The following is a 57,671-nucleotide window of genomic DNA, read 5'->3' as shown; positions in this document are numbered from 1 at the left end:
GAAATATCTGCCCCGGATTTTACATTTCATGGTAACGGAACAGTGAGTTGCAGCAGTTCCATCATGAATTTAGGTGGCAACCAATTATTAAACGGGACCTATACTGTAAGTGGCAATAAAATAACCATTATTATAAAACAAGATACCACCGCAATACTCACCGGTAATCTTGTGTATGATGACAGCACAAAAAAATTGAACGGTTCATATAATTTTCAGGTATTGAATGGATATGCAGCAGGTAATAGTGCACAATCATGGATGAAGATGGAAATAAACCCGTAGTAATTATAAAGTAATGAACATTAAAAAAACCGGAAAGAAATTATCCTTTTTTCTCCTTACTGGCAGGGAGACCTTGGCAAATCCTGAAAATCCTGATTTAATGGCTTTGAGGAAAATGATAAATTGAAAATATACAACTAACTCAAAAATTTTATTATGAAACTTTTTTGTACAATGGTGTTTGCAGTACTCATGGGAACAATTGTATCTGCTCAGCAAAAAAATCCGACTACCACAAAAGAAATACAAGATAAAATAAAACAGGCACAGCAGCAATTAGATAAACTCACTCCCGAACAAAAGAAGATGATGGAGCAAATGGGTATGTCAACTACGGCTCCATCCCTACCAACCGGAATTACCGATGCTGATGTAAAAACGGCTGTAGGAGGAGATGCTTTTAGTGTGCCCTCAAAAAATGCAACACTCATCGCTGCTATTCCAAAAATAACACTAACAGCGGCAACGCTACCATCCTACATAAAATCGCTAAATGATTATATTCAAAAAGGGCTGGCGGATGATGCCCGGTTTAACGGAGAACATGCCTATAATTATTTTAAAAATAATAAGTGCGATGCGCAAATGATAGGCAATGAAGCCATTGGATTTTGGAGTATGGGATATCCTGCCATTGCAACATATATGACAGGTAAAGCTTGTACAGATAATGTGGCAGATGCAGATTTGCTGAGCAACTTTGCAGCCATTCTAAGTATGGGTGGTGCACCCCACAAGGCTATACCGCTGCTGGAATACCTAAGTAAGTTATATCCTGATAATACTACCATCCTCAATAACCTGGGACAGGCATGGTTTTACCTGGGCGAAACAGATAAAGCCAATGCTCAATTGGATAAAGTAGTAAAAGCGTTTGCTTATCACCCGCAGGCCAACTATACACAATGCCTGATTCAGCAACAAAAAGGCAACACAGCAAAGGCAATAGAGAAAATGAAAAACTCGCTGGCATATAGCTTCTCTCCTGATAAAATAAATATGCTGCGAAAACTGGGATATAAAATTAAAGGAAGTGATATGCGTATTCCATTTCGGCCTGACCCCAATCCTTTGGGATTACAAAATTTTAAAAGGCCGGATGTACCTGCATCTTATACAGACGAATTACGGTTAAGTGCAGACTGGGATGCTTTTCAAAAACAAATAAACGAAAAGAGCATGCAGTTGGCGAAAGACCTGCTGCCGTACCAGCAGGCGGCTGCAAAAAATGCTGAACAGGCATATAAAAAGTTTAATAATAAGACAGCAAAAGAAATTAACGGAATGAAATCAGGTATGGTTTCTTCTGAAAATATGTACAGAACAGTTGCTGAAAAAAACCTGGAGGAAATGGATAAAGACGGAGGCGCAGGCTATCGTCTTAAAAAAACAATAGCAACAATTGATTCACTTCGTAAAGATTTTCAGGCAAAGGATGACGCACAAAGAAAAAAGATAGAAAAGCAAAGCAGTATCATGGCAACTCAAGAAACCGAACTGGCCAAAAAAGGAGAAAATATGGGTTATGATAATTGCGTTGTCCAGGAAAAATACAGCGAATGGATGTATGCCACCTACAACAAACAATTAGAAGAAGCTTACAAGAACTACTTGCACCAGTTTTATTTAAAAATTTCTGAAGAATTATACTGGAAGCAATTTATGGAGGATGCACCCACATTTGAAGCCACAAAAATTGCAGCTAAGAAGGAATGGCTGACCGCATTGGGTAACACCCGTTATATCTCAACCAACAAATATGGCAACTGCACCCCACAGCAAAAGAAAACCTCCAGCTATAAACTGGCAGACTTTGATGATATGCATTGTGCATTCAACTCCACACTTGATTTTATTGTGTACAAACAGGTAATAGCATGTGGCAAGATGCATGTGGAATTTGATGCCGGAAAGTTAAATGGCAATTTCGATTTCAAATCTGATAATACAGGGAAAGACCGTTTTGTAAAAGGTACTTTAGAGGCTACGGTAATTGATAAATCGGTTTCTGCGGGTAAGGGCCCTTTGCAGGTAGGCGCTTCCGTTAAGGCAGGAATGGGCATGGAGTTCAGCAGCCGGGGAATAGAAGATGTGTATGCTACCGGAGGAGCATCCGTAAAGGCGGGTTCCAATACCGTAAGTGACCCTTCGGGTGTAGTAAATGACCCAAGTGTTAACATAACCGTCTCAGGGCGCATGAGTTTGATTTCAGGAAATATGACGGGAGCCATAAGCGGCTTTGGTAAATAAGTTTTTAATAGAATAACGATTTAAAAAATTCAATTTTTATTTATTACAAAATGAAAAAAACAATTCTTTTCCAAATAATGGCTGCGCTATTATGGGTACAATATGGTTATGCACAAGATTGCAAAACAAATGCAGAGTTAGATGCAATACCCGGCAAATACTTAACTGCGGCTCAATATCCCTGGCCTGCCGTAAGAGCAGAATATTTTAATAAACTGGCAACAGCGGCAGATAAAGCCATGGCAAAGCAAAAATTGGGGCAAATTGAAAAAATAGAACAACAAAGCCACAATGGTTTTACCCTTACTGGTGGTAATTGGGAAAATATTTACGATACAGAAGGCTATGGATATGCTGGTAATACCAAACTAGGCAAATATACATTTCAAGCGGCCCTGTATGAATTATTTTGTGCAAAAGGCAAACCCGTGAGAAACAGTGAGTATAGTTCTGTATTACGGATATATGTAAACGCAATACCCGTAAATACGCTTAGCCGATTTATCAACAACCCTTTTGGCAGTAGCATGGGCGATTATGATTTTGGTTTGCAATACATGGATTGGAAAAATCATAAACCCGCTGATGTAAATGCACAACTCATAAGCCTGTTCACCTATTTTTCATGCAACAGCAACTCACTGATTGATGCAATAAATTCTGGCGAAAATTATTTTCAGGATGTGCCGGAAAAAGACATCAAGCCCAACAACCGCAATAATTACATTTACCGCTACTGGTTTATAAAGAAAAAAGATATTCCTGTTGTAGTGCCGGTAAGCAGGAAAGAATACCTGCAAAGCCTGTTAGAATACTACGACAGGGAAAAACTATACTTCCTGAAATTGATTGCAGAATTAACCTCAAATCATGACAAAAGCATTGAACGGAATTATGGAAACTGGGAGGCCGATGTGGCCGATAAAATTGCAGTGGTAAAAAAAGTTTTAGGCGAACGCAATGAAGAATGGCTGGCTGCACCTGCACTCATAAATCGTATGGAAGATGCTTCTCAAAACTATAAGGCCAAATTGAAAGAAAGAACCAACTACAACCGGTTTTGGAAATTTTATGACAACGATAATAAAAGCGAAACGCTCTATAAATATAACCCTGCCTATTTTAAAACAACATCAGTTTCAGCAAAGCCGCAACTGGCAACCATTGCTTTTCGCTATGTTACGATGCCATCCTCCCTTAGAATATTAAACAACTTTACAAAGAATTTCGATTTTGATGCCTTGAAAAAACTATTTGAATAGCTTTTAAAAATCATTCTTTTTAATGATAGAAAGCCTCGCTCTCTCTGCATACTTTTATCGTCTGTTTATAACCGAAAAATTTCTTGTCATGAAAAAACAAATTCTACACGGTATCCTAATTTTGATTTCTTTGTCATGCGTAAACAACAAAGCTTTTTCGCAAAATCTCATAGCCAGTTATCCTTTAAATGGCAATGCCAATGATATCAGCGGCAATAATCTTAACGGCACCATCATCGGCACACCTGCCTTTGTTACAGACAGGTTTGGGAATGCCAATAGTGCTATTGCCATTTCTGGCAACTTAGCAAACCGTATTGAAGTAGATGACAATGCTTTGCTGCATTTGCCCAGTATTACCATTTCAGCATGGGTAAAGGAAATAGGGATTAACGCGATTATAAAAACGATAGTGGATAAACCCTTAGGCACAGGCGCATCTGATAGTTGGCACTTGGGTGTTATTACCAACGGAGGAGATCTTTATTCATCCTGGATATTTAACGACCCCGGATCTGCAACAGGTTCACAAATTACGGCTCCTGCTTACATAGGCGATTGGCATTATATTGTATTTACTTTCGACAACAACAGCAAATTGCACAAACTATATGTTGACGGCGTACTTAGATCAACCAATACCCTCAGCAATACTATTGGTTACGATAATAGTAAAATGTATATCGGCGCAGCACTTGAAAACAACGGTCTCAGTTTTCCTATGGATGGAGAATTAGACGATATAAAAATTTATGATGCTGCTCTTTCGGCTCAACAAATTGCCAGCGATTATAGCGCAGGTATAACATATAATAATCCGGGTAGCGGCAGTGCTATACAATTTAATGGAACGGCTAGTCAATATTATGCCCAACTGCCTTCATTACTGGATGGCACCAATGTTTTTACTGTGGATTTTTGGGTAAAAACAACAGAAAGTGGTTCTAATCCAACTTACTGGCAAAACCCTACGCTGGTTGGTAATGTAAATCCGAGTTCTCCTGATGGTGATTTTGGTATTACCCTTAACAATGGGCAAATTGGCGTTTGGAGTGGTATCTGCAGTTGCGGCGATCAGGTTTTACAAACTACTAAAGCAATAAACGATAATAACTGGCACCATGTTGCAGCGGTAAACGATGGCAGTAAGATGGTTTTATATATTGATGGTATGCTACTATCAGGAAGCATCCCAACCAGCGGGGGAGCACTACAAACGGCTGCTCGTCCTTGGAGTATTGGAAAGGGTAATTCCTGCTGTTCAAATGGTTCTCCAGCTAATGCTACGATCGATGAGTTCAGGATTTGGGATACGGCACTATCGCAAACCCAAATCAGGGACCGCATGTGCAAAAAAACAACCAGCAGCGATGGTTTGTATGGCAACCTGCTGGCTTATTATCATTTTAATGAGACAATAGGAACTTCATTAGTGGATTCAAAAAATAATAATATTGCTTTTTTGAATGACGGCACCAGGTTATTAAGTGCTGCGCCAGTTGGAGATGCAGCAGCACATGATTACATGAATGCAGTAAAATCGGTTTCAATCAATAATTCAAATGGCGAAAGTATTACCGTTACATCCACATCGGGCAATCCCGATGGCATCCAGGTTTACGGAGTTGAGGAGCAACCCAATACCGTGGATGGAGTGATTACTCTTGGTAATCCTAATAAATACTTTGGGGTTTTTCAATCAGGCGGCTCCACACCACAATACAACACCGTGTATAATTATACTGGTAACCCTTACGTAACCGCTGCAAACGAAAATACACTCGCCTTATATAAACGCACAGACAATGCTGTTACCACCTGGACGAATGGGTTCGCCAGCCTGAACACGTCAGCCAAAAGCTTAACCTTAAGCGGGCAAAGCACAGAGTATTTACTGGGGGCTTCAGGCCCTTTGCCTCTGCAGCTGCTTTCTTTTACAGCTGGCAATCAAGGGCTTTATGCATTATTAAAATGGACAACAACAGCCGAAATCAACTGTTCGCATTTTGAAATTGAACGCAGTAATAGTGGCGCTCTGTTTCAAAACATAGGCAGTATATCGGCAATTAACAATAATGCAATACATCACTATAATTTTGTTGATAATACTCCACTAAATAATATTAATTATTATCGGTTGAAAATGGTTGACCGTGACGGCCATTACACATTTAGCCCTATTGTGAAAGTAAGTTTCAGAAACAACAATCCCTTATTCAGTATTTTTCCTGTCCCTGCGATAAATACAATTACCATAAAATATTCTGGCCATCAAAAAATTATAATGATGACGATTTTTGATGCAACAGGGAAAAAGGTATTTGCCCAGAAAATTATAAACCAAAGTGTACTGGTAGCAGATATATCCCAACTATCCAAAGGGATTTACACAGTACAATTAGATGATGGAACTAAGCCCCCATCCATAAAACTAATAAAAATGTAACTGACTATACTTCCCTTTTCTTCGTTTTTAATAAAACTTTTTTACTGCTACCCAAACTAGTTTTACAATTAATCAATAAAAAATATGAAATCAGTTTTTATTTTGTTTGTCTTTTTTGCTACCGCCATAAATTTACTTGCCCAGCAAAAAACTTATAACATCGTTACTTATACTGCACCAAATGGCTGGACTGAAAAAGCTGGTAAAGGCAATATTTCTTATTCAAATATTGATGGAGGAACTTGGGCCCAAATAGTAATTTACAAAAGCATGGCGAGTTCTGGTAATATTGCCGCAGATTTTGATAAGGATTGGAATGAATTGGTTGCTGCAAACAAAACTATTTCTTTACCAGAAAAAACAAGCCCAAAAACCACAGAAGGCTGGATGGTAATAAGCGGTAGCGGAACCTGGAGTTATAACGGAGCAAAAGTAACATCCCAATTAACTGTTTATTCTAATGGTCAGGTTTCTATATCAGTATTATGTAACTCCACCAATAAGTCTTTTTTAAATGATTACCAAGCATTGCTTTCTTCAATGGTACTAAATGCTGAAAAAGCTCAACTGGGCTCCGACACAAAAAACAAAGCTGAAGTTGACGGTTTACCTGCAGCTATCCATGATAATTCTATTGTAGGTATATGGATAGTTAACCAGGCAGAATCAAACGGATTTATAAACGGACATTTGATGTACACAGGCGGATACATGCGCAAGGAGTATCAATTTAATGATGACGGCACTTACGTTTTCAGTGAAAAAAACTGGCTGGCTGTTAAAGAAACCATCTACTTTGTTTACGAGACGGGAACATGGGTTATGAATGGGAACCAGCTAACCATTACTCCTAAAAAAGGGGAAGCAGGATGGTGGCTTAAAGACAAAGTAACAAACGATGTAAACAAATGGGGTATTTTTCAAGAAGCGAGCAATTACAAACTCCAAACGGCAACGTATATGCTCGAAATAAAAATAGATCCCAATTATAGCAATTCAATCATTCTTAACTCAAAGAAGGCAACCCAACGAGACGGAGGTCAACTGAATAATCCGCCCTATCGATTTGTTTATGTTCAAAGAAAGGAAACGCTGATTGATAATCCCCCAGGCTTTAAACTCTGACGATTTCAATGTAAATACATCAGTATGAAATATACACTCATTTTAGTAACATTGCTCTTTTTTTCAATGAGCATCATTGCCCAAAAAAGAACCTTTGAGGTTGTTTCCTTCACTGCTCCGGCAAAATGGCAAAAGGTAGAAAATGTTGGAGGTATTCAATTTTCTGTTACCGATAAAAAAACCGGAGGCTATGCAATCGCTATCATTACAAAAGCAACTGAAAGTAATTTATCTACAAGCGAAAATTTTAATAATGCCTGGCAACGACTTGTAAAATCCACTGTCAAGGTCGATGATGACCCTGCAATGCAGAATCCTTTATCAGAAAATGGATGGGATATTTTATCAGGCAAGACAAACTATACTGATGGAAATAATAAAGGTGTAGCTACACTTTTAAACGCTACCGGAGGCGGGCAAACAGTAAGTGTAGTCTTGATGACCAACACACAACAATATCAAAATGCGTTGCTTGCATTTATTAACTCATTAGAACTGGCAAAGGTTACATCAAGCACACCCAGCAAAACTGCTGCATCGGCAAATAAAGTAAACATTCTTTCTTTGGTAGGTCTGTGGACTTATTATGTTTTGGAAGCAACAGGCAATAATATTAATGGTATGCCGCAATACACAGCAGGCTATTTGAGAAAAGAATATGTATTCTATCCTGATGGTACTTATTTGTTCAGGAATAAGCAATGGCTTACAAAAACAGCAAATATTTTGTTTATTTATGAAACCGGCACTTATTCTGTAAACGGCAATCAACTAACTATTACACCTAAGAATGGGAAAAGCGGTTTTTGGGGAAAAACCAAAAGCACTAAAGAATGGGGTAAATTTTTAAAATATGCCGATTATAATTTAGAAAAAACCACTTATACCTTTGAGGTTCTGCAAGACACATCGTATGGCAATAAATTGATACTGAACCCAGGCAGACCAACGGTAAGAGATGGTGATAATTCCAACACAGGTGTTGGCTCTTTTGAATTTTATTATTCCAAACGGGAATTGGAATCGTTAATAGATAACCCACCCGGATGGAAACACCTATAACTTTCTACAAATACAATTATGAAACATTTACTGCTGTTCATCATGATCTTATTCCTTGCCATGGGATTATTTGCCCAAAAGCAAAGTTTTGATGTGGTAAATTATGAAATGCCCCGAGGTTGGGATAAAATAGAAACCGAAAATGGCGTACAACTTTCTACTAAAGATGATGGAAAAGGGAATTATGCAGCTGCAGTAATTGTTCGTTCCGTTGCCAGTACAAAATTACCAAACGATAATTTTAGTAGCAGTTGGAAATCGCTAGTGCAAGGAACGGTAAAAGTATTGGAAGCACCCACCATTTCTGATATGGACATAGAAAATGGCTGGACCTGTATTATTGGGCAGGCAAACTATACCGATGGCCATATCAAAGGATTAGTAACATTGGTAACCGCAACAGCGAATAGTAAAATGGTTAACATCGTACTCATTACCAACACCAACAAATACCAGAATGAATTACTTGCATTTATAAATTCTGTTGAATTAAAAGAAGCACCACCTCAAAACATTAAAAATAAACCTACCATAAATGCTGTTAAGACCCCAAACTAAGAAGCCCTCACTGGTATTTGGGGGTATTAACAAAGTGATATTCAAATATCTTAGGCTACTACTGGCGTGAGTAATATTTCGATGCCGATTGAACTTACCAATTCCTTCAAAAAATATCAGCCATCTATACCACTACGATATTATTTATGCCTATGAAAAAGGAACTTACCAGTTAGTTAGATGACACTCTCAACTTTCATTATTTCTCTGGCAAACAAAACGAACCTTGTTTTGCAATACAACAAGCAAGCGGTAAGAGACGAGGCGTTCAGTAGCAAAACCAGTTCTAAAAATTTATTGTTATACAGAAGGCTTTTGACCCCAAAAAACCAGCAACTGAATTACCAGCTGAAACAAAAATAGAGTTCAAGTACAAATCTCTTCAATAGGTGTAACAATAGAAACAAAAAAATATGTAGCGGCTTTCCCAATTAAATCCGTAATTACATAGAAAACATTAGGGAAGAAAATAAAAGTTTTAAGGGCTATTTTACTTCCCGATGCAGAATTTACTGAAAATATTATCCAACAAATCATCTGTGGTAACCACACCAACAATCTCTCCCAAATAATGTAAAGCTTGTTTTATATCCAAAGCTAAAAAGTCTGAAGTTACAGGATTATCTATCCCATACATTACCTTGTCTAAAGCTTCCCTTGTTTTTTGCAACGCTTCTAAGTGGCGAATATTGGTAACTATTATCTCGTCAGAGTTGAGCAAATTAAGGTTTACGGCTGCCAACAAAGCATTTTCTAAGCTGTCTAGATTTAATTTGTCTTTCGCCGATATTTCTATAACACCTGCTTTTTTATAATTCAATGGATGAAGATCTGATTTATTAGCAACTACGATCAATGAACTATTATGCTCATTGCTTACTGCTTTTAAATCCTCAAGTATCTGGTTTAATTCTTCCTCATTGGTTTCTGATGCGTCGTAAAGATACATAACCACCGCTGAAGATTTGATCTTCTCAAAAGTACGCTCCACTCCTTTTGCTTCGATGATGTCTTGTGTTTTTCTAATTCCGGCGGTATCAATAAACCTAAAAGTTATTCCTTTGATGTTAATTTCATCTTCAATGGTATCTCTTGTGGTCCCTGCGATTTCAGAAACAATGGCCCTTTCTTCATTTAATAAGGCATTCAATAAGGTAGATTTACCCACATTGGGTTTCCCGGCAATTACCACTGGCACACCGTTTTTAATTACGTTACCTAAATCAAAAGACCTTATTAGATTTGATGTATTAGATTGGAGACGTAAGATTAATCGTCTCAGGTCATCACGGTTGGCAAATTCAACATCTTCCTCACCAAAATCCAATTCGAGCTCTATCATAGATGCAAAATGAATCAGTTGCTCCCTCAATAATTTCAACTCGTTAGAAAAACCGCCACGCATTTGCTGCATGGCCAGTTGATGAGAAGCTTTGGAATTAGATGAAATTAAATCTGCAACAGCTTCTGCCTGAGACAAATCCAATCCACCATTTAAAAAAGCCCTTAAAGTAAACTCCCCTGCTTTGGCAAGCCTTGCGCCTTGTTTCATCAACAATTTAATGATCCTATCAATAATATATTTGGAGCCGTGGCAGCTAATTTCTACCACGTTTTCTTTGGTGTAAGATTTTGGGGCTATAAATAATGAAACCAAAACTTCATCAATGATATGCTCTGCATCTCTGATCGTACCAAAATGAATGGTATGGCTATCTTGTTCTTCCAAGTTTTTACCTTTAAAAACCCGATTGATTATTTTTAGGGCATCTGGCCCAGATAAACGGATCACCCCGATAGCACCAATTCCGTTCGGGGTAGCTAACGCCACTATTGTTTCTTCTTGTTGTTGCATCATGAAATACAAAGGTAAGAAATTGTTAAGGGTTTAAGTTTGAGATATAAGTACGATTATACAAAAAAAGCCACCCTATTGGTGGCTTTTAGTGATCACATCAGGATTCGAACCTGAGACCTACTGCTTAGAAGGCAGTTGCTCTATCCAGCTGAGCTATGCGACCTTATCAATTTAATGATGTTTTAAAAGTGCACCCACCTGGGCTCGAACCAGGGACCAAAAGATTATGAGTCTTCTACTCTAACCAACTGAGCTATAGGTGCTGAAATCTAAACCGATTTGCGGCTGCAATGATAGGGCTTTTTTTTAAAAATTACAAAATAAATCAAGCTTAATTAGCATATTCTAGATTAATATTTGAGACATTTTGTTCTGAGAAAGCTAACTGCTTCATTATCAAAAAATATTTGGATATTTAGCCGGGTTTACATTCTGCATCATCTCATAAACTTTTTCTATCACATCATCCAAACTTGGCTTGCTAAAGTAATCTCCATCCGATCCATAGGGTGGCCTGTGCGGTGCGGCGGTTAAAGTTTGAGGTTTTGCATCCAAATAAAAATACCCGTTTTGGCGTTCTAAAATATCTTGTAATATAAAAGCAGAAGCACCCCCGGGCACATCTTCATCTATGATCAGTAATTTATTTGTTTTCTGTAAAGATTTTACGCAATCCATTTCCAAATCAAAAGGCATCAACGTTTGCGCATCTATCACTTCTGCATCAATTCCGTAATTCTCTAATTCTAAGGCAGCCTCAGAAACTATTTTCAAAGTTGATCCATAAGATATTAAAGTGATGTCTCTTCCTTCTTTTAGAATCTCTACCTTCCCTAAAGCAACGCAAAAATCGCCTGGGTTATCTGGCATTTTCTCTTTTAAACGATAAGCATTTAAACATTCTATCACAAAACCCGGTTCATCTCCCCTTAATAAAGTGTTATACATACCAGCCGCTTGGGTCATGTTACGAGGGACGCAAAGATGAATACCCTTTAGGGAATTTAATAATATCCCGATGGGAGAACCTGCATGCCAAATCCCCTCTAAACGATGCCCCCTTGTTCTTACAATCATGGGTGCAATTTGCCCCGCTTTGGTTCTATAACTTAAACTGGCTAAATCATCACTTAAAATATTGAGTGCAAACAGCACATAATCAAGATATTGTATCTCTGCAATTGGTCTAAAGCCACGCATTGCCAATCCTATCCCTTGCCCTATGATGGTCATTTCTCTGATGCCGGTATCAGAAATTCTGTTTTCGCCGTATTTTGCCTGCAAACCTGCAAAACCTTGGTTAACATCGCCGATGCTACCCAAATCTTCGCCAAAGGCAATTAATAAGGGGTTTCTATCAAAATTAGCATCAAAACAGGCGTTTAAAACCTCTCTTCCATCTACCATTTTAGAATTTTGGTGATAGCTAACCTGTATCGCATCAATATTTAGCGGAGATTTTTCTGTGCCTGAAAATAATTTGGAGTTAAAACGCCCATTGTTATTGCCTTGTTGGGTTTTATACCAATTGATCAAGTCGGTTTTTTGTGATGATTGATTTTTTCTGCCCAATCTTAAGGCCTTCCTAACCGAAGAAATTATTTCTTTTCTTAATGGGTCAATATCGGATTTTAGAATTACCGAAACCTTTTTCACTTCTTCAACCTCGTTGCCCAAAGCATCTAAAAGGTTTAAAGCTTCTTGTTTTTCAACTTTGATATCGGCCATCATATCTGCCCAGGCTTCTTTTAAAATGGACTTTACAGATTTCTTGGCTTCGTTTTCTAGATCTGATAACTCATCTTCAGTAATAATAGCAGACGCCAGCATCCATTCTTTCATTTTTGAGAGGCAATCATGCTCTTTTTCCCAATCTAATCTTTCCTTAGATTTATATCTTTCATGAGAGCCAGAAGTAGAATGCCCCAAAGGTTGGGTAACTTCTGTAACATGGATCAAAACGGGTACGTGTTCTTCTCTACAAACCTTGATCGCTTTCTCATAAGTTTCACAAAGGGCGGGATAATCCCATCCTCTTACTTTAAAAATCTCGAAACCGGGTTTCCCTTCTTCACGTTGAAAACCCTTCAATATTTCAGAAATATCTTCTTTAGTTGTTTGATATTTAGCAGGGACAGAGATACCATAATCATCATCCCAAACAGAAATGGCCATTGGTATTTGTAAAACCCCGGCAGCATTTATGGCCTCAAAAAACACCCCTTCTGAAGTTGAGGCGTTCCCGATCGTACCAAAGGCTACCTCGTTACCATTTATAGAAAAATTATCGAATTGTTTTAAATCGCTATTTTTTCGGTATAACTTTGAAGCATAAGCCAAGCCTACCAATCTTGCCATTTGCCCAGCCGTGGTAGAAATATCTGAAGAGCAATTTTTATTTTCGACCTGGTTTTTCCAAGTCCCATCATCGTTTAAAAAACGGGTTGCAAAATGTGCGTTCATTTGCCTGCCGGCAGATGCTGGCTCTTTTATCACATCGGCGTTTGCGTACAGTTGGGCAAAAAGCTCTTTAATTGTTGACATTCCCGTGGCAAACATAAAAGTTTGATCGCGGTAATATCCGGCCCGCCAATCGCCATTTTTAAAAACCTTGGCCATTGCCAGTTGGGCAACTTCTTTCCCGTCTCCAAAAATACCAAACTTAGCTTTACCCGTTAGCACCTCTCTTCTGCCCAAAACACTCGCCTGGCGACTTTTAAAAGCTATTTCATAATCATTTATAACAACTTTTTTAAAATCATCAAAAGTTAGGTTCTCTACCTGGTTTAATGTGCCGGAAATGTCTTTGGTCTCTATCATGTTTAATCTGATGCTCAAAATCCAAATTTAGTAAAATATAAGATAGCTTTAAAATAAGCGTTATTCTTTAAAATTCTTTTGGAACAGTTGTTGAATTACCTATATTTGAATAAATAAATTTAAAAAGACATGAAAAAGATTTTGTTAATATGCTCTGTGCTGATAGGTTTTATAGCCCTTTCTTCTATGAGCGATAATACTGCCGAGTTTAAATTTAATGAGGAAACGCATGATTTTGGCAATGTACCACAAGGTAAGCCGGTTTCTTTTGTTTTCAAATACACAAACGTTGGCGACGAGCCTTTAATTATTACATCTGTAGAATCTACTTGCGGCTGTACCGTACCAAGTGTAGAACCAAAACAAGGTACCCCTGTTAAAAAAGGAGAATCTGGTTCAATCACAATTACTTACAACGCAGCAGTGGCGGCACCGTTTAACAAGTATGTAAAAATTACCTCTAACTCTAAAACACCTTTAAAAATGTTATACATTAAAGGCGAGGTAGTTGCGGCAGCCAACTAATTTACTGAAATTCACTTTAAGCCATCCTGATAGGATGGCTTTTTTTATGCCGAAATTTTTATGCCCACAATAGATAAAAAAATCAAGAACATCATTTTCGATTACGGAAACGTAATATTTAAGATAGACTTTGAAAGAACGCAAAAAGCTTTCGAAAGCCTAGGGATCAATAACGTTGAAAGTTTTTTTTCACATAAACAACACCATACCATATTTAACGATTTTGAAACCGGTAAAATTAACGCCAACGAGTTTAGGGACGGAGTTAGAAAAATATGTGAAAGACCTGATTTAACAGACCAACAGATTGATCGCACCTGGAACTCGCTTTTAATTGGCGTTGAAGAAGGCAACCATGATCTGCTTCTTAGGTTAAAAGATAAATACCGTACTTTTTTATTGAGCAACATCAATGAAATCCACCTCGATTTTATAAATAAATACCTAAAAACAGAGTTTAACTTATCGGGTAACGAAGGTTTTTTTGAAAAGGTTTATTATTCTCATTTGGTAGGTAAACGTAAACCCAACAAAGAAATTTTTGAACAGGTTTTAGAAGAAAATAATTTGATAAAAGAAGAAACGTTATTTATTGATGATAGCCCCCAGCACTTGAAAACCGCTGCAGATCTAGGTATCAACACTTATTTGATGACCTACCCAGACACTATACAAAAGCTGTTTAAAGACCTTTAATCTATCGCAAAATTGCTGATTTCTAAAAACAAATATTCTAAAACCATAAAAGCCGAAGCAAAACGCTTGGGTTTTTCGTTTTGTGGGATAGCTAAAGCAGCCTTTTTAGAAGAAGAAGCACCCAAATTAGAAAACTGGTTAAAAAACAATTATAATGGCAAAATGGATTATATGAACAACCATTTTGATAAAAGATTAGATCCAAGGTTATTGGTTGATGATGCCAAATCGGTTATTTCTGTTGCCCTAAATTATTTTACGGAAGAAAAGCAGCAAGATCCAAATACGCCAAAAATATCTAAATACGCCTACGGAAAAGATTATCATCTTGTAATAAAAGATAAACTGAAATCTTTGCTCTATTTTATAACAGAAAATATCGGAGAAGTAAATGGGAGAGCATTTGTAGATTCTGCACCCGTTTTGGATAAAACTTGGGCCAAAAAAGCCGGTTTAGGTTGGATGGGAAAAAACACCAATTTGATCTCTAAAGATAGTGGCTCTTTCTTTTTTATTGCCGAGTTGATCGTGGATATAGAATTGGATTACGATGATACGTTTGAAAACGACCATTGCGGAACTTGCACTAAATGTATAGATGCCTGCCCTACTGAAGCCATTGTAGCACCTTATGTGGTTGATGGGAGCAAATGTATCTCTTATTTGACCATAGAGTTAAAAGAACAGATCCCCGATGAATTCAAAGGAAAAATGGATAATTGGATGTTCGGTTGCGATGTTTGCCAAGATGTTTGCCCATGGAACAGGTTTTCTGTCCCTAATCAAATTGAAGAGTTTAAACCACATCCCGATTTATTGAAGCTCAATAAAAAAGATTGGGAAGAAATAACCTCAGAGGTTTTCTCTGAGGTATTTAAAAAATCGGCGGTTAAACGCACCAAAATTGAAGGTTTAAAAAGAAATATCTCTTTTTTGAAAACCAGTTGATGAAAAATGGTTATCACGTATGATGGCAACCACCTCTTTAATTTATTTCATAACTTCTACATCAACTTCTTCCATTTCTATAAAAGATTTAATATTGAACGATAGGTTATCTATCAGCTTATCTTTGAGGAAAAGGATTATATGATCTCTGGTTTTTTTTAATTCTTCCACTCTTTCTAAAGATTCGCCATCTGTGCTGCCCGCTTTAATCTCATTACTGAAACTTTTTAGCTCGTGAAACTTGATCTTTTTATCAATTAAGGTTAAAAGAATTTCTTTTGCATCAACTGCGTTAAAAACACCATCTATTAATTTGAATTTTTCCATTTTATTTTCTTTTAAGTTTATAATACTGTTTCTAAATTTTCTATTGCATTTATGGGTGATAAAGGGTTATCATTTTTTGAGTAGTGCGTAATTTCGCCTCCCTTCTGTGGATCCATGATCATCAAATAAATCCATTCGTTTTCTAATAAAGATTTTATATGCGCATTTCTTTCCAAAATTTGATCGATCCTTTCTGTTGGTGCTTCTATTACCACAGATAACCTTAATGGTTGATGATATATCTCATCATCTGAAGCTTTAACAGATTGTAAAGGGATCCCTCTTTTTAAATCGCCACCGTTGCCTTGCACCACACCAAATTTGCCCACCACGTTATGGGTAATTTTAGAGCCTCCGCCAAACTTCTCATTATCAACCGTAGAGAAATAATAATGGTTGTTGATCCATTGTGTAACCACCATTGGGCCTTGCATAATGGCTTCTAAAACAGCCCCGGTTGTGTCTGTTTTCCAATCATAAGATTGTAAAAAACATCTGCTTCCCAAGTTTACATGCTTGCTTAAGTTTCTTGGCCCAATTATAAAACCTGCATTTTTAGCTAAACCCCATTCTGGCCTTGTTTCTGCCCAGTTATTTGCTTTCTTTTCAGATAATTTAACAGCTCCGTTTAGCATTCCTCTTCTTTCGGCAGAGCTACTTCTTTGTATCGATAGTAAATCGGCTTTTAATTTTGCGAGGTTTTTTTGTAGGGATAATGGTGCTTCGCTATCAAACAATACAATCTCATCAGTTGTGGTGTTGTGTTCTGCCCCTAAAAAGAAGGTGTTTTCTGGTATCGCTATGTTGTAACTCTCTTTTAAAACCATTCTTACTTCTTTAATATTGGCCAGCTTTGCCAACATCCTAGCATTATGTCTTCCGGGGCTTGCAGCACAAGCACCACAATCTAGGCTAGATCCAAAGGCATTGTTTTTGGTATGGCTTCCATGCCCCGCAAAAACTACTAAAGGCGCAAACTCTTTCCATCCCATCACATCAAAAGCAGATTTTACGATGGCTACTTTTTGCTCTAATGGGATATTATCAAATTTATCGGACGATACCTGATGATGATTTAAAGATGGCTCACAAATACCCTCATGAGATAATTCGTTCTTCTTTTCATACCTGTATAAATTACCGGGGAATATTGATCTTGCCAGTAGTGAAACTCCGTATAAAATCCCTGAACCTTCTACAAAACCGAAAGCGGAAGGCAACATACTTTTAAGCCTGTTTAAAAAGTAATTAGAAAATTTTTGTTCCTCTTTTTTCTTTTGATAATTTGCTAGCTCCTCTCCTTTTCCAATCTGTGGGATTTCTGAAACTTTATACGCAGACGGAACAATTGGAGGACAAGATTTTCTACTGATCCCAGTTGCTAAATCTTCATAATCCATAGCGATACCAAAGAAACCCGCAAAGCCAAAGGTTTCATAATTACCTTTGCTTTCTATATGCCTTCTGATCAATTCTGATCTTGTATCGATACAAAAAACCATTTGTGCATCTGGCAATTTTTTTTCTTTGGTTTGGTTGGATAGTTGGATGGAATTTTCCTTTAAAATACCCTTCAATTCTGATTGCCAACTCATCTCCCAAGCTTTTAAAAAGATGTGTTTTAGTTGGATGAGTTCTGATAAATGATCGTTATAGTTTTTTAGAGGTGCAATTTGTGCATCAATCAGTTTTGCGATGGTTAATCTTACGGCCAAATAATCCATTATAGAAATCGGGTATTTTTGTTGCCATAAAGAATCTGTGTCTGTTCTGTATTTGATATAACCAACCCAACCCGCCAAAGAACTGATATGAAATTTGAAGATTTCCTCGTAGCCGGCTTCGTTAATACCCGCTAAAGCGTTTTTGATCGCCTCTTCTGGATCAGCCGAAATATTTTTTATAGATTTGAATTGATCATCAAAAACGGCTATCTTTTTCCAAGCCTTAAAAAAACCCTCAGATTTGAAAGGCATTTGCCACTCTGCCATCCCTTCATCTAAAAATGCCGATAACCATTTAACGGTTAATTGATCTAAAAGCCGATTGGGGTTTTCTTTTGAGACCGTTTTTTCTGAAGCCATTTGGTTTAAATAAAAATCTGGCGACTGTTGGTAACCTTTTTCAACAAGTAAATCCAACAAAATATCATTATCGATTTCTTTTTTCCCCAATGCTTCGGTGTAAACTGCTGCGGTTGGAAAAAATGAACCTCCTGATAAGTTATTTGCGTTTTTTACGGCATCCAAAAAAGAACTTTTTTCATAACCCGATAAAGGATTAGAGGTTACAAAGCCATATAAAGGCCATGTTTTGCCAATTACGCTAGCCGCTTTTTCTATGCTATTATTGATCGTTAGAGTTTTCATAACTATTTATTATTAAAGTTTAAAGTAGTTTTATGGTAAGGTTGGGATAGGTTTAGCAATTTCACGTACAACCAAGGTACTTTTTGGTAGCCGCCCAGTTTCATGATAAAAAACCCGACAAGAAAAATAATCCCGAAACCGATTTGGATGAATGAAAGTGGTAAAGGTGTATCAGAGAATGGCATACCAGACATCATATAGGTTACCCCGCTATAAATTGCGGCATATAAACCTATGCCTATAAAGAATAACATTGGTGGGATAAACGCTTTTTGAATGAGCGAAAGGTTTTTTTGTTTTACGATGTTGTAAGTAACCTGTCCTACTGTTATGGCAACTATCAGCGTTAAGAAAATCCCACTATTTAATGCAGTTCCTTTGCCTGTTAATGTTGCAAAGAGCCAAGCCCCAATTAAGCCATATATCAATACTATTACAGCTTGCATTGGTTTGATCACAATTTGTTGGTTGTTTTTTGGTTTTGTGTGCTCTACTGTTTCACCAGATGAAAGAAAAAGGTAAGCTTTATAAAAGCCATGTAAGATTAGGTGTGCAACCGCTGCGTTAAAAAAACCCAAACCGCACTGCATGATCATAAAACCCATTTGGGCAATGGTAGAACAAGCCAATTTTTGTTTAACGTTCACTTGCAACAATTTGGTAAACTGAGCTATGATAGCCGTTAAACCCCCAATTATCAATAATAAGGTAAAGGTTTGCGAGTGAAATATAAGGCTAGAGAATATAGCCAACAATATTCCAGAACCATTTACAAAACCCGCATGCATTAACGCCGATGCCGGGGTTGGAGCCGTCATGGCAGAAAGTAACCACCTATGAAAAGGATAAATTGCAGATTGGATAATGGCCGCAACAATTATAAAAATGGCGGATAACGTTAAATTTAATATCGATAAATTACCCAGCCTACCTATAATATCGCTCAAGAATAACGACTGGCATTTAAAGGCCAATAACAATGTGCCTGCAGCTAAAAATAATGTACCGATCAAAAAATATTTGTGGGAGAACTTAGCGGCTTCCTTGGCATCTTTCCATTCTTTGTTAACCCCTATCAATTTTGCCATAAAAAAGCCCATGGTAAACCAAGAAAGAATAAACAGCGCAACATGGTTAGAGGCTACAAAAAGCATTACAGAGAAGGTAAAACCCAAACTCAATTTCACAAAACGCTGGTGATATTTAAAACCTATCAGATAACTTCTGCTATATGTGTTTACAATAGCGCTAAAAAAAGTTACCGTTGCCCAAATAATTAATGTAAAACCATTGATTCGGAACCATCCATCAAAATCATAATTGGGGATATTGCCCTTAAAAATTAGGAGCAGAAGGCTAGCGAAAAATAATATCCATAGAAAGATATTTGTAAACCCTAAAAAACCTAAATAAGGTTTCTTTTGCTCTTGTTGTGTACCTAAATATTTGAGATTTAGGTTTTGTGCTAAGGATAAATTTGATTGTTTTTCCATTTTTGTTTGATTGTTGTTTAACAATGGCAAATCTGAAAAAACTAAAGCATTAATTTTTATTTATAATAGTTATAATATGTATTAAATATATTTATGCAATTTTTTTAATCTATGATTGTTTTGGCAATAAGCCTTGCCTAATTTTAGTGAAAGTATTTTTAGGGCTTATGGTAGAAAAACCTATGGTTATCTCAATATTATTGATTTGATCAAGATTGAGGGACGTAACGATCTTCTAAATTTTAGGGAAATTTTTCTCTATCAAAACCTGTATCACGCCATCTACCAAGCCAACTTTTGGCACATAAATCTGTTTGATGCTGGCGTATTTCATTACGGTTATAAAAAGCTCGCAAGCGGGTATAATAACATCTGCCCTATCTTGGTTTAAGCCTAAAATATTGATTCTGTCTTTTAAAGAGAAAGAATTTAGGTATTGATATTGTGTTTTTAGCTTGATAAAACTTAAAGGTTTGCCTTCCTTTTCTTCAGATAATTTGAATAGTTTATTGATGTTGCCCCCAGTACCAATGCCAATTAAACCTTTGTGGTTTTTGGTCTCGTTCCTTAACCAGAATTTTAAACTGTCCCAAGTTTCTTCTTTATCTTGATTGTCTAAAATACGGATAGTACCAAGATCAAAAGATCTAGATGCTTTTAGTTTACCATCAGAAAAAATGGATAATTCTGTACTTCCACCGCCAACATCAATATATAAATAGTTTTTATTTCTTTCTAAGGTTTGATCTGCATGGCTAGAATAAATGATATGTGCCTCTTTTTGACCTTCTACTATCTCTAGATCTATGTTTGCAACAGATTTTATCTTTTTAACCAATTCGGCGCCGTTTTTAGATTCTCTTAGTGCAGATGTTGCACAAGCCATATAATCTTCTACCTGGTAAACTTCCATCAAGTTTTTAAAAGCTACCATCGTTTTAACTAATTCGGCTGCTTTTTTATCAGAAATAGACTGTTTTAAGAATGCATCGTCGCCCAACCTAACCGGTACTCTAATCAATGTGTTTTTCTTAAAAGAAATTACACCGTCATTGTTAATAATGTTAGCGATAAGAAGTCTTACTGCATTAGAGCCAATATCGATTGCTGCGTATTTCAAGATGATTTGTTTTTATATTTTAAATAATTGTAAGAATCTGTTTGTGTTCTTACTGGTAAAGTGCTGTTGGTTTTTCTATATCTATTAGTATTTAAAGCATTTATTTCCCTAGCCTTAACATTATCCTTTAATTGTATGTTGATGAGTTCTTTGATCTCTTCCCTTATTTCTCTATCATAAATAGGGAAACCCACTTCCACTCTATGATCTAGGTTTCGTGTCATCAAATCGGCAGAAAGCAGATAGATCTCTTCATCTCCGCCATTGGCAAAAATCCAAACCCTGGCGTGTTCTAAAAATTTATCGACAATAGAAAACACTTCAATATTTTCACTAAAGCCTTTTTGTTTTGGCACTAAACAACACATCCCTCTCACTATCAGTTTAATTTTAACCCCTTGATTACTTGCTTCATATAGCTTTTTAATGGTAATTTCATCTGCCAATGAATTCATTTTCAAGATCAAGTAAGCATCTTTGCCTGCTTTTGCGTTTTTTATTTCTCTATCAATCATAAAGAATAATCTTTTACGCGTTTCTAGTGGCGAAACAATCAGATTATCATAATCTTTAGAAATTTTCTTTTTTTCAATGTTTAAGAAAAGCTTACTTAACTCTTTGGTAATGCGCTCATCGGCCGTAAAAAGGCTATGGTCGCAATAAATAGTGGCAGTTTTCTCGTTATAATTACCTGTGGCCAAATTTGCATAATAGGCCGGCTTGCCTTTTTCTAGGCGGGTTACCATACAAATTTTGGTGTGTACTTTATAGCCAGTGATACCGTAATTAACGTTTATCCCCTCGTCTTCTAGTTTGTTTGTCCAAAAGATGTTTGCCTGTTCATCAAACCGGGCTTTTAATTCTACCAAACAGTTTACTTTTTTACCGTTTCGGGCAGCGTTGATCAATGCGTTTACGATCCTAGAGTTTTCTGCCAAACGGTAAAGCGTTATATGGATGCTTGTTACCCTAGGATCAATAGCGGCTTCCCTTAAAAAATGGATGATATAATCAAAAGATTGATAAGGTAAGTTGATGAGGTAATCTTTTTTCTTGATCAGCTCAAACATACCTTTAAAAACGCTTAGGTCTTTTATTGGTAAAGGCGTAATTTTTTTATATTCAAGTTCTGCATCCCCAACATTCGGGAAAGCGATAAAATCTTTAAAATTATGGTATTTATTACCCGGAATGAGGCTTTCTGAACTTAACTCTAATCTATTGATTACCGTATTTAGCATTTCTATAGGCATGGCACTATCATAAAGTAAACGCATTGGTTTACCTTTTTTGCGCTTTTGCAAGCTTTTGGTAAGTGCATCTATAAACTTATCACTCACGGTTTTATCTAGGTCTAATTCTGCATCTCTTGTAATTTGGATAGAATAGGCCTCTACTTCGTCGTAATCAAAAACAAAGAAAATCTCATCTATACTGTACCTAATAATATCATCTAAAAGAATAATAAATTTAAGGTTGTTGGTTTCTGGCAAAACCAAAAAACGATTTAAACTATCTGGTATTTCTATTAGAGCGTATTTTACTTTTTGCTTTTTAGAGTTTTGGGTTAGTTTTACCAAAAAATAAATAACCCTGTCCCTTAGTTCTGGGAAAGGTTTCTTATCGTCGATAATAATAGGGACTATGGTAGAAAGCACCTTATCCCTAAAATATTTTTTAACAAAAGCGCCCCTGCTTACGTTTAGTTGATGCTCGTTAAGTATGAATATTTTATTTTCTGCCAGTTCTTTGATGATCTCTTCATAAAGGAGGTTAAATTTTTTCTCTTGTTTTACAACGATATTTTTTATTTGGTTAAGTATTTTTTTAGGATTGTAGCCAAATTCTTCTTTTACCTTACTTACCACCGTTACCAGCCTATTTAAAGTGGCAACCCTAACCCTATAAAACTCATCTAAATTAGAAGAAAATATGGCTAAAAACCTCAATCTCTCTATCAAAGGGACAGTTTTATCTGTTGCCTCTTGCAACACCCTGGCATTAAAATAAAGCCAACTGATTTCCCTATTTATTAAAGGAGGTTTTTCTTGAGTCATGTAAAATAAAAAAGAATCCCTGGGCATGCACCCGGGATTCAAAACTGCAAATTATTTTGTTAATAAATTATTAAAATAAGGTTAAATAACGCTTGCTGACTAACCTCTTTTATATTTATTCTGAGGGCCAGCTTGTGTGGGCAGGTCGGTATTGCTTGGTTTTGTATCAGATTTTGGTGCAGCACTGGTTTTTTTACGTCCGTTTACCGCTTGCGGTGTTTCTGGGTGAGAATTCTGGTTTACGCCCTCATCATTTTTTATTGTTTTTTTTTGTTCTGAAACTCTTGGTTTAGCAGTAGGCTTGGATGCGGCTGTTTTTCTAGTGCTTGCTGCAGGTGTTTTTTTAGCAACGGTTTTTGATGTTGAGCTAGTGGTTGTAGTTGCTCTTCTTTTTACAACTGGTTTTGCCGCAGTTGTCTTGTCTATTTTAGAGGCGGTTTGTGCCACCGGGTTTAATTTACTTACAGAATTAACTTTTTCTGTGGTTACATTTTTTACTTCTGCAGCTTTTTTTATGGCTTTGTTAACTGTTTTATCAACTTCTTTTTTTGCTTTTGCAATTTCTTTTTTTACAACCTTTTTTACTTCTTTTTTATCTTTTACAACCTTTTTATCGGCTTTCTTAAACTTATCTTTAATAGAGTTCTTTACTCCCGTTGCCTTTTTAGATAGTTTTTTGGTAATTATTTTACTTGCTTTTTTAATCTCGCCCCCAATATCTTCGGCATCATGCCCTAGGCTAACAATAAAATCTTTAATTTTTTTTGATAAATCAATCTCTATATTTGATTTAACTTTTTTAATTTCTTTTTTGGTTGATTTAGCTTTGGCCTTAGGAGTTTTCATTATTTTAATATTAATTAACAGTTATAAATTTATCTTTAATTTTTTAACATCAAATAACATTCCAATTATGCCTTCTTTTGATATTGTTTCTAAAATTGATGCCCAAACTCTTGATAATGCGATTAACAACGCTAAAAATGAAATCCTGAACCGCTATGATTTTAATGATTCTAAAAGTAGTGTAGAGTTAGATAAAAAATCTAGTTTATTGACAGTTATTACAGAAAACGATATGCGTTTAAAAGCGATAATAGATTCTATCATCTCTCGTTTTGTGAAACAGGGTTTAGATCCCAAGGCTTTAGACCTAGACAAACCATTTTTTAGCGTAACCGGAAATATGATACGTAAAGAAATAATGGTAAAAGAGGGAATAGAAAAGGAAGCTGCCAAAAAGATAGTCAAAAAAATCAAAGATTCTGGCATAAAGGTACAGGCCGCTATTATGGAAGACCAGGTTAGGGTTACCAGTAAAAAGATAGATGACCTACAAGCTGTGATTTCACTTTGTAGAACAGAAGATTTTGGCCAACCCCTGCAGTACATCAACATGAGAAATTAACCTACTTGGCCCCTATTTCTTCCTTGATCTCTTCAATATCTAAGATATATTTGTTCTGTAACAAAAAATCGAAAAGTGGCTTCGCTTCTGGTGATACCTCTAAATTCTTTGTGGTTACCATTTGCTTATTCTTTATATCCCTAAACGGATAAGTCAATAATTTAACATTACCGCTAAACAGGTCGCTGATGTAAGATAAAAGCTCATTTGTATAATTTGAGCCATAATTTTCTGATAAGAATATATGTTTAAGATTAGCGATATTAGTGGTAATACCCACACTTTTGGGTTTACATTTGGCCAAATATTTAGCCAATTTGTTATGTCTGTTAAAGTTAGAGATGATAACCGCATGGCCCATTTCTGTAATATCTTTTGCCCGTTTAGCAACCCTGTTCAACAATTCTCCATCATCGGTATCGGCATGGTTCATCATATTGTTTAGCGTAAGTTCTGCCATGGTTATCAGCTCAACATCGCTAATTTGTAAATAGGCCTTATATTGGGTTATGGCATGGTTAAAAAACTCGAAATCTGGTTTGGTTTTTTGGTTAAACCGAGTTCTCAAAATCATGATATGTTGTTTGTACATTAAATCTTTGGCTTGCATTACACCAACTTCGGGTATAAATATAGCAGCACTAGAAAACCCTTTTTGGATCAAATATAAATTGACCAAAACATCGCTCAAATCTGCAAAGGCAGGGCCTTTAACACTAATTAAATCTATTTCTACAGAACCTTGGCTTAGGTTATCCGCCAAAGATTCTATCATTCTTTTGGGATCATTTTGATGTTTAAAGGCGGCATATACTAAATTTACACCTAAAATACCCAACACATTTTGTTGCAGGGTGGCATCGCTATCTAATAAACGTACATGAAAAATAATGGTGTTTGCAGGCCCACAAGGTTCTAATTGAAATTTTATGCCCAACCAACCGTGTGGATCGTTTGATTTATTGTAGTTTAGGGTTGTAACGGTATCGGCAAAAGAAAAGAAAGTTCTGGATTGATAATTTACACCACATAAACGCTCGCCCAATAAAGCAAATTCATGGTCTAGCATTTTCTCTAACCTAGATTTAGAAACGTACCTACCAGACTCTTCTAAACCATAAATCTCGTTGCTAAAAGTCATGTCATAAGCAGACATAGTTTTGGCTATCGTACCAGAAGCCGCACCTGCGGTAAAAAAATTCCTTGCTACTTCTTGCCCTGCACCAATCTCGGCAAAGGTGCCATATATGTTTTCATCAAGGTTTATGGTTAAGGCCTTACGGCGAGTGTCCAGTATTTCTAATATCATGTTTACAAATGTAAAATAAATTAAAACGTATTCTAAAAAAGCAATCCCGACTTTAAAAAAAAGCCGGGATTGCTGCTAACCAAATTAAAAAAAATTATTTCACAGAGATTTCTCTCGATTGGAATTTTGCCTCTTCTTTTTTAGCAATGCTGATATTCAAAATACCATCAGCATAAGAAGCATCGATTTTTGAATGGTCTATCAACTCTGGTAAGTTAAAAGATCTTACAAAAGATGAATAATTAAATTCTTTTCTGTTAAATTTTTTATTTTCCTCGGTTTCCTCACTTTTAACTTCGGCAGATATTTTTAGTACATCTTTATCTACATTAATTTTAAAATCTTCTTTCTTCATGCCGGGGGCGGCCAATTCTAAAAAGAAATGATCTTCTGTTTCAGAAACATTTACAGAAGGTACTTTGGAAACTGGTTGCTTGTTGATAAAGTCTTGATTGAAAACAGAATCAAACAATTCATTAAAAGTTGAGTATCCGTTTACTCTTTTGTCGTTGTTAAATTTTACTAAAGTCATTTTTATATCCTCCTATTTATTTATTTTTATGATTATGCTTATCCTTGTTCAAAGCAAATACCAATCATTGTAATCAATAAATTTTACGACATTTTGTCGCTTAATAAATATAATACACGACAATATTTCCGATTATGGACATAAAAGACATTACAAAAAACTTTAAATATAAAGTAGCGATCCCTATTAGATTTTCTGATATGGATATGTTTGGCCATGCCAATAATGCGGTTTACTTAACCTATTTTGAACAGGCTAGGTCTTGCTATTGGAGCGATATTATTAAATGGGATTGGAAAAAAATAGGGATCATTGTAGCAAAAGCAGAGATAAACTATGTTAAACCAATTGTTTTAGAAGAGCAGATTTTTGCTTATGTAAAAACCAGCAGGTTGGGGAATAGCAGTTGGGAAATTGAGTATGCACTGGTTTGCGCAAATGATGACGGCACAGAATCTATCAGAACGCAAGGAAAAACCGTTCAGGTTGCAATAAATTACCAAACAGGTAAACCAACTCCAATCCCACCTAAAGAAAGAGCGTTGATGAAAAGTTATGACAATATTTGGTTAAATGAGGTTTAAAAAATTGAACATGAAAAAATTAACTGTTGTTTGCTGTTTATTTTTTACCATTCCTGCTTTTGCGCAACAAGAGATTCAAACTATCAACCATCAAAGAAATGAGATAAACCTAACTGGGATGAAAATTTTGGGCGGATGGGCCTTGGCAAATATGGCAGTTGGTAGTATTGCTTATTTTAATTCATCTGGTAAGAAAAAATACTTTAACCAAATGAACGTGTTTTGGAACGTGGCTAACTTAGGTTTGGCCACCGCTGGTTATTTAGGGGCCAAATCAGGTTTAAACCAACAATTAAGCTTGGCGCAAGCTGTACATGATCAATATAAGATCGAAAAGATACTTTTATTAAATGCAGGGTTAGACGTTGGTTACATGGCCACCGGGCTTTTCTTAAACCAAAGAGGAGAAAACAAAAAGAGCGATAGGCTTAAAGGATACGGAAACTCATTATTGCTACAAGGCGCTTTTTTATTGGTTTTTGATTCTGGGATGTATGCCATCCATCAACACAACGGAAAAGGGTTTGATAAAGTTTTACAAAAGGTAAGCCTCAATTTTGATGGACGGCAAGTGGGAATTTTTTACAAACTGGATTGAGAATATTATTTAAAAGAAGTGCTAAGATTAAAGGAAGTTATAACTTCAATTTTTTTGAGCTTTAATTCTACCAATCAAAAAATCCCGGAAATCATGATTTAGATAATTTTTTCAACCGTAGATGGCACAAAGAACGCAGAGTTGAATGGTTTAATTTCCATTTATCTTTTGCTATCAACACATTCATGAAGCTAATATTATTTAAGTCTTAGAAATTAATCTTTTTTAGGGAAAATTAAAGAGGCCACTACACTAACGGTAAGTATCGCAAGGATCACAAAAAGAGAATCTATGGTGCTAAAACCCCATTTTACCAACCAATGATGGGCCAACATCTTAACACCGATGAAAACCAAAAGAACGGCCAAACCGGTTTTTAAATAATGGAATTTCTCTATCACGTTTACCAATAAGAAAAACATAGACCGCAAACCCAAAATGGCAAATATATTAGAGAAGAAAACAATATAAGGATCTTTGGTAACGGCAAAAATTGCAGGGATAGAGTCAACGGCAAAAATAACATCGGTAAATTCTATAACCAATAGTACCAAAAAAAGTGGGGTAATAAATAGCTTTTTGTTAACACGATGAAAGAACTTATGCCCTACGTATTTTGGATAAACAGGGAAGTATTTGGCGGTAAATTTTACCACTTTATGGTTTTCTGGGTCAATTTCGTCATCCTCGTTTCTGCTCAAAAACATGGTTACACCACTGTATATCAAAAAAACGCCAAAAATATATAAAATCCACTCAAACTGGTTGATGAGCGTTGAGCCTAAAAATATAAAAATGAACCGCATTACTACGGCACCCAAAATGCCCCAAAACAATACACGGTGGTAATACTTTTCGTTTACATTAAAAGCGGCAAATATCAATACCATAACAAAAATATTATCAACCGATAAGGCATATTCTATCACATAGCCTGTAATAAATTCTAGGCCAAGGTTATCTTTGTAACGGTTTAGGTTTTCTTCAAAATTTGCGGAATTTAAGGTTATATTATGTTGAGAGTCTTTTACAATTTGTTCTAATTGCGCTTGGTTTCTGATGTTATGCAGTTCTTGGCCTTCGGTTTTTAAAAAGAAAAAAAAACCGATCGCTAACGATACCCAAACCGCACTCATGATGGCTGCTTGAGAAAGGGTAACGGGTTTATCCTTTTTATGGAAAAGCCCTAAATCTAAAGCAAGCATCAAAACAATAAAAAGCGTGAAAGCCCCAAAGAAAATTAATTCATGACTCATTTATTTTTTTCTTTCTGTTGTAAAGCGAACCAATTGCTCTAAACCAGTTTTAGATTCTGATGAAGGGAATTTTGATATGATTTGAAAAGCTTTCTCTTGGTATTTAACCATCTGTTCTTCGGCATAAGCCAAACCGCCGCTTTTTTGTACAAAATCTATGATCTGGTTGATTTTAGCCGCATCGTCTTCATGGTGCTTCACTAAGTTTATCATCCTTTTCTTTTCAGATTTATCTGTTTTGTTTAAAGCATAAATCAGCGGAAGCGTTACTTTTTTCTCTTTAATATCAATTCCTTTTGGTTTACCTACATCATCCAAGCCAAAATCGAATAAATCGTCTTTTATTTGAAAAGCGATGCCAACATTTTCTCCAAAAGAGTGCATCAATTTAATGATTTCTTCATCGGCACCAGCAGAAGCGGCACCTGCGGCACAGCAAGAGGCAATTAAAGAAGCTGTTTTCTGACGAATAACTTCATAGTAAACTTCCTCGCTAATATCCATCCTGCGCACTTTTTCTATTTGCAACAGCTCGCCTTCGCTCATCTGCTGTACTGCGTCTGATACTATTTTGAGCTGCTTAAACTCATTGTTATCTACCGAAAGCTGTAATCCTTTAGCTAACAAATAATCGCCCACTAAAACGGCGATCTTGTTTTTCCATAAAGCGTTGATAGAAAAAAAACCACGTCGTTCAAAAGAATTATCTACCACATCATCATGTACTAAAGTGGCGGTATGCAAAAGCTCTACTAAAGAGGCGGCCCGATAGGTAGATTCTGTAATACCACCGCAAATATTGGCAGAAAAGAAAACAAACATAGGGCGCATTTGCTTTCCCTTGCGTTTTACGATATAGTGCGTTATGCGGTCTAAAAGCGGTACAGAACTTTGCATTGATGCTTTAAACTTTTCTTCAAAGGCATCAATTTCTTTTTCTATGGGTTTTTTAATCTGACCTAATTTCAGCATTTACAAACAAACAAGCGGTATTGCTTATGGTTTGCAAACATAATGTAAAAAACCCGATTAAGGCAAAGCAATGTTAAACCTTTATATGCTTTTGTATTGTATTTACATATCTTTACCCCTAGCTTATCAATAAATCATGAAAAAATTATTCTCTTCTGTTTTTTTCTTTATCATTTTTATTTCTACTATTTACGCTCAAGAAAACAAAAGCCCTAAAAGCGGCCTCAAATTTTTTAATTGGAGTTCTTTAAGCTACACCTTTGGGATAAACAGTGGTGCTTTAGACGAAAAATTGAACTCTTTACACCTTAAAACGGTTTTTGGCTTGGCCAACCCCAAAACCGGATTTGGTATCGGAATAGAAAATGCTTCATTTAGAAACCCAAACAGCAGCAATGGGGCTAATTTTAACACTTTAAGTTTTAATGGAAACTTGCACCAATTACTAAAACCCATACAAGATGATGATCTAAACTTTTTTATAAAGGGCGCTGCGGGATATGCCGTAAGAATTTTTGATGGATATGATAAGGGTTTAAACTACGAAGCCTGCGTTGGCACAATTTTAACCACAAAAAGGAAATCTAAATATTTTTTGCAGGCCATTTATAACTATCAACAGATTGATGGCTTTATTTTAACAAACGGAAAGCCTATGATTACTTCTTTTGGAGTAGGAATTGGCACTTGGGTTTCTAGGTAAATTTTGATCTTTTCTATTTTACCGCAGAGTGTATTGCAATTCCGTTTATCCGGTGAGTAAAAATAACGCATCAAAAGCTTAATGTTTCTTCATTCCTTAATGGTTTTTTATATCATTAAAGAATAAAGCTAATTTTTTATCTGCGGTTTTCTGCGAAATCTGCTGGAGAAATTCTTTAACCGCAAAGGACACAGAGTTCACAAAGCTGAATGGTAAAATTGGTTGAGGTTTAATCCTGTCCATCCTAAAATCATTCTTATTCAGACAATTTACTGATTATTAGCAGGAGAAAATAAATCAATAAATACGTGGTAAAGTAAGTTTAAACCTAACGGCTATTATCCTGATCAAAAATACCACGCTTACTGCGGTAAACTTTACTATTGCCTCGTCTAAGCCAAAATATCTTAACAATAGGTAAACCAAACCCCCTATAATACAGGCAGTTGCATAAATTTCTTTTCTAAAGATAAGCGGAATGTTATTTAATAAAATATCCCTGGTAATACCACCGAAGCAGCCGGTTACTGTTCCTAAGGCTACACAAATACCCGGACTTAAACCAAAAGCGATACCTTTTTGAAGGCCCACCACAGTAAAAAAACCAAGGCCTAAAGAATCGAATAAAAAAAGTGTGATTTTTAACGATTTTATTTTCTTCCAAAAGATCATGGCTACCAAGCCAGTAGCTAAGATCAATAAAGAATAATTGGCGTTTTTTAACCAAAAAACCGGAGAATCGCCAATCAAAATATCACGTAAAGTACCACCACCAACAGAAGTTGCAAATGCGATGATCAACACCCCAAAAGCGTCTAATCTTTTTTGCATTGCCGCAAAAGCCCCAGATACCGCAAAAGAAAATGTTCCTAAAACGGTAATTACCTCCCCAATGTTTAGATCAGATAGCGCCATTTCTTTTTCTTAAAAACCATTCTATACTTAATAAAAGAATGATGGTAGCAAATACCCATTTTAGGTTGATTAAAGAATCATAACTTTTTTCTTCATAACTGATGGTTTTAACTTTTTCGTTTTTAGGGATAAGTTCTGCCAATTTCTTCAGATTTCGGGCTTGTACCATTTCCCCTCCGCTAGTTTTGGCCATATTATATAATAATTGATGGTTTGCGGTGGTCTGCATCAGCTCTATATTCAGTTGTTCAATTAAAAAAGATCCGGTTGCTGTAAAATTGTTTTTGCCCAATTTTGTTTTCGCTTCAAAGGTATATTCATCTGCGGGTAAAAAACCAGCGTTCAATTGGTAAGATTTACCCATACGAGAAAACAAAAAACTATATTTTTTCCCAGATTTGCCCTTAATATCAATATTTACATCTGGTTGGTTATTCAAATTATAAGCATCATCATAAAGCTCTGCATTTAAAATAACTTGCTCATTATCAGCAAATCTATTTTTTGATGGGTAAACCCTAAACTTTCTTTGATCATCTTTTGCACTTAAATACTGAACAGATTTTGAGATCAGTTCATCAAAAGCATCATGATTTTCGTTTTTCTCAAAATCCTCTAACCGCCAACGCCAAATGCCCTCCCCTGTTAAAATAGCCGTTTTAACGCCAGCATCGTTTGCAAAAGCCAATAATGGCGCATTGGTTTTTACATTTCCAACCTGCTGATAAAATAGAATTGAACCGGGCAATTTTAAACTATAATTACCAAAAGGGGCGTTTAAGGGTGCTAAATTGTTTAAAGCCGTTTTTGTAGAATCGTTCAAACTAAAAGCGGTAAAATCTTGATTTAGAACCGATAAATATTCTTGTGATACGCTTTGGCCACTAATATTCAACAAGTTTTGTTTTTGGCTTAAAGCCGATGTATTGCATTGGTTACCAATAATAAACCATTTTGATTTTTGATTTGCTTGCTCAAAAACTTGATTTATCGGATGATCGACAGACGGAAGATCATGAAAAATAATCAATCCGTAATCTTTGATGTTCTTTGGCAAATCATCGGCGAAAGCCACTTTTACCTCATAATTTTTATTGTTTTCTATGGCTTGTTTAATGGCAGCAATATCGGGATGCGGGGCGTTTGCTAAAATCAGGATTTTCTCTTTCCCATCTAAAACCTCTACAAAAATAGTTTGGGTATTATTTTGGGTAGTTAGTTCGTTTTTAATTGCCGCTGCTTGCACCACAATTTTTTGTATGCCCTTTTTCTTTGTCTCTAAATTGATCTTGAATGTTTTGTTCCAATTCTCTTTATCGATATTTAAAGCAATATTTTTTGATTGGCCATCATTAGTGGTAATTTTTAACACAGAATTTAAGCCTTTGGCCATAAAAGCAGAAACAGGTATTTCTATCTCGTGATCATTGCCTAGATATACTAGGTTATTGTAGTTGATAGGAGAAACTACTAGGTCTTTTTTAGGGATAGTATCGCCCAGGGCAACCGTATAAATAGGGAAAAGCTGTTTATTATTTTCTGAAACGGGGCTTGCGCCTCGGTTATAAATCCCATCAGATGCAAAGATCAACGCCCCAATATTCTGGTTAATATATTGATTTTTGATGTAAGAGAACAATTGTGAAAAATCGGTTTGTTTTTGATCTTGATTGAATTGGAAGCCTGCATTAACGCCGTCTCCAAAGTTTAACACCTTTACATCATAATCTTTTGATAATTGTTTGGCTAGTTGTTTAAAATCTTGATGGTATTTTAAGCTATCGAAATTGGGGTTAGCAGCAATGCTTATAGATGCGGAGGCATCTTGGGCAATAATGATCAAGGGTTTCTCTAACCTTTGCTTAACCGATTTTAGTAATGGTGCAAGCAGCAAAAAAGAAAGAACGCTGATAGTTAAAAACCTTGTGGCAAAAAGAATTGTTTTAAGATTTTTATCATCCAGATTGCTTTTTTGATACAACAACCAAGCAAAGCCACCGCCCAAAAATAAACAAGGGATAATGAGCCAGGCACTTAGATCGTTAAAGAGCAGTGAAATGAGCATTTTTTAGTAATCGGTTGACTTTTATTGTGGTTATTTGTATTCTGTAATCAGTTGCTTTGCTGGTTATCATTTGTAACTTAATAAGTTTAAATAATTATCAAGCTTTTAATCCAAAAACCTAATTAAGCATTGATTAATTAACTAAAAACTTACCCCAACCTAATGGACTAAAACTTAAAAACCTAATTAACCATTGACTAATGAGCAAATAAACTACAACATTCCGCCACACACGCTCAAAACTTGCCCGGTAATATAAGCGCTCATATCAGAGGCCAAAAACACACAAACATTGGCTATATCTTCTGTTTCCCCGGCCCTCTTTAAAGGAATATCTTTTTCCCAACCTTCCACAACTTTTGGGTCCAATACCTCTGTCATTTCTGTACGGATAAAACCTGGGGCAACAACATTGCTACGGATATTTCTGGAGCCTAACTCTTTAGCAACAGATTTTGTAAAACCGATGATACCAGCTTTAGAAGCCGCATAATTAGCCTGACCAGCGTTTCCTTGCACCCCAACAACAGAACTCATGTTAATGAATACACCTTTACGATTTTTCATCATAACCTTAGATGCTGCTTTGGTTGTATTGAAAACCGATTTTAAGTTAACCTCGATCACATCATCAAAATTCTCTTCGCTCATGCGCATTAGCAAACCATCTTTTGTAATCCCCGCATTGTTCACTACAATATCCAAAGTTCCAAAATCAGATACTATATCTGCGATCAATTGTTCGGCTTCAGCAAATTTAGAGGCATCAGATCGGTAACCTTTAACTTTTGTCCCGAAATTGGTTAATTCTTTTTCTAAAGCTTCGCCTTTTTCTACAGATGATAGATAGGTAAAAGCCACATTGGCACCATGTTGGGCAAATTTTTCTGCTATTTTACGACCAATTCCCTTAGATGCGCCTGTGATCAGGGCAGTTTTTCCTTCCAATAATTTCATTATCGATAAATTAAATTGTGCCGTGAAAATAGTTAAATTTTATTTTGGAAGGAATCTATTTAAGAAAAAGAGCCCTAAAACCAAAAACCAGATCCATCAAGTTTAAAACTTGATAAATCTGGTTGGATATTAAATTAGATGAGAAAAAGATTAGTTCTTTAAATGTCCGATGATCAGGTTTGCCAATTCTACGCCAATTCTTTCTTGAGCTTCGTTTGTTGCGGCACCAATATGTGGCGTTAAAGAAACTTTTGGATGATTTAACAGGTCTTTTCTGGGAGTTGGTTCGTTATCAAAAACATCTAAACCCGCAAAAGAAACTTTACCGCTATCTAAAGCTGCAATTAAAGCATCTTCATCAATTGTACCGCCTCTAGAGCAGTTTACAATGCCTACGCCTGTTTTAACTTTTTCAAATTCCTCTGCCCCTAAAACCGGTTTTTCTGTAAACGGAATGTGTAAACTGATGAAATCTGATTGTTTTAGCAGTTGGTCCATAGTTACTTTTTTGACAGGTACATCAACGGTTACACCACCAGAAAGCTCTAATTTTAAAGTTGCAGGAATATCGTATAAATCAAATGTTAAAACATCCATACCAAGGCCCAAGGCTAGTTTGGCCGTTTCTTTTCCAATACGCCCAAAACCAATTATACCTATTTTTTTACCTTTTAGCTCAATTCCTTTGGCGTAATCTTTCTTTAGTTGGTTAAATTTAGAATCTCCCAATGAAGGCATTTTCCTGTTAGAATCGTAAACAAACCTTACACCGTTAAACAAATGTGTAAAAACCAATTCGGCAACAGATTGTGAAGAAGATGCTGGTGTGTTTTCTACGGCAATACCTTTGCTTTTAGCATATTCCACATCGATATTATCCATCCCAACTCCCCCTCGGCCAATAATCTTTAAATTGGGGCAAGCGTCAATTAAGTCTTTTCTTACCTTGGTTGCACTTCTCACGGTAATTCCATCATAATCATTCAGCTTTGCAGCCAATTGATCTTGGGGAATGTTATTGGTATCCACTTCAATTCCGGCATCCTCCAAAAGTTTTTTTCCAATTGGGTCTATTCCGTCGTTAGCTAAAATTCTCATTATATATTATTTGGTTTGGTTATTTGTTTTTTTCTTCAAACTCTTGCATTGCCTCTACCAATACATGAACGCTCGTAATTGGTAAGGCATTGTACAAAGATGCCCTAAAACCACCTACGCTCCTATGCCCTTTAATCCCGATGCAGCCTTTTTCTTCTGCAAATTTTAAGAAAGGTTTCTCTAGGTCTGGATTTTCCATTACAAAACATACGCTCATCCTAGATCTATCTTCTGTAGCCGTAGTTCCTTTAAATAATGGGTTCCTATCAATTTCTTTGTATAAAGCATCGGCTTTTGTGATGTTTTCTTTCTCTATTGCTGCAACGCCTCCTTTTGCTTTTAACCACCTTAAATTTAACATGGCTGCATAAACAGAAAAAACCGGAGGCGTGTTATACATAGATTCGGCAGCTATCTGCTTTTCATAATCTAACATAGAAGGTATTGTTCTACCCGTTTTGCCTAAAATCTCATCTTTTACGATAACCAGGGTAGCACCCGCCGGCCCGATGTTTTTTTGAGCTCCTGCATAAATCAAATCAAAATCTGCAACATTAATTTCTTTACTAAAAATATCAGATGACATATCGCAAACCAAGTGATTCTTTTTATCGGGAAACTGATGAAACTCTGTACCAAAAATGGTATTGTTAGAAGTAAAATGAAGGTAAGAGCTATCGGCAGCAACTGTATAGTTTTTGGGGATATAGCTATAATTTTTATCTTTAGAAGATGCAACTACATCGGCTTGGCCAAATAATTTAGCTTCTGCAATAGCTTTTTTAGCCCAAACACCGCTATCAATATAACTTGCTTTTTTTCCTTCTGCCAATAAATTATAGGCAACCATTGCAAATTGCAAACTTGCACCACCCTGTAAGAAAATCACAGAATAACCAGTTGGCACTTTCAATAATTCTTTTACCAAAGCAATGGCTTCTTCCATTACGGCAACAAATTCTGGTGCCCTGTGTGAGATTTCTAAAATAGACAGACCTGTATCATTAAAATTTAAAACTCCTTGAGAGGCTTGTTTAAATACTTCTTGAGGTAAGATACACGGGCCAGCGCCAAAATTATGTTTCATTTTTATATAGTTTGGGGTTGTTTTATATTTATCGTTAAAAAACCTGATTTATCATGTGTTTTTTATAGTTTTTATATCGATTTTAAATTATGTTCAAATTTATGATAAACATTGCGGATAACTAATTTATTTTAAAATTTAGTGATCAATCGGATATTTAATTGTCGTGATGTTAAATAATTCGGGATTGCGAACTGTAAGTTGTTTACATCGGTAACCCAAAGGTAAGAGACTGTGTTATCGATATTTAAAGCGTTGAAAATCTCGGCATAGATAATTATCGATTTAAAATATTTATTTAAAAGTTTGGGTTTGTGCGTACTCTCTGGATCTAGAATATCTTTTGAGAAACCAATATCAAAGCGTTTATAGGCTGGTATTTTATAACTTTGGGCATAACGGGGAGATGCAGGCGGCCCGGTTGGCAACCTTGAACCGTACAGCAAATTCATGTGTACCTTATAAGTTGGGCTTTTGAATAATTTATCTTGAAAAAATGCCGAGAAATTTACCCTTTGATCTGTTGGGCGGTTGATATAGCCAGGATAAATGGTTTGCGTACTACCATCTTGTTTTTTTTGGAGGTATGAATCCCCATCAATATTTTCTGCGGTTTTCATTAATGATAGCCTAAAAGAAGATTCTAGATCTTTCACAAACTCGCCGCTGATGCTAAAATCTAGACCGGTGGCATAACCTTTTGCGTTTTGATCGGCATAATAACGTATCTTTAAATTCTCTATATCATAAGGTGTGAGTTGATATAGGTCTTTGTAATAAGCCTCGGCACTAAACCTTAAATTGGTTCCCAAACCTTTGAAATTATAATCGGAAGAAAGCACAAAATGTAAAGATTTCTGAGATTTTGCATTTCTATTTAGGCTGCCGTCAAAATTTCTCACTTCCCTATAAAATGGTGGTTGCACATATAAACCGGTTGCAAAACGATAGACCAAATCTTTTTTCTCATTTGGCCTGTAAGCAAACACCATCCTTGGGCTTGGGATAAACTCTTTGGTAAAATTATTATAGTTAAACCTTAAGCCACCTGTATATGAGATTTTAGGGCTTATATCTCCGGTGTTTTGTACATAAGCGCTATATCTGAGCGTATTTACACCATTGGCAGCATCAACAGATTTTGATAAGCTGAAATTATCATATTTGTTTGGGATGGCATAACCCGCAGAGTCTATCAGTTCAAATTCTTTTAAAACATCGGCAACTTTATCATATTGAAAACGGACTCCTGTTTCCCAAAAGCCTTTTCTTGTTTGGAAGTTAAACTTTAAATCGCTTGCATAAACATCTGCCCTTAGCTCGTTTCTTCCATAATTCTGGTAAGCACCAATGCCTCTGTTGGCTTTTACCTGCCCAAAATTGCTACTGCCAAAATCGTTTTCAATTTCATCAAAAATATAGGTGCCCAAAATGTCGAAATTCTCTTTCTCTGTTATCAAAAACATAGAATTTATCCATTTTAAATTGCTTTTTGTTCCTAGCCTACTGTTTAAAGTGAGTGCCGCAACTTGGTTATTAAACTCGTCTTTCTCTTGGCCTTCATAATCTACGCTCAACCTTAATAATTGATTAAACGTTCCAAACTGTGTTTCTCTTGATTCTGGTATTAAACCAAATTTGCTGGTATTGTAGATCCCTAAGAAATTCAAGCTCGTTTTATCGTTAATTTGATAATTTAACAAAGCCTGTAAATCATAAAACTGAGGGTTGTAAGCACCAACAACAGGCTGAGAATTAAGAATGAGTTTATTCTGTTTGTTTCTAAAGCCTACCGCACCAGAAAGCTTTTTATAGTTAAAAAAGCCAGTTGCCGATACGCCGTTTGTACCTACTCCAACAGTATATTTAACAGAATCTTGGTTTTTATATTGTACATCTAAAACAGAAGATAGCTTATCGCCGTACTTTGGCGTAAAACCACCAGCAGAAAATTTTACGTTGCCAACCATATCGGGGTTGATCAAGCTTAAACCCTCTTGTTGCCCATTTCTTACCAAGTAAGGTTTATAAATCTCAACATCATTAATGTAAATAAGATTTTCATCGAAATTACCTCCCCTAACCGAGTATTGGGAGCTTAGCTCGTTATTGGTAGATACGCCCGGGAGCTGCTTTAAAATAGACTCGAAACTTTGAGAAACATTAGGATTGCTGGATGCCAATTTTGCATCGATATTGATCATCCCGGTATTTCTGGCCTGGCGATCTTGTACTACCACTTGTTTTAAACTTTGAAGGTCTTTATTTAAAGTAACAGATAGATCAATGTTTTTATTGACGATCTTCACTTGAACATTCATTGTTTTATAACCCAAGTAAGAAAATGTGAAGATGTAATCCCCAGATTTTAAGTTAAACTGATAGCTACCGTTTTCTTTGCTTATGGCAAAAGTTTTACTGTCTTGAACCTTTATCCTAACACCTTCCAAAGGCTCTTCTTGTTCATTTTTTATCAGTCCTTTTACCAAAAAAACATCTTGGGCCTTTGAAACAAAAGGGATAAAAAACAAAATTAATAGTAGCTTTTTAAGCATTAAGATAGGAAATTTTAGGCTGATAATAAGTCTGGAGTGATATTTTTTAGTTCGGCTATGGTATGTAACGGATCGATAGACCCAAAAATTGCGCTACCAGAAACCAAAACGTTTGCACCTGCTTTTAATAGTGCTAAAGAATTATGTGTACTTACGCCCCCGTCAACCTCTATCCATAAAGCTGGGTTTAATTCGTTGGCCATATTTCTTAATTCCCTAATTTTGGTGTAAGTGTGTTCTATGAACTTTTGCCCACCAAAACCGGGGTTTACAGACATGATCAAAACCATATCCAGATCTATAAGCACATCTTTTAACAACATTACGGGCGTATGTGGGTTTACCGCTACGCTAGCTTTACAGCCAAGCTCTTTGATCTGTTGGATAGTTCTGTGCAAATGCGTACAAGCTTCATATTGTACGGTAATAATATTGGCACCGCATTCTTTAAATTCTTTTAAATACCTATCGGGGTTTACGATCATTAAGTGTACATCCAAAGGTTTTTTAGCAAAGTTTTTAACTGCCGCAATTATCGGGAAACCAAAAGAAATATTGGGTACAAAAACGCCATCCATTACATCTACATGGATTAAATCCGCCTCGCTTTTATTCAGCATGATGATATCATCTTCTAGATTGGCAAAATTTGCAGAAAGTATAGACGGGGATACTAAAGGTTTCATTTTCCAAAGATAATAAATAAGGTATCTTTTAGAAATTATACCCCAATAGATTGAAATTGATCTGACTTAATTTATATGAACCAAATCTGAGCTGCCGCTCTTATCATTATTAACCGTTTTAGGATTTCCTTTATATTGGATGTTGCTTGCGCCAGAAGATTTAACATTTAAACTATTTAAAACGTTTATCTTACAATCTGAAGAACCAGATGATTTGATGTTATAATCTCCAACAACTAAATCAAATGCTTCTAATTGTGTAGAGCCGCTCATTTCTAAATTATTCTCCCTAGCCTGCCCTTTTAGGTTTATGGCAGCAGAACCAGAAGATTGGACATCTAATCTCCCTGTAACCAATTCTAAATTTACGTTAGAATTCCCGCTTAGGTCCAATTCAAAGTTATCCGACTTGATAGCAGTTGCAGAATTAATTTCTGCCGAACCGGAAGCATCAATTTTATTTATTTTTTTTGTGTGCAATACAATTTCAATTGGGCCTAGATCACAATAATTGCCTTTAATTTTTATCTTTAAAACATCGCCATCTACACTTGTTTTTATTTCTTTTAAGATATTATCATCAGAGGTTATATTCATAGATGTATTATCATCTTGATAAAGAGTAAGCTTAATATTGCCCTCAAATTCAATTTTACTGAACTCTGGGATACTTCTTTCTTCTGTTTTTTGGTTGCCAGAACCTTTTATACATTCCGAATTGCAGGCACTAATCGCCAAGATGACCGTGAACAAAAATAAATAAGCTAATTTTTTCATGTGGGTTCTAATTTTGTGATAAATATACCGGTTTTTCTTTATCTGATTTGATCCTACAATGCTAAATGCAATTAAGAGTTAATTTTTATCGGCGCTCAAAAAAGCTCTGCTTTTTTCGAGATAGTCCCTAATATCTTTACAAAATTTGCTTTTTTAAAATCAAAAAAACAATAAGTCTTCTTGAATATCCTTCAAAAACAATAAACAGAAGATGAAAAAATAAGCTATAAACATTTTTACGATACAAATTTAAACAGGCTCTTAATAAAAATATTTCTACTTAATATTGTAAATTTCGCCATGCTATCTATTTGCATCCCGCATTTTAATTACCAAAACCCATTGCTTTTTAATACTTTAAAAGAGCAATGCGAGCGTTTAAGGCTAAAATTCGAGATCTTGATTATCGATGATGCTTCTCAAAACAATAAAAAAAAATACCTACAACAATTTGAAAGAAAGCCTTTTAGGATAATCTATTTAGATAAAAATATTGGGCGATCTGCAATTAGAAACTTGCTCGCAAAAGAAGCTGCTTATGGTTTACTGCTTTTTTTGGATGCTGATGGCAAGATCGAAGACCATAATTTTATTAAAACCTACCTTGATAATATAAAAGCAGACATTGTAAGCGGCGGAAGGGCTTACGCTGATTTAAAACCCGATAATAACCACTTTTTACATTGGAATTATGGTTTTAACATTGAAAGTAAAAATCAGGGTTTTTTCCATTCTAATAACTTCATGATAAGAAAAAGTGTGTTTGATAACTTGCGATTCGGCGAGCAGATCAAAGATTATGGTTATGAAGACGTTGTTTTTGGTTTAGAGGCAAAACTTTTGGGAATTAGCATGGCGATTATAAACAATAAAGTGATACATGATGATTTAAAAAACAATCGGCTTTTTTTGAACGATGTTGACCAATCTTTGATCAACCTTTTAAAAATCATCGATATAAAAAAACAATTACAAATTGTTGATTTTGTTGGGATTAGCAAGAGATACAAATTTTTGGGCAAGTTTTATTTAACTAATTTATTATCAATAAAAAACAGTTCTATTACAGAAAAAATCAGAGGGTTATTAATAGAAAATCCAACAAAAAACAGCAACTTAATGTTAACCATTTATAAGCTTTACAAATACCATCAAATACGTTTAAAGCAAAAGAACTAAAGATAGTATAAATCTCCATCGGTTTTGAGTTCGCCCGCATCCAACATTAATCTAATAATATCCAACTTCTCGCTTTCATCGCCCTTTTTTATTTTTGACAATAGATCTTTTAATATTAAGTGGGTATTTTGGGCCAATAGTTGATTGATATTTAGGGCTATCTGCTCTCTTAAATCGTTTAGCCGACTACGTTTTTCTGCTAAACAAACATCACAGATCCCGCATTTTTGGGCGTTTTTCTCATCAAAATAAGTTAATAGCATAATGCTCCTACAAATTTCCTTTTCAACAAAATCCAACATCCCAACCATCTTTTGATGATAATTTTTTTTTCGATCTTGATAGTAATTTTGATCGATGAGTAAATCTTTGCTTGGGATCCTTGGTTTTAAAAAAGTGAGCAGTGGTAAATCTGTTTGCTTCTGATAACTGATGATTTCTAGCTTGTCAAGCTCATCTAAGTAAGAGATTGCCAAGCTTTTATCGATATTGTTTTTTTTGGCAATATCAAACTCTCTGATTTGTATAAATTGATCAAAGGCACCGCCATAAAGCCTTAATATAGATTTTATAAAACCATCAAACCTGGCGTTTTCTACCTGAAATTTGTATAGATCATCACCACCCACAATAAATTGTATCCTTGAGGGTAGCAAGGCATTTTCACTTAGTATAAAATACTCGTCATGCTCCAAAAATTTGATGGCACTTATGGCACTTAAAACATTGAGCTGAAATTTTGAGCAAAAATCGGCAATGTTGAACTCATAATTAGTTTCTGAGCCACCTTCATAAGGGATTTGTAGGTAATTGCACAAAAAATGGTAAATCTGTTTAATGTAATTTACATCCGGGAAGTTCTGTTCAAATTTTTTCTCGAAAACCAATTTATCCCTTGGCTGGTAAAGCAATACAGCGTAAGCTTTATTTTGGTCCCTTCCCGCCCTTCCCGCTTCTTGGTAATAGGCTTCCAAGCTTTCTGGCATCTCGTAATGTATCACAAACCTTACGTTTGGCTTATCAATTCCCATCCCAAAAGCGTTGGTAGCCACCATAATACGCACCTTATCGTTTAACCAAAATTGTTGCTTTTGTGCCCTTTCTTCTAAATTTAAACCAGCATGATAGTATTGAGCCGAAATTTTATTTTGATTGAGGAATTTTGCTAATTCTACCGTATCTCTTCTGGTACGTACATATAAAATACCGCTTCCTTTTACACCATTGCAAACATCCAAAAGTTTTTGTAGCTTGTTTTCTTGGTTTAAAACAGAGTAGCTAAGGTTATCCCTTTCAAAACTTTTCTTAAATATATTTTTGCTTTTAAAGTGCAGCTTTTCTAAAATATCTTCTTGTACTTTTTCTGTTGCCGAAGCTGTAAGTGCCAAAACGGGTACTTTTGGATGTATTTCCCTAAAATCGGCAATGTGTAGATATGGCGGCCTAAAATCATAACCCCACTGAGATACGCAATGCGCTTCATCAACAGCTAATAAATTAACGTTCATGTGTTTGATGCGCTCTTTTACCAGATCAGAAAGCAAACGCTCTGGCGAGAGGTACAAGAATTTTATGGGGCCATAGATACAATTATCCAAGGCAATATCAATTTCCCTTTTTCCCATCCCAGAAACTACCGCAATAGCTTGAATCCCTTTATTTTGAAGATTTTGAACCTGATCTTTCATCAGAGCGATCAATGGGGAAATTACGATGCAGATCCCATCCATTGCCATCGCCGGAACTTGGAAACAAACCGATTTGCCACCTCCGGTTGGCAATAAAGCCAGGGTGTCTTTTTTATCTAAAACAGATTTAATGATTTCTTTTTGAAGCGGCCTAAACTTATCAAAACCCCAATATTGCTTTAAAATCTCGTTAATTGCCATCTATAATAAATGATTGAGGATTTGATTTTTGCACAGGTAACTGATAGAGTTTTGAAGGATTGAATTTAATAATAAATTGAATTTTAATTCAAAAACAAATATAATCTAGTTTCTTGCATCTAGTTTCTTGCCTCTTGAGTCTTGTTTCTTGCATCTTGTTTCTTGCATCTTGAGTGTTGTTTCTTGCATCTTGCATCTTGATAGTTGATGCCTAAAACCTTTCATTTACCCGGGTTAAACTTAAAAGATTGTAAATTCTTAAAATGTCCATTAGCAATGATCCTGCTTTGCGTTTCTTGGATACTACGCATAGAGGGCATAATAAATTTAAAATGATCGATCATGATCTCTTGCCTTTCTTCTTCTGATGGGGTTGCTAACAAAGCCAGCTTTTGTTCTTCATTTAAGCCTGCATAATGCGCAATTTGGAAAGAGAATTTCTTAGGATCTTTATCCAAAATTTCTTTTCGTTGGGTAAGCATGGCTTGAAACTCTTCATAAAGGTTTTGTAGTTCTTCAAATTTGGCCAGATCATAATGATCATCATCTAGTAAAATTTCTACATTTGCCCCTGCATAGGCCTTATCCCCATAAGGGTTAAAAATCTTATTGATCGCAAATGCCCCGATACCTTCTGTAATAACGTCCATTTCGCCGGTTTCATATTGTTTCACAATCTCTACTAATTTTAATTGTGTACCCATTAAGTGAATCTCGTTTTTTACCACAGGCGGAATTCCGAAAGTCATCGTCCTATCAGCTTTTAAATCATTAAAAAGATCACGATAACGTTGCTCAAAAACATGGAGATTTAAACGTTCGCCGGGGAAAGCAATCAGTTGAAGTGGGAAAATGGCTATATCCATAAGGTTAGGTAACAATATTTTTATGTATTGGATGTTTCTATTAAAACGGTAAGATAAAAATCAAAAATGCGCTTAAAATCAAATCTATCAAACTTTTTAGACATCAGGTATGTGTTTAGATCAATTTATTATTGGTTTAATAAGTAAAATTTAGATTACGCTGATTAATCTTTTTCTACAAATACTTACATTACCTGATATTTTTCAAATACAATTTTAATTAAAATAATTTATGAAACTTAAATTAGCTTCTTTAATGCTATTGAGTTCGGGCTTTTTGTTTTCAAATGTCCAAGCACAAGATGGCAGCAAAAAATTTATTGATAGGTCTAACATGGACTTAACCGTAAAACCGGGCGACGATTTTTATACCTACGCCAGTGGAAATTGGGTGAAAAACAATCCTGTACCAGCTAAAGAAACAAGGTGGGGAAGTTTTAACGAGTTAAGGGATTTTAACATTAATGCCGTTAAAACCATTGTGACCAAAGCAATGAATGATAAAAATGCCGCTCCGGGTTCTATTGAAAAAAGAGTGGGAGATTTTTATGCAGCAGGTATGGATAGTTTAACTATCGAAAAGTTAGGCTACACTCCTATTAAAAGAGATTTAGCCCGTATTTCTGCCATTAAAGATTTAAACGGCGTAATTGATGAAGCCGCAACCATGCGTACTAAAGGTATTGGTTCGCCAATGTTTAGATTTTCTGTTGGCCAAGACGAAAAACATCCTACGGTAATGATAGCACAATTAGGCCAAGGTGGTACAACATTGCCAGATCGCGATTATTATTTAAAAGATGATGCTCGTTCTGTTAAAATTAGGGCTGCTTATCATGATTTTATAGTTAGCCTTTTTACCCTGACAGGAACACCGGCTGCCCAGGCAGAAAAAAACGCCAAAACAATTTTTGATATAGAAAAGAAATTTGCCGAAGCGCAAATGAGCCGTGTAGAATTGCGTGATCCCTATAAAACCTACAATAAATTTAGTGTTGCAGATTTCTCTAAAACAACGCCCGGTTTAAATTGGGGATATTTAATGCAGAAAATGAAAGTAGTTGGCGAAGATTCTATTTTGGTAAGTAACCCCGCTTTTTTTGTAACAACAAGTTCTATGTTAAAATTTGTTCCTTTAGCAGATTGGAAAACTTACTTAAAATGGAATGTTCTTAAAAGTTCTGCAAATAACTTAAGCTCGCCTTTTGTTAATGCGGGTTTTAAATTCTCACAAGCCTTATCTGGCCAAAAAGTGCAAACTCCAAGATGGCAAAGAATGTCGTCTTTAACAGATGGCACCATTGGCGAATTATTGGGCCAAATATATGTGAAGTCTTATTTTAAGCCAGAGGCAAAAGCTAGGATGAAAGAATTGGTCAGCAATTTATCCAAAGCCTATGAAATAAGGATCTCTCAGTTAGATTGGATGAGCGATGTAACCAAACAAAAAGCTTTAGATAAACTACATGCCTTTACAAAAAAAATAGGTTACCCAGATAAATGGGAAACTTATACAGGCCTAGCAATAAATAGAGCTACCTATTTTCAAAATTTAAGAAACGCAGGTGTTTGGGGGTATAACAAAATGGTTGATCAACTAGGGAAACCAGTAGATAAAACTAAATGGGGAATGACTCCTCCAACGGTTAATGCCTACTACAATCCTGTAATGAATGAAATTGTTTTCCCTGCCGGGATATTGCAGTTCCCTTTCTTTGATCCTAATGCTGATGATGCCGTGAACTATGGAGGAATAGGTGCTGTTATCGGCCATGAAATGTCTCATGCCTTTGATGATCAAGGAAGCCAATATGACAAAGATGGTAGTTTACGTAACTGGTGGACTCCCGAAGATTTGAAAAACTTTAAAGCAAAAACCGCAGCTCTTGCAAAACAGTTCGACGCTTACACCGTTTTAGATACCATCCATGTAAATGGAAAGCTAACTTTAGGCGAAAATATTGGCGATTTAGGTGGTTTAAACGCAGCTTATACTGCATTTAAGCTAACCAAAGAAGGCCAGTCTGATGAAAAAATAAATGGTTTTACACCAGATCAAAGATTTTTCTTAGCGTGGGCACAAGTTTGGAGAGGCAATATTTTACCAGAGACAGAAGCTCAATACATCATTGTGGATCCACATTCTCCAGGGAAATACAGAACCATTGGGGCACCGGTAAACATGGATGCTTGGTATAAAGCATTTGATGTTAAACCTGGCGATAAATTATATAAAGCCCCAGAAGACAGGATAAAGATTTGGTAAGGTTTGTATGCGTGTTGTAATGTTGATCTGCCAGATGGCGGATCAGCATCTCATTTGCAGCTTATGACACTAAATTGAAGCTTATTTTAATATGATTCTGATTAGCCAGTGGCTAACGGAATAACGAAAGTTGAAAAGTCGGGTTATGCCCGATTTTTTTTTGCCAATATTTTAATTTCTTTTATCGTCATTAAGCAAGCACCTAAAAACGTTATGGGCATCAATAAAATCCTATAATATTGCCAATCAATATTTAGAAATTAATTTCAATGCTAAATTTAAAAACCTTATATTGTCAATCAATCAAAATAAATAAACATTGCAAAACTTAAAGCATCTTAGGTTAGTTTCTTCGGCAGTACTTGCTAAATTCCGTTCTGCAATGGTGGCTAAAATTGTTTTTGCACAATATTCTGCTTAATTTTTTTCGATAGCTTCCTATATCGAACTTAAAATCTCTACAACCTTTTCGTATTCAAATCGTTATATAAATTATAAACCGATTTTATTATGCCGTTTTATTATAAATTAGGAGAAACCCCTCCTAAAAGACATACCCAGTTTCGTAAACCCAATGGAGAACTCTATGCAGAAGAACTGGTTTCTACCGAAGGCTTTTCTAGCAATTATTCTTTGGTTTACCATTGCCACCCTCCTACCATCGTTAAAAATTTAGGAGAACCATACGTTGTGGAACCAAAGATAACAAGAGATAAGCACCTCAAACATACCAGTTTAATGGGTTTCAAAATTAAGCCCGAGGATGATTATCTGGAAAGCAGAAAACCTGTATTGGTAAATAACGATCTTCATATTTCTTTGGCTGCGCCGAGAAAATCCATGACCGATTATTTTTACAAAAACACCATGGCCGATGAAATGATTTTCATACATGAAGGATCGGGGGTTTTAAAAACCGGTTATGGCAACATCAAATTTGAATACGGCGATTACCTGATCGTTCCTAGAGGTGTAATCTATCAAATCCATTTTAATGATGAAAAAAACAGGTTGTTTATAGTAGAAAGTTTTAGCCCTATAAAGGCCCCAAAACGTTACAGAAATGAAAACGGGCAGCTTTTAGAAAATTCGCCTTATTGTGAGCGTGACATTAAAACGCCCCAAAATTTAGAAACAAATGACGTTGTAGGAGATTTTAAAATCCTGATAAAAAAACAAGGCTTGATTTATCCTTACACTTATGGTACGCATCCTTTCGATTTTATCGGTTGGGATGGTTTCCATTATCCTTGGGCTTTTAGCATCCATAATTTTGAACCCATAACGGGTCGTTTGCACCAACCACCTCCGGTGCACCAAACATTTGAGGCACATAATTTTGTAGTTTGCTCATTTGTTCCTCGTAAATATGATTATCACCCATTGTCGATTCCTGCACCATATAATCATTCAAATGTAGATTCTGACGAAGTTCTTTATTATGTAGATGGTGATTTTATGAGCCGTAAATCTGTTGAGCGTGGACAAATCACTTTACATCCTGGCGGGATACCTCATGGCCCACATCCGGGAACGGTAGAAAAATCCATCGGGAAAGAAAGTACAGAAGAATTGGCCGTAATGATTGATCCCTTTAATCCGTTAATGCTTACCGAAGATGCTATTGAAATAGAAGACCCTGATTATTATAAAAGTTGGATGGCAGGATAGTATCAAGATATTAGACACAAGAATCAAGACAAAAACCGATTAGAATTAAGACAAAAGAACTGAGGGTAAAACCGATTTTTATTCTTGTTAAATAAATTTTTATAAGTTGTAAAAGGGGCGTTAACGATTGAAGCGGCATCCTTATTTTTGTCATCCTGAGCGGAGTAGAAGGATAATACAAAAAAAGATATAATGTAATCCGTCAACTGGCGGATAAACGCTTAAATAATCAAGATTATAAATTGAATAAGTTTTAGAACAACAAAGACATGATAAATACCAATGAACCAATGATTAATGAACTAGCTAGTCCTAATAAAAATACCAATGAACCAATGACTAATAAACTAAAAGATTTCTTACCCATAAACGGAACAGATTATATTGAGTTTTATGTTGGGAATGCAAAACAAGCGGCTCATTTTTATAAAACCGCTTTCGGTTTTCAAAGCGTGGCTTATGCTGGCCCAGAAACTGGTGTTAAGGATACCGCCTCTTACATGATCCAGCAGGGGAAAATACGTTTTGTATTAACTTCTGGTTTAAGATCAAATCATCCAGTATCGCACCATGTTTTGAAGCATGGCGATGGTGTTAAAATATTGGCACTTTGGGTTGATGACGCTTTTAAGGCCTATGAAGAAACGGTTAAAAGAGGTGCTAGGTCTTTTTTAGAACCAGAAACATTATCTGATGAAAATGGCGAGATAAAACGGAGTGGAATTTATACTTACGGCGAAACCATCCATCTATTCATAGAAAGAAAAAACTATAATGGTTTGTTTTTACCCGGATTTGAGCCTTACCAATCGGCGTATAATCCAGAAGAAATAGGTTTTTTACACGTAGATCATTGTGTTGGGAACGTAGGTTGGCACCAAATGAATAAATGGGTAGGTTTTTATGAAGATACCATGGGTTTCAAAAATATTTTAACTTTTGATGATAAAGCTATTTCTACAGAATATTCTGCTTTGATGAGCAAAGTGATGAGCAATGGGAACGGTTATGTAAAATTCCCGATAAACGAACCTGCGGAAGGCAAAAAGAAATCGCAGATAGAAGAATATTTAGAGTTTTATGAAGGAGAAGGCGTACAACACGTTGCCATTGCTACCGCCGATATTGTTGATACGGTAAAAAAATTGAAAGCAAATGGGATTGAGTTTTTGAACACCCCAGATACTTATTACGATACTTTATTGCAAAGGGTTGGTGAAATTGATGAAGACGTTAAGTTGTTAAGAGAGCATAAAATTTTGGTAGATACAGATGAAGAAGGTTACCTATTGCAAATTTTTACCAAACCCCTGCAAGATCGCCCAACTGTGTTTTTTGAAATCATCCAAAGAAAAGGAGCCCAATCTTTTGGTGCCGGTAATTTTAAGGCATTATTTGAGGCAATTGAGAGAGAGCAAGAATTGAGGGGAAATTTGTAATTCTTAATTGTTTATAATAAACTAAAAAAGCCGCTTTAATTAATTTTAGAGCGGCTTTTCTGTGTCCGAGAGCAGATTCGAACTGCCACACCCCAAAGGGCGCCAGCCCCTCAAGCTGGTGCGTCTACCAATTTCGCCACCCGGACATTAGCCTTGCAATTTAGATCTTAAATTGTAATTGGCATTAAAAAATTAAAATTTATTAAAATGCCACGTTTGCAGAAAGCCCAAATACCTGTCTTATTTGGAAACCTTTAAAAGCGTTATCATCATAAATAGTTTGGAAAGCAATATTTGTGGTCAAAAATTTATTGATCTTCAACATCAAATTCAATTGGTAATCTATGTCTATATTTTGCGGGTCCTGCAAATAATTAGCGTATAAATTCAAGATATTCTCTGCAGAAACGTTCTCTATCAAACCAAATTTATAATAGGCAGAAGTATAAAAACCCAGTTCGTATCTAAATGTTTTACCCTCATCTACACCAAAATAAGCCTGATCTGGCAATGTGAGGTTTTTATCAACAAAGATAAATTTTGAAGCAGCCGGAGAGATATTGACTTTTAGATCATCAGATTTTTTCCATAAAAAGCCAGGGCCGATATTCAAATAAGCAGGGGAAAAGAAATTGGTATATTCTGTTCTTGTTTCTACACCTGCGGCGGTATTGTATTTATATCCTTTTGTAAATTGGGTTTTAAAATTTAAAATACCAGAATAATACCAGTTTCCACCGGCCTTTTGGCCAATTAAAGAATTAAACTCCAAACGGTCATCTGTTTTTTTTGTAAAAGCGGCATTTTTTGTCTTTACCAATCCGTAAGAAGCAATCAGCTTATTATCCCAAGTTAAATCAGCTTTTTTATAATCGAAATCGTAATTTAAACCCAAATTGCCCGATAGGTTGTTTTCACCCCCGGCTTGCCAATTACTAAACGTAGATTGATTTAAAAGAAAAGAAACATTTCCTTTTTTAACCCAACCATCTTTTATTTCTTCTTTCTTGTCTTGAGCTTTACCGCTAAAATAGAAAACAAAAAGTAGCATAATTATAAATAGCTTTTTCATTGCATTTTTTTTCAAATGTAACGGATTTAATTTTTATCATCATTAATAAGCTGTTTTAAAAATCGTAATTTTGCTCTTATGATTATAAGATCTGCCGAGTTTACGGTAAGCAATACCAAAGTAAGCAAACTACCTCCACCGATATTGCCAGAATATGCCTTTATAGGGCGTTCTAATGTTGGTAAATCTTCATTGATAAATATGTTGGTAGATGTAAAAGGTTTGGCAAAAACATCTCAAAAACCGGGGAAAACGCAATTGATCAATCATTTTTTAATAAACAAAGAATGGTACATAGTAGATTTACCAGGTTATGGTTATGCAAAAAGTTCTAAAAGCAATAGGGCCGATTGGGCAAAATTCATCAGGTTTTATTTAGAGAAAAGAGAAAGTTTACAATGCGTTTTTGTGTTGATAGATAGCAGGTTAGAACCTCAGAAAATAGATATTGAATTTTGTTGTTCACTAGGGGAAAAAGGAATCCCCTTCTTTTTACTTTTTACCAAGGCCGATAAACAGGGTAGCGTGAAATCTCAACAGAATATGGCGGCGTTTAAAAAACAACTTTCAGAATTTTTTGAAGAGGTGCCTAAAATGATTTTAACCTCTGCAGAAAACCAATTGGGTAAAAAAGATGTTCTTGAATCGATCACAGAAATCAATAAACATTTTGTAATCCCCGAGTTTGAAGGAAACTAATGGCTTAATTTTAATGAAAAAATACCTTTCTTTAGTAACGTTTTCACATACCATATTTGCAATGCCCTTTGCTTTTATCGGTTTTTTTTTGGCCATAAGCACCACTAGCCACCAATTTTCTTGGTTAAAGTTAATTTTAATGATCATTTGCATGATTTGCGCTAGAAATGCGGCAATGGCATTTAATCGTTATTTAGACAGGGAAATTGACGCTAAAAATCCTCGAACAAAAGTGAGGGATATTCCTTCCGGAAGAATAACCGCAAAAAGCGCTTTGCTATTTACCATCATCAATTGCTTACTTTTTATTGGCGCTACTTGGTTCATTAACCTATTATGCTTCTTTCTATCGCCAGTTGCATTATTGGTGGTTTTGGGATACAGCGCAACAAAAAGATTTACGGCACTTTGTCATTTGGTTCTTGGCCTTGGCCTTTCCCTCGCTCCTATTGGCGCATATTTGGTAGTAACCGGAGAGTTTGCATTGCTGCCAATTTTATTTTCTTTAGCGGTTTTATGTTGGGTAAGCGGTTTCGATATTATTTATGCACTCCAAGATGAAGATTTTGATCTAACAGAAAACCTACATTCTATTCCCTCCTATTTAGGCAAGAAAAACGCCTTAATGGTCAGTAACATTTTACATTTTTTTGCCGCCATTTTTGTTATTGCACCATTATTTTTCACTCCATTGGCATGGCCTTATTTTATTGGTTTAGCTATTTTTATTGGGATGTTGGTTTACCAGCATCAATTGGTAAAACCAACCGATTTAAGTAAGGTAAATTTTGCCTTTATGACTACCAACGGCATAGCTTCTGTTGCCTTTGCCGTATGTTTTTTATTTGATATTTATTACAGACACCATTTATGATTTTAGAAAAAGCAAAAAGAAATTATTTACCCCAAGATTTGAATATAGATTGGGAAACTTTAGAACCTATATTTGATGAACTTCTAAATAGAAAGATTACCTCAGTTGATAATTTAGAGCAATGGCTTGCAGATAAAAGCGAGGTTGAAGCCGCTTTAGAAGAAGATTTTGCATGGCGATATATTAAAATGAGTTGCGATACGGCAAATCATGATCTGGTAAAATCTTTCCAATATTTTGCTACCGAAATTGAGCCAAAAATAGCCCCGATAGGTAATGAGCTAAACAAAAAACTAAACCACTCTGAGTTTGTAAAAGATTTAGACCAAGAAAAATACTTTATATATCTGCGTGGAGTAAGAAAAGCATTAGAATTATTCAGAGAAGAAAATATCCCCTTACAAACAGAATTACAGGTAGAACAACAAAAGTATCAAGGCATTACCGGCGCAATGTCTGTAACGCTTAACGGACAAGAATATACTTTAGAGCAAGCATCTAATTTCTTAAAAGACTTAAATCGTGATACTAGAAAAGAAGCTTGGGAAGGTATTACAGCAAGAAGGCTAGAAGATAAAGATAAGCTTGATGGTTTATTTAATAAGCTAAAAGATTTACGCCACCAAGTTGCCTTAAATGCTGGTTTCGATAATTTTAGGGATTATATGTTTCAGGCTCTGGGCCGATTTGACTACACGCCGCAAGATTGTTTTGATTTTCATGATGCAATAGAAAAAGAAGTTGTCCCATTATTATCAGCGCAAGCGGATGAAAGAAAAAAACTTTTAAAATTAGAGACGCTTAAACCCTGGGATACAGAAGTTGATACATCTGGAAAAGCAGCTTTAAAACCATTTGAAAATGGTATTGAGCTGATCGAAAAAACAATAAATTGTTTCAACAAGTTAAACAGCTATTTAGGTTCCCGTTTAGAAATAATGAAAGAGAACAACCTTTTTGATGTTGAAAGTAGAAAAGGAAAAGCGCCCGGGGGTTACAATTATCCATTATCAGAAACCGGTGCACCGTTTATTTTCATGAATTCGGCAAATTCTTTTAGAGATCTAACAACAATGGTACATGAAGGTGGCCACGCTATACATACTTTTTTAACGGCCAATTTAGAACTTAACGACTTTAAACATTGCCCTTCTGAAGTAGCAGAATTGGCATCTATGAGCATGGAATTGATTTCTATGGACCATTGGGACGAGTTTTTTAAAAACGAAGAAGAATTAAAAAGAGCAAAACGCTATCAATTAAAAGATGTTTTAAAAACCCTGCCTTGGGTAGCCGTGATAGATTCTTTCCAACATTGGATCTACACACATCCAAATCATACAACCGAAGAAAGAACACAAGCTTGGACTAAAATATTTAACAGGTTTGGGGCAAATTTTGTAGATTGGAGCGGGCATCAAGAAGCCATGGAAAACCTTTGGCAAAAGCAACTACATATTTTTGAAGTTCCATTTTATTATATAGAATATGCCATTGCGCAACTTGGGGCAATAGCAGTCTGGAAAAATTATAAAGAAAATCCAAAAAAAGGCCTTTCAAATTATATGGAAGCTTTAAAATTAGGATATACAAAAGACATGAAAACCATTTATGAAACTGCTGGGATAGCATTTAATTTTAGCGCACCATACATTAAAGAATTAATGGATTTTGTAAGATTAGAACTAGAGAAATTAGATTGATTATAATTATAGCCCATGGCTTAAGCCATGGGCTATAATTAAAGAAGACATCTTAAAAGCAAAATTTTTTATGCTGAATTTATTTCAGCATCTGATCTGCAGACTAACAATCTAAATGGGAACTTGTTATTGAATGATTTTGAAATAAATCCAGAATAACGTCCTTATTTAAAACAACATCTTTTCTAATCAATAATCACTATAAATTAAATACAAAGCTGTAAATCTTCATCAGCACATTTGTTATTATGTAAATTTGCATGGTAATAAAAACATAACCAAATGAACGATTTTATAGCAGCCCGTTCGCAAATGGCCCTTTCATTGGGTTTCCATATTATATTTTCTTGTATTGGGATGGTAATGCCATTTTTTATGGCAGTTTCCCATTATCTATATTTAAAAACCAACGATGTTTCTTATAAAAATATCACCAAGGCTTGGAGCAAAGGCGTAGCGATATTTTTTGCGGTTGGTGCAGTTTCTGGCACTGTACTCTCTTTTGAATTAGGATTGCTTTGGCCAAAATTTATGGAACACGCAGGCCCTATTTTTGGGATGCCATTCTCTTTAGAAGGAACAGCATTTTTTATTGAAGCCATTGCATTGGGTTTCTTTCTTTATGGTTGGGATCGCTTTAATAAATGGTTTCATTGGTTTACAGGGGTAATTGTTGGTGTAAGTGGCTTGTTGTCAGGTGTTTTGGTAGTTGCTGCAAACGCTTGGATGAATACCCCTGCTGGTTTTGATTATGTTGATGGGAAATATATCAACATAGATCCTCTTGCGGCAATGTTTAACGATGCTTGGTTTTCACAAGCTTTACACATGAGTATTGCAGCTTTTGCGGCAACGGGTTTTGCCGTAGCTGGCATCCATGCACTTATGATCTTGAGGAAACAGAATGTTGCTTTTCATGCCAAATCATTTAAGATCGCAGCTGTTTTTGGTACAATTGCCGCGGTTATGCAACCCCTAAGCGGAGATATCAGCGCAAAATTTGTCGGCAAATCTCAACCTGCCAAACTAGCGGCAATGGAAGCGCATTTCCATACAGAAAAATCGGCACCGTTAATTATTGGTGGCATCCCAGATGTTAAAAATCAAAAAGTAGATTACGCCATTAAAATCCCCGGTGCCTTAAGTTTTATGGCCAAGGGCAATTTTAAAGCTGAAGTTACCGGTTTAGATCAAATCCCAAAAGAAAACCAACCCCCAATTGCCATCACGCATTACGCATTTCAAATAATGGTTGCTTTAGGGATGATCATGATGGGAATTGCTTTTGCTTATTTTATAGCATTGTTTAAAAAGAAAAGTTGGCTCAAACAGCAATGGCTTTTAAAGCTATTTGTATTAGCCACACCTCTAGGCTTTATAGCCGTTGAAGCTGGCTGGGTAGTAACAGAAGTAGGCCGACAACCTTGGATAATTAACGGCGTAATGCGAACAAAAGATGCCGTAACACCAATGCCGGGCATACAATATTCTTTTTATTTATTCTCTGCGGTTTATTTCTCTCTAGCGGTTATCGTAGTTTTTATGCTCTATCGACAAATAAAAATGGTTCCTCAATTGTATGATAAAACTAATCCTTAAAACATGCTGTACGTTGTAATGATATTTTTATGGATGGCCATTTTGCTTTATTTGCTTTTAGGCGGTGCCGATTTTGGAGCTGGGATCTTAGAACTCTTTACCTCCTATCCCAACAAAAGCAAAACCAGAAAAACAATGTACCGGGCAATTGGCCCGGTTTGGGAAGCCAACCACATGTGGCTGATCATCACCATCGTAATTCTATTTGTAGGCTTCCCCAATATTTACACAACCATGTCGGTTTATGTACACATACCATTGGTATTGATGCTTTTAGGGATTATCGCCAGAGGTACGGCCTTCACTTTTAGGCATTATGATGCCGTAAAAGACGATATGCAAAAAGTTTACAACAAAATATTCGTTTACTCCAGTTTCATCACTCCTTTGTTTTTAGGCATTATAGCAGGAAGCACCGTTGCAAGAAGGATTGACACCGAAGCTTCAAATTTTTTGGATGCTTATGTTTTCAGTTGGCTACACTGGTTTTCTATTACGGTTGGTTTGTTCACGGTTGCTATTTGTGGGTTTCTAGCGGCCATATTTATTATCGGGCAAACAGAAAACCTTGAAGAGAGAATAAGGTTTATAAGAAAAGCGAAAACTTTTAATATCGCCGCCATTTTATGCGGAGGTCTGGTTTTTTTAGCTTCTTTGTATGAAAAGATCCCATTATTAGATTGGGTATTTGGAAATTCTGTGGGGATAACCGCATTTAGTTTAGCTACCGTTTCCGTTGTTATTCTATGGAACTTATGGAACACCGATAAAACAAATCTGATGAGGGTTCTGGCTGGTTTTCAAATCACCATGATTTTATTGATAACCACCTGGAAACATTATCCAAACATCATCTTGCTAAAAAACGGGAGCTCTTTATCCTTATTAGAAGAACAGGGGAATGCCAAAACCATAGATGCTTTGGCTTGGGCCTTAATAGCGGGCAGTATCTTCATTCTCCCCGCATTGGTCTATTTGATCTATAGCTTTCAAAAACCAAAAGAAAAGATAATTTCCTAGTGCTTTAAAATAATAATTTGGGCGGCACCCCGATGAAAATCGGGGTCAGGCTGTTCAGGGGTTCCGTTAAACTTTTTTCAAAAGCTTAACCGTCATTTCATTCCGCCATTACCATCCTTGCCGCAAACCTGTGCTACCAACCTTGCTAAATGGTTGATGATTGATTGTGGGTATTTAATTAAACACAATTTTAATAACCGCTATGCGACCCCCACGGGGTCGAACAAAATCATCCAAACAAGCTATAAATGTGTTATCCCTTCGGGATAAAAAAATTATAAATCCTCATAAGAGAATCCGTAGGATTTAAATGTTTATTGCCTATAAAGGTATTATCCCTTCGGGATAAGAAAGTTTTAATATCTAAGGAAAATCCATCCATTTAAACATAATATCAAAGAAATTTAATGTTATGAACATATTTAACCTATCCAAAAATCCGTAGGATTCAAATATTTATAACAAAGTGGTATGCTCAACAATCATGTCAATCAAACCAAAAGATTATGCCGTTTTAAATCATAATGAAAGTTTTGCGAACTAACACTAGAAATAACGTTCTAAGTGGAAAAAAAGCTTATTTTAAGAATTTCAACATATTTAACCTATACCAGAATCCGTAGGATTCAAATATTTATAACAAAGTGGTATGCTCAACAATCATGTCAATCAAACCAAAAGATTATGCCGT

The 57,671-nt window shown here is 35.8% G+C and carries 47 protein-coding genes and 3 tRNA genes (1 of these 50 running past the window's edge); 23 read left to right on the top strand and 27 right to left on the bottom strand.

Annotation, left to right across the window (positions count from 1 at the left end; translation table 11 throughout):
• The 7 genes from I5M32_RS10925 to I5M32_RS10895 form a co-directional block, all read left to right on the top strand.
• Window positions 1-285, top strand: the 3' portion of a protein-coding gene (locus I5M32_RS10925; RefSeq protein ID WP_200586275.1) for a hypothetical protein. It extends 249 nt beyond the left edge of the window; the window shows 285 of its 534 coding nt (coding positions 250-534); its start codon lies off the left edge, out of view; its stop codon occupies window positions 283-285.
• Window positions 286-477: 192 nt separating this feature from the next.
• On the top strand, window positions 478-2,535 hold the full coding sequence (locus I5M32_RS10920; protein WP_200586274.1) for a tetratricopeptide repeat protein: 2,058 nt from the start codon (window positions 478-480) through the stop codon (window positions 2,533-2,535).
• Between the two features lie 50 nt (window positions 2,536-2,585).
• Window positions 2,586-3,797, top strand: coding sequence for a hypothetical protein (locus I5M32_RS10915; protein ID WP_200586273.1), 1,212 nt, complete (start codon window positions 2,586-2,588; stop codon window positions 3,795-3,797).
• Window positions 3,798-3,885: 88 nt separating this feature from the next.
• Window positions 3,886-6,243 carry a LamG-like jellyroll fold domain-containing protein gene (locus I5M32_RS10910; RefSeq protein WP_200586272.1) on the top strand — a complete coding sequence of 786 codons (2,358 nt, stop codon included), beginning with the start codon at window positions 3,886-3,888 and terminating at the stop codon, window positions 6,241-6,243.
• 84 nt (window positions 6,244-6,327) lie between these two features.
• Window positions 6,328-7,368, top strand: a complete 1,041-nt coding sequence (locus I5M32_RS10905; protein ID WP_200586271.1) for a hypothetical protein — start codon at window positions 6,328-6,330, stop codon at window positions 7,366-7,368.
• 24 nt (window positions 7,369-7,392) lie between these two features.
• A complete protein-coding gene (locus I5M32_RS10900; RefSeq protein WP_200586270.1) occupies window positions 7,393-8,430 on the top strand; it encodes a hypothetical protein in 1,038 nt (345 codons plus the stop codon).
• A gap of 18 nt (window positions 8,431-8,448) precedes the next feature.
• Entirely contained in the window at window positions 8,449-8,988 is a 540-nt protein-coding gene (locus I5M32_RS10895; RefSeq protein WP_200586269.1) for a hypothetical protein, read from the top strand.
• 366 nt (window positions 8,989-9,354) lie between these two features.
• On the opposite strand, the gene I5M32_RS17015 is transcribed toward I5M32_RS10895, so the two are convergent.
• The 5 genes from I5M32_RS17015 to I5M32_RS10875 form a co-directional block, all read right to left on the bottom strand.
• Window positions 9,355-9,525: a hypothetical protein gene (locus tag I5M32_RS17015; RefSeq protein ID WP_394370320.1), complete on the bottom strand. Its 171-nt coding sequence runs from the start codon at window positions 9,523-9,525 to the stop codon at window positions 9,355-9,357.
• Window positions 9,479-10,846 (bottom strand): tRNA uridine-5-carboxymethylaminomethyl(34) synthesis GTPase MnmE, encoded by a 1,368-nt coding sequence (gene mnmE / locus I5M32_RS10890; protein ID WP_200586268.1) that lies wholly within the window; start codon window positions 10,844-10,846, stop codon window positions 9,479-9,481. The genes I5M32_RS17015 and mnmE overlap by 47 nt, the downstream gene beginning before the upstream one ends.
• 89 nt (window positions 10,847-10,935) lie before the next feature.
• Window positions 10,936-11,009, bottom strand: a tRNA-Arg gene (locus I5M32_RS10885).
• A gap of 26 nt (window positions 11,010-11,035) precedes the next feature.
• Window positions 11,036-11,109 (bottom strand) — tRNA-Ile (locus I5M32_RS10880).
• 133 nt (window positions 11,110-11,242) lie between these two features.
• A complete protein-coding gene (locus tag I5M32_RS10875) occupies window positions 11,243-13,666 on the bottom strand; it encodes an alpha-ketoacid dehydrogenase subunit alpha/beta (protein ID WP_200586375.1) in 2,424 nt (807 codons plus the stop codon).
• Between the two features lie 129 nt (window positions 13,667-13,795).
• Here I5M32_RS10875 and I5M32_RS10870 point away from each other — a divergent pair, with 129 nt between their 5' ends.
• From I5M32_RS10870 to queG, 3 genes are read left to right on the top strand one after another with little or no spacing between them, the layout of a single operon-like run.
• Window positions 13,796-14,191 (top strand): DUF1573 domain-containing protein, encoded by a 396-nt coding sequence (locus tag I5M32_RS10870; RefSeq protein WP_200586267.1) that lies wholly within the window; start codon window positions 13,796-13,798, stop codon window positions 14,189-14,191.
• Between the two features lie 60 nt (window positions 14,192-14,251).
• Window positions 14,252-14,887 (top strand): HAD family hydrolase, encoded by a 636-nt coding sequence (locus I5M32_RS10865; protein ID WP_200586266.1) that lies wholly within the window; start codon window positions 14,252-14,254, stop codon window positions 14,885-14,887.
• Window positions 14,888-14,899: 12 nt separating this feature from the next.
• Complete coding sequence (gene queG / locus I5M32_RS10860; protein WP_200586265.1) at window positions 14,900-15,835, top strand: tRNA epoxyqueuosine(34) reductase QueG; 936 nt, start codon at window positions 14,900-14,902, stop codon at window positions 15,833-15,835.
• A 42-nt stretch (window positions 15,836-15,877) separates the two neighbouring features.
• Here the strand turns inward: queG and I5M32_RS10855 are convergent, their stop codons facing one another.
• The 6 genes from I5M32_RS10855 to I5M32_RS10830 form a co-directional block, all read right to left on the bottom strand.
• The gene (locus I5M32_RS10855; RefSeq protein WP_200586264.1) at window positions 15,878-16,162 is read right to left on the bottom strand and encodes a hypothetical protein; all 285 of its coding nucleotides are present in this window, start codon (window positions 16,160-16,162) and stop codon (window positions 15,878-15,880) included.
• Between the two features lie 17 nt (window positions 16,163-16,179).
• A complete protein-coding gene (locus I5M32_RS10850) occupies window positions 16,180-18,531 on the bottom strand; it encodes a DUF2309 domain-containing protein (protein ID WP_200586263.1) in 2,352 nt (783 codons plus the stop codon).
• 2 nt (window positions 18,532-18,533) lie between these two features.
• Window positions 18,534-20,024: a proton-conducting transporter transmembrane domain-containing protein gene (locus I5M32_RS10845; RefSeq protein ID WP_200586262.1), complete on the bottom strand. Its 1,491-nt coding sequence runs from the start codon at window positions 20,022-20,024 to the stop codon at window positions 18,534-18,536.
• Between the two features lie 235 nt (window positions 20,025-20,259).
• Window positions 20,260-21,144: a Ppx/GppA phosphatase family protein gene (locus I5M32_RS10840; protein ID WP_200586261.1), complete on the bottom strand. Its 885-nt coding sequence runs from the start codon at window positions 21,142-21,144 to the stop codon at window positions 20,260-20,262.
• Window positions 21,141-23,201, bottom strand: coding sequence for a polyphosphate kinase 1 (gene ppk1 / locus I5M32_RS10835; RefSeq protein ID WP_200586260.1), 2,061 nt, complete (start codon window positions 23,199-23,201; stop codon window positions 21,141-21,143). Before ppk1 ends, I5M32_RS10840 begins: the two co-directional genes overlap by 4 nt.
• Before the next feature lie 99 nt (window positions 23,202-23,300).
• The gene (locus I5M32_RS10830; RefSeq protein WP_200586259.1) at window positions 23,301-24,047 is read right to left on the bottom strand and encodes a hypothetical protein; all 747 of its coding nucleotides are present in this window, start codon (window positions 24,045-24,047) and stop codon (window positions 23,301-23,303) included.
• 67 nt (window positions 24,048-24,114) lie between these two features.
• On the opposite strand from I5M32_RS10830, the gene I5M32_RS10825 reads away from it, so the two are divergent.
• On the top strand, window positions 24,115-24,609 hold the full coding sequence (locus I5M32_RS10825; protein WP_200586258.1) for a YajQ family cyclic di-GMP-binding protein: 495 nt from the start codon (window positions 24,115-24,117) through the stop codon (window positions 24,607-24,609).
• 1 nt (window position 24,610) lies between these two features.
• Here the strand turns inward: I5M32_RS10825 and I5M32_RS10820 are convergent, their stop codons facing one another.
• Together I5M32_RS10820 and I5M32_RS10815 are read right to left on the bottom strand one after the other, a co-directional pair.
• A complete protein-coding gene (locus I5M32_RS10820) occupies window positions 24,611-25,918 on the bottom strand; it encodes a nicotinamide mononucleotide adenylyltransferase (RefSeq protein ID WP_200586257.1) in 1,308 nt (435 codons plus the stop codon).
• 94 nt (window positions 25,919-26,012) lie between these two features.
• Complete coding sequence (locus I5M32_RS10815) at window positions 26,013-26,450, bottom strand: Hsp20/alpha crystallin family protein (protein ID WP_200586256.1); 438 nt, start codon at window positions 26,448-26,450, stop codon at window positions 26,013-26,015.
• A gap of 134 nt (window positions 26,451-26,584) precedes the next feature.
• Here I5M32_RS10815 and I5M32_RS10810 point away from each other — a divergent pair, with 134 nt between their 5' ends.
• Window positions 26,585-27,034, top strand: a complete 450-nt coding sequence (locus I5M32_RS10810; RefSeq protein ID WP_200586255.1) for an acyl-CoA thioesterase — start codon at window positions 26,585-26,587, stop codon at window positions 27,032-27,034.
• 10 nt (window positions 27,035-27,044) lie between these two features.
• Window positions 27,045-27,632: a DUF6992 family protein gene (locus I5M32_RS10805; protein ID WP_200586254.1), complete on the top strand. Its 588-nt coding sequence runs from the start codon at window positions 27,045-27,047 to the stop codon at window positions 27,630-27,632.
• 215 nt (window positions 27,633-27,847) lie between these two features.
• Here I5M32_RS10805 and I5M32_RS10800 read toward each other — a convergent pair whose 3' ends face one another.
• Both I5M32_RS10800 and I5M32_RS10795 read right to left on the bottom strand, forming a co-directional pair.
• On the bottom strand, window positions 27,848-28,888 hold the full coding sequence (locus I5M32_RS10800) for a TerC family protein (protein ID WP_200586253.1): 1,041 nt from the start codon (window positions 28,886-28,888) through the stop codon (window positions 27,848-27,850).
• Window positions 28,889-29,860 carry a polyprenyl synthetase family protein gene (locus I5M32_RS10795; RefSeq protein WP_200586252.1) on the bottom strand — a complete coding sequence of 324 codons (972 nt, stop codon included), beginning with the start codon at window positions 29,858-29,860 and terminating at the stop codon, window positions 28,889-28,891.
• Between the two features lie 136 nt (window positions 29,861-29,996).
• Between I5M32_RS10795 and I5M32_RS10790 the strand changes: the two genes are divergently transcribed.
• Window positions 29,997-30,563 (top strand): hypothetical protein, encoded by a 567-nt coding sequence (locus I5M32_RS10790; protein WP_200586251.1) that lies wholly within the window; start codon window positions 29,997-29,999, stop codon window positions 30,561-30,563.
• A gap of 297 nt (window positions 30,564-30,860) precedes the next feature.
• Here I5M32_RS10790 and I5M32_RS10785 read toward each other — a convergent pair whose 3' ends face one another.
• The 8 genes from I5M32_RS10785 to I5M32_RS10750 all read right to left on the bottom strand — a co-directional run bounded on the left by I5M32_RS10785 (window position 30,861) and on the right by I5M32_RS10750 (window position 40,703).
• Window positions 30,861-31,478, bottom strand: coding sequence for a trimeric intracellular cation channel family protein (locus I5M32_RS10785; RefSeq protein ID WP_200586250.1), 618 nt, complete (start codon window positions 31,476-31,478; stop codon window positions 30,861-30,863).
• The gene (locus tag I5M32_RS10780; RefSeq protein WP_200586249.1) at window positions 31,465-33,543 is read right to left on the bottom strand and encodes a hypothetical protein; all 2,079 of its coding nucleotides are present in this window, start codon (window positions 33,541-33,543) and stop codon (window positions 31,465-31,467) included. The genes I5M32_RS10785 and I5M32_RS10780 overlap by 14 nt, the downstream gene beginning before the upstream one ends.
• A 213-nt stretch (window positions 33,544-33,756) precedes the next feature.
• Window positions 33,757-34,500 carry a 3-oxoacyl-[acyl-carrier-protein] reductase gene (gene fabG / locus I5M32_RS10775; protein ID WP_200586248.1) on the bottom strand — a complete coding sequence of 248 codons (744 nt, stop codon included), beginning with the start codon at window positions 34,498-34,500 and terminating at the stop codon, window positions 33,757-33,759.
• Window positions 34,501-34,650: 150 nt separating this feature from the next.
• Window positions 34,651-35,598: a D-2-hydroxyacid dehydrogenase gene (locus I5M32_RS10770; protein ID WP_200586247.1), complete on the bottom strand. Its 948-nt coding sequence runs from the start codon at window positions 35,596-35,598 to the stop codon at window positions 34,651-34,653.
• Window positions 35,599-35,617: 19 nt separating this feature from the next.
• Window positions 35,618-36,685 carry a 3-phosphoserine/phosphohydroxythreonine transaminase gene (gene serC / locus I5M32_RS10765; protein WP_200586246.1) on the bottom strand — a complete coding sequence of 356 codons (1,068 nt, stop codon included), beginning with the start codon at window positions 36,683-36,685 and terminating at the stop codon, window positions 35,618-35,620.
• 131 nt (window positions 36,686-36,816) lie between these two features.
• Entirely contained in the window at window positions 36,817-39,240 is a 2,424-nt protein-coding gene (locus I5M32_RS10760; RefSeq protein WP_200586245.1) for a TonB-dependent receptor, read from the bottom strand.
• 14 nt (window positions 39,241-39,254) lie between these two features.
• Entirely contained in the window at window positions 39,255-39,926 is a 672-nt protein-coding gene (gene rpe / locus I5M32_RS10755) for a ribulose-phosphate 3-epimerase (protein WP_200586244.1), read from the bottom strand.
• 66 nt (window positions 39,927-39,992) lie between these two features.
• Entirely contained in the window at window positions 39,993-40,703 is a 711-nt protein-coding gene (locus I5M32_RS10750; RefSeq protein ID WP_200586243.1) for a head GIN domain-containing protein, read from the bottom strand.
• Between the two features lie 300 nt (window positions 40,704-41,003).
• Here I5M32_RS10750 and I5M32_RS10745 point away from each other — a divergent pair, with 300 nt between their 5' ends.
• Entirely contained in the window at window positions 41,004-41,882 is an 879-nt protein-coding gene (locus I5M32_RS10745) for a glycosyltransferase family 2 protein (protein ID WP_200586242.1), read from the top strand.
• On the opposite strand, the gene I5M32_RS10740 is transcribed toward I5M32_RS10745, so the two are convergent.
• Together I5M32_RS10740 and I5M32_RS10735 are read right to left on the bottom strand one after the other, a co-directional pair.
• Window positions 41,879-43,771 carry a RecQ family ATP-dependent DNA helicase gene (locus tag I5M32_RS10740; RefSeq protein ID WP_200586241.1) on the bottom strand — a complete coding sequence of 631 codons (1,893 nt, stop codon included), beginning with the start codon at window positions 43,769-43,771 and terminating at the stop codon, window positions 41,879-41,881. The genes I5M32_RS10745 and I5M32_RS10740 overlap by 4 nt on opposite strands.
• Before the next feature lie 221 nt (window positions 43,772-43,992).
• On the bottom strand, window positions 43,993-44,652 hold the full coding sequence (locus I5M32_RS10735) for an LON peptidase substrate-binding domain-containing protein (RefSeq protein WP_200586240.1): 660 nt from the start codon (window positions 44,650-44,652) through the stop codon (window positions 43,993-43,995).
• A gap of 217 nt (window positions 44,653-44,869) precedes the next feature.
• Between I5M32_RS10735 and I5M32_RS10730 the strand changes: the two genes are divergently transcribed.
• From I5M32_RS10730 to hppD, 3 genes are all read left to right on the top strand, one after another.
• Window positions 44,870-46,903 (top strand): M13 family metallopeptidase, encoded by a 2,034-nt coding sequence (locus I5M32_RS10730; RefSeq protein ID WP_200586239.1) that lies wholly within the window; start codon window positions 44,870-44,872, stop codon window positions 46,901-46,903.
• 510 nt (window positions 46,904-47,413) lie between these two features.
• Window positions 47,414-48,574 (top strand): homogentisate 1,2-dioxygenase, encoded by a 1,161-nt coding sequence (locus tag I5M32_RS10725; RefSeq protein ID WP_200586238.1) that lies wholly within the window; start codon window positions 47,414-47,416, stop codon window positions 48,572-48,574.
• A 335-nt stretch (window positions 48,575-48,909) separates the two neighbouring features.
• Complete coding sequence (gene hppD / locus I5M32_RS10720; protein WP_200586373.1) at window positions 48,910-50,013, top strand: 4-hydroxyphenylpyruvate dioxygenase; 1,104 nt, start codon at window positions 48,910-48,912, stop codon at window positions 50,011-50,013.
• A 62-nt stretch (window positions 50,014-50,075) separates the two neighbouring features.
• On the opposite strand, the gene I5M32_RS10715 is transcribed toward hppD, so the two are convergent.
• Together I5M32_RS10715 and I5M32_RS10710 are read right to left on the bottom strand one after the other, a co-directional pair.
• A tRNA-Leu gene (locus I5M32_RS10715) sits at window positions 50,076-50,159 on the bottom strand.
• 56 nt (window positions 50,160-50,215) lie between these two features.
• Entirely contained in the window at window positions 50,216-51,085 is an 870-nt protein-coding gene (locus I5M32_RS10710) for a DUF3078 domain-containing protein (RefSeq protein WP_200586237.1), read from the bottom strand.
• Window positions 51,086-51,163: 78 nt separating this feature from the next.
• On the opposite strand from I5M32_RS10710, the gene yihA reads away from it, so the two are divergent.
• The 5 genes from yihA (at window position 51,164) to I5M32_RS10685 (ending at window position 56,980) form a co-directional block, all read left to right on the top strand.
• Entirely contained in the window at window positions 51,164-51,784 is a 621-nt protein-coding gene (yihA, locus tag I5M32_RS10705; protein WP_200586236.1) for a ribosome biogenesis GTP-binding protein YihA/YsxC, read from the top strand.
• A 13-nt stretch (window positions 51,785-51,797) separates the two neighbouring features.
• Entirely contained in the window at window positions 51,798-52,658 is an 861-nt protein-coding gene (locus I5M32_RS10700) for a UbiA-like polyprenyltransferase (RefSeq protein WP_200586235.1), read from the top strand.
• Window positions 52,655-54,361 carry a M3 family oligoendopeptidase gene (locus I5M32_RS10695; RefSeq protein ID WP_200586234.1) on the top strand — a complete coding sequence of 569 codons (1,707 nt, stop codon included), beginning with the start codon at window positions 52,655-52,657 and terminating at the stop codon, window positions 54,359-54,361. The genes I5M32_RS10700 and I5M32_RS10695 overlap by 4 nt, the downstream gene beginning before the upstream one ends.
• A gap of 282 nt (window positions 54,362-54,643) precedes the next feature.
• Window positions 54,644-55,960 (top strand): cytochrome ubiquinol oxidase subunit I, encoded by a 1,317-nt coding sequence (locus I5M32_RS10690; RefSeq protein ID WP_200586233.1) that lies wholly within the window; start codon window positions 54,644-54,646, stop codon window positions 55,958-55,960.
• 3 nt (window positions 55,961-55,963) lie between these two features.
• Window positions 55,964-56,980 carry a cytochrome d ubiquinol oxidase subunit II gene (locus I5M32_RS10685; protein WP_200586232.1) on the top strand — a complete coding sequence of 339 codons (1,017 nt, stop codon included), beginning with the start codon at window positions 55,964-55,966 and terminating at the stop codon, window positions 56,978-56,980.
• The last annotated feature ends 691 nt before the right edge of the window (window positions 56,981-57,671 follow it).

The sequence above is a fragment of the Pedobacter segetis genome (genome assembly GCF_016623585.1).
Classification (GTDB): Bacteria; Bacteroidota; Bacteroidia; order Sphingobacteriales; family Sphingobacteriaceae; genus Pseudopedobacter; species Pseudopedobacter segetis.
This window is presented reverse-complemented; position numbering and strand designations above follow the sequence as displayed.

Bases quoted from the DNA above. Each gene is read 5' to 3' on its own strand.
- I5M32_RS10920 (WP_200586274.1), top strand. From the start codon at position 478: ATGGGAACAATTGTATCTGCTCAGCAAAAAAATCCGACTACCACAAAA.
- I5M32_RS10915 (WP_200586273.1), top strand. From the start codon at position 2,586: ATGAAAAAAACAATTCTTTTCCAAATAATGGCTGCGCTATTATGGGTA.
- I5M32_RS10910 (WP_200586272.1), top strand. From the start codon at position 3,886: ATGAAAAAACAAATTCTACACGGTATCCTAATTTTGATTTCTTTGTCA.
- I5M32_RS10905 (WP_200586271.1), top strand. From the start codon at position 6,328: ATGAAATCAGTTTTTATTTTGTTTGTCTTTTTTGCTACCGCCATAAAT.
- I5M32_RS10900 (WP_200586270.1), top strand. From the start codon at position 7,393: ATGAAATATACACTCATTTTAGTAACATTGCTCTTTTTTTCAATGAGC.
- I5M32_RS10895 (WP_200586269.1), top strand. From the start codon at position 8,449: ATGAAACATTTACTGCTGTTCATCATGATCTTATTCCTTGCCATGGGA.
- I5M32_RS17015 (WP_394370320.1), bottom strand. From the start codon at position 9,525: ATGATTTGTTGGATAATATTTTCAGTAAATTCTGCATCGGGAAGTAAA.
- mnmE (WP_200586268.1), bottom strand. From the start codon at position 10,846: ATGATGCAACAACAAGAAGAAACAATAGTGGCGTTAGCTACCCCGAAC.
- I5M32_RS10875 (WP_200586375.1), bottom strand. From the start codon at position 13,666: ATGATAGAGACCAAAGACATTTCCGGCACATTAAACCAGGTAGAGAAC.
- I5M32_RS10870 (WP_200586267.1), top strand. From the start codon at position 13,796: ATGAAAAAGATTTTGTTAATATGCTCTGTGCTGATAGGTTTTATAGCC.
- I5M32_RS10865 (WP_200586266.1), top strand. From the start codon at position 14,252: ATGCCCACAATAGATAAAAAAATCAAGAACATCATTTTCGATTACGGA.
- I5M32_RS10855 (WP_200586264.1), bottom strand. From the start codon at position 16,162: ATGGAAAAATTCAAATTAATAGATGGTGTTTTTAACGCAGTTGATGCA.
- I5M32_RS10850 (WP_200586263.1), bottom strand. From the start codon at position 18,531: ATGAAAACTCTAACGATCAATAATAGCATAGAAAAAGCGGCTAGCGTA.
- I5M32_RS10845 (WP_200586262.1), bottom strand. From the start codon at position 20,024: ATGGAAAAACAATCAAATTTATCCTTAGCACAAAACCTAAATCTCAAA.
- ppk1 (WP_200586260.1), bottom strand. From the start codon at position 23,201: ATGACTCAAGAAAAACCTCCTTTAATAAATAGGGAAATCAGTTGGCTT.
- I5M32_RS10830 (WP_200586259.1), bottom strand. From the start codon at position 24,047: ATGAAAACTCCTAAGGCCAAAGCTAAATCAACCAAAAAAGAAATTAAA.
- I5M32_RS10825 (WP_200586258.1), top strand. From the start codon at position 24,115: ATGCCTTCTTTTGATATTGTTTCTAAAATTGATGCCCAAACTCTTGAT.
- I5M32_RS10820 (WP_200586257.1), bottom strand. From the start codon at position 25,918: ATGATATTAGAAATACTGGACACTCGCCGTAAGGCCTTAACCATAAAC.
- I5M32_RS10815 (WP_200586256.1), bottom strand. From the start codon at position 26,450: ATGACTTTAGTAAAATTTAACAACGACAAAAGAGTAAACGGATACTCA.
- I5M32_RS10810 (WP_200586255.1), top strand. From the start codon at position 26,585: ATGGACATAAAAGACATTACAAAAAACTTTAAATATAAAGTAGCGATC.
- I5M32_RS10805 (WP_200586254.1), top strand. From the start codon at position 27,045: ATGAAAAAATTAACTGTTGTTTGCTGTTTATTTTTTACCATTCCTGCT.
- I5M32_RS10800 (WP_200586253.1), bottom strand. From the start codon at position 28,888: ATGAGTCATGAATTAATTTTCTTTGGGGCTTTCACGCTTTTTATTGTT.
- I5M32_RS10795 (WP_200586252.1), bottom strand. From the start codon at position 29,860: ATGCTGAAATTAGGTCAGATTAAAAAACCCATAGAAAAAGAAATTGAT.
- I5M32_RS10790 (WP_200586251.1), top strand. From the start codon at position 29,997: ATGAAAAAATTATTCTCTTCTGTTTTTTTCTTTATCATTTTTATTTCT.
- I5M32_RS10785 (WP_200586250.1), bottom strand. From the start codon at position 31,478: ATGGCGCTATCTGATCTAAACATTGGGGAGGTAATTACCGTTTTAGGA.
- I5M32_RS10780 (WP_200586249.1), bottom strand. From the start codon at position 33,543: ATGCTCATTTCACTGCTCTTTAACGATCTAAGTGCCTGGCTCATTATC.
- fabG (WP_200586248.1), bottom strand. From the start codon at position 34,500: ATGAAATTATTGGAAGGAAAAACTGCCCTGATCACAGGCGCATCTAAG.
- I5M32_RS10770 (WP_200586247.1), bottom strand. From the start codon at position 35,598: ATGAGAATTTTAGCTAACGACGGAATAGACCCAATTGGAAAAAAACTT.
- serC (WP_200586246.1), bottom strand. From the start codon at position 36,685: ATGAAACATAATTTTGGCGCTGGCCCGTGTATCTTACCTCAAGAAGTA.
- I5M32_RS10760 (WP_200586245.1), bottom strand. From the start codon at position 39,240: ATGCTTAAAAAGCTACTATTAATTTTGTTTTTTATCCCTTTTGTTTCA.
- rpe (WP_200586244.1), bottom strand. From the start codon at position 39,926: ATGAAACCTTTAGTATCCCCGTCTATACTTTCTGCAAATTTTGCCAAT.
- I5M32_RS10750 (WP_200586243.1), bottom strand. From the start codon at position 40,703: ATGAAAAAATTAGCTTATTTATTTTTGTTCACGGTCATCTTGGCGATT.
- I5M32_RS10745 (WP_200586242.1), top strand. From the start codon at position 41,004: ATGCTATCTATTTGCATCCCGCATTTTAATTACCAAAACCCATTGCTT.
- I5M32_RS10740 (WP_200586241.1), bottom strand. From the start codon at position 43,771: ATGGCAATTAACGAGATTTTAAAGCAATATTGGGGTTTTGATAAGTTT.
- I5M32_RS10730 (WP_200586239.1), top strand. From the start codon at position 44,870: ATGAAACTTAAATTAGCTTCTTTAATGCTATTGAGTTCGGGCTTTTTG.
- I5M32_RS10725 (WP_200586238.1), top strand. From the start codon at position 47,414: ATGCCGTTTTATTATAAATTAGGAGAAACCCCTCCTAAAAGACATACC.
- hppD (WP_200586373.1), top strand. From the start codon at position 48,910: ATGACTAATAAACTAAAAGATTTCTTACCCATAAACGGAACAGATTAT.
- I5M32_RS10710 (WP_200586237.1), bottom strand. From the start codon at position 51,085: ATGAAAAAGCTATTTATAATTATGCTACTTTTTGTTTTCTATTTTAGC.
- yihA (WP_200586236.1), top strand. From the start codon at position 51,164: ATGATTATAAGATCTGCCGAGTTTACGGTAAGCAATACCAAAGTAAGC.
- I5M32_RS10700 (WP_200586235.1), top strand. From the start codon at position 51,798: ATGAAAAAATACCTTTCTTTAGTAACGTTTTCACATACCATATTTGCA.
- I5M32_RS10695 (WP_200586234.1), top strand. From the start codon at position 52,655: ATGATTTTAGAAAAAGCAAAAAGAAATTATTTACCCCAAGATTTGAAT.
- I5M32_RS10690 (WP_200586233.1), top strand. From the start codon at position 54,644: ATGAACGATTTTATAGCAGCCCGTTCGCAAATGGCCCTTTCATTGGGT.
- I5M32_RS10685 (WP_200586232.1), top strand. From the start codon at position 55,964: ATGCTGTACGTTGTAATGATATTTTTATGGATGGCCATTTTGCTTTAT.